Here is a 52330-nt window from a genome sequence, read left to right on the forward strand (position 1 = left end):
TCCCATCTAACTAGACAATCACAGGAATTTGGGGTACTATAAAACGAACAATAATTTATAAAAATTCAATATCGGAAAGGGTGTTATATAGATGATTAAAGTTGGAATTATTGGAGCGACCGGATATGCCGGAGGAGAACTGGTAAGAATCCTTACCGGACACAAGGACGCAGAGATCGTATGGTACGGCTCCAGAAGTTATATAGATAAAAAATACGCAGATGTATATCAGAATATGTTCCAGATCGTGGATGCAACATGTCTGGATGATAATATGGAAGAACTTGTAAAACAGGCAGATGTAATCTTCACAGCAACGCCGCAAGGCTTCTGTGCATCGATGATGAATGATAAGATTTTAAGTGAGACAAAGATTATCGACTTAAGTGCAGACTATCGTATCAAAGATGTAGCTATATATGAAAAGTGGTATGGAATCGAGCATAAGAGTCCACAATATATTGAAGAAGCAGTGTACGGGCTTTGTGAGATCAACAGAGAAGATGTAAAGAATGCAAGACTGGTAGCCAATCCGGGATGCTATACAACATGTTCCATCCTGACCGCATATCCACTGGCAAAAGAAGGAATCATTGATATGAATACCCTGATCGTGGATGCAAAATCGGGAACATCCGGAGCAGGACGTGGTGCAAAAGTACCGAACCTTTTCTGTGAAGTGAATGAGAATATGAAAGCGTACGGTGTCGCAAGCCACAGACACACACCGGAGATTGAGGAGCAGCTCGGATATGCATCCGGAGAGAAAGTGCTGATCAACTTCACACCACATCTGGTTCCGATGAACAGAGGAATCCTGGCAACGGAATATGCAACACTCAAAAAAGATGTAACATACGAAGAAGTGAAAGCAATCTATGATAAATATTATAAAGATGAGAAATTTGTCCGTGTTCTTGAAAAAGATGTTTGTCCGGAGACAAAATGGGTAGAAGGAAGTAACTATGTGGACATCAACTTCAAGATCGATTCAAGAACGAACCGCATCATCATGATGGGAGCAATCGACAACCTGGTAAAAGGCGCGGCAGGACAGGCAGTACAGAACATGAACCTGATGTTCGGACTTCCGGAGACAGAAGGACTGGAACTGGTACCGATGTTCCCGTAGATTTACCGGAAAATGCAGACAGAGGAGAAAAATAATACATATGAATATAAGAGTAATGACAATTGAAGATTTCGACCAGGTGCACGCACTGTGGATGAGCATCAAAGGATTCGGAATACGAAGTGTGGATGATTCAAAAGAAGGAATAGAACGTTTCTTAAAAAGAAATCCAACAACAAGCGTAGTTGCCGAAGAAGATGGGAAGATCGTCGGAGCGATTCTCTGCGGGCATGATGGAAGACGGGGCTGTCTGTATCATGTGTGTGTAGATGTGAATCACAGAATGAGAGGCATCGGAAAAGCCATGGTAGTATTTACGATGGAGGCACTGAAAAAAGAAGGCATCAACAAAGTATCCCTGATCGCATTCACACAGAACGATATCGGCAATGCATTCTGGAACGAAATAGGATGGACAAAGAGGGAAGATCTGAATTATTACGATTTTACACTGAATGAAGCAAATATCACGGCGTTTATCCAGTAAAGGAATTTATCAAAACATAAGAAAAGAGAATTAAGAAAGGTGGAAGAACAGATGAAACAGGTAAAAGGCGGAGTGACCGCAGCAAAAGGATTTGAAGCAGCAAGTACAGCAGCAGGAATCAAGTATAAAGACAGAACAGATATGGCACTGGTATACAGCCAGGTTCCATGCGTGGCAGCAGGAACATTTACAACAAATGTCGTAAAAGCGGCACCGGTAAAATGGGATCAGCAGGTCGTAAAGAGTGGTGCAAAAGCACAGGCGGTAGTTGTGAACTCGGGAATCGCCAATGCCTGCACCGGAGCAGAGGGATTTGGATATTGTAAAGATACTGCAGATGCAGCAGCCAAAGCACTGAATATTTCCGCAGATGGTGTCCTCATCGGTTCAACCGGAGTGATCGGAAAGCAGATTCCGATTGACAAACTGACAGCCGGAATCAAAGTACTGGCAGGTAAGAAGAATGATACACTGGAAAATGGTACAGAAGCAGCCAAAGCAATTATGACAACCGATACATTTCCAAAGGAACTGGCCGTTGCAATTGAAGTTGGCGGAAAGACTGTTACGATCGGTGGTATGGCAAAAGGATCTGGAATGATCCATCCGAATATGTGCACGATGCTTGCATTTATTACAACAGATGCTGTGATCACAAAGGATGCACTTCAGAAAGCATTAAGTGAAGATGTCGGAGATACTTACAACATGATCTCTGTAGATGGAGATACTTCTACGAACGACTCAGTTGTATTACTGGCAAATGGTATGGCAGAGAATCCGGAGATTACATATGGAACAGAAGATTATAAGAATTTTGCAGAAGCATTGCATACGATAAATGAATACCTTGCAAAGAAAATCGCCGGAGACGGAGAAGGTGCAACTGCATTATTCGAAGTGAAAGCGGTCGGATGCGAGAGTGTAGAGCAGGCTAAGACACTTGCAAAATCAATCGTATGTTCCAATCTTACAAAGACAGCAATCGCAGGACACGATGCAAACTGGGGAAGAATCCTCTGTGCAATGGGATATTCCGGAGCGCAGTTCGATCCTGAAAAGGTTGACCTGTTTTTCGAAAGCAAAGCAGGAAAAATCCAGATCATTGAAAATGGTACAGCTGTAGATTACAGTGAGGCAGAGGCAACAAAGATCCTGTCTGAGACTGAAGTTACAGCAATTGCAGATGTGAAGATGGGTGACAAGACAGCAACTGCATGGGGATGTGATCTGACTCACGAATATATCGAGATCAATGCAGATTACAGAAGTTAGGAGATTGAAAGATGGAAAAAGCAATGCAGAAATATCTGGACAAAGCAGAAGTACTGATTGAAGCCCTTCCGTATATCCAGAGATTCAACCGTAAGATTATTGTAGTAAAATATGGCGGAAGCGCTATGGTAGACGAAGAACTGAAAGCAAGAGTCATTCAGGATGTTACGCTGCTGAAATTAGTCGGTTTCAAACCAATCATTGTTCACGGCGGTGGAAAAGAAATCAGCAAATGGGTAGGAAAAGTCGGCATGGAACCACAGTTTATTAATGGGCTGCGGGTGACAGATGCAGAGACGATGGAACTTGCAGAGATGGTACTTGGGAAAGTGAATAAAAGCCTTGTTCAGCTGGTTGAGCAGCTCGGTGTAAGAGCCATTGGTATCAGTGGAAAAGATGGAGGACTTCTGAAAGTAGACAAGAAGCTGGCAGACGGTGAGGATATCGGATTTGTTGGAGATGTCAAAGAAGTGAATGCGGATATCATCTACGATCTTCTGGAGAAAGATTTCCTTCCGATTATCGCACCGATCGGCCTGGACGATGATTATAATACGTATAATATCAATGCGGATGATGCTGCATGTGCGATAGCAAAAGCAATCAATGCAGAGAAGCTTGCATTCCTGACAGATATCGAAGGAGTATACAAAGATCCAAAGGATCCGTCCACATTGATTTCTGAACTGAATGTATCAGACGGAAAGAAATTGATGGAAGAAGGCTATATCGGTGGAGGTATGCTGCCGAAGATACAGAACTGTATCGATGCGATTGAGAACGGAGTATCAAGAGTACATATCCTGGATGGAAGAATTCCGCATTGTCTGCTTCTTGAAATCTTTACAAATAAAGGTATCGGAACTGCAATTAAAAATGATATAGAAGAACGATATTATTACGGAGAATAAGTTATGAATGAATATATGAAAGAGACAAACGAAGCGCTGTTACATACGTATAATCAGTTTCCGGTCGTATTAGAGCGTGGAGAAGGTGCTTATCTGTATGATACAGAAGGAAAAAAATATCTGGACTTTGCGGCCGGATATGCAGTGTCTTCGCTGGGATATGCTGATAAAGAATTGAATGATGCGTTAAAGGAACAGATCGATAAGATTTTTCATACTTCTAATCTGTACTATAATACGGCTTGCGGAAAGGCAGCAGAAGATCTGAAACGTATTACAGGGATGGACCGTATCTTCTTCACCAACAGTGGAGGGGAAGCGGTAGAAGGAACTTTAAAAGCAGCAAGAAAATATGCATACAAAAAAGGAACAGGACGGTATGAATTCATTGCGATGAAGGAATCTTTCCATGGAAGAAGTTTTGGAGCCGTATCTGTGACAGGACATGATGCGTATCGTGAACCATTCGAACCGCTTGTTCCGGGGGTATCATTTGCACAATACAATGATCTGGACAGTGTGAAAGCACTGGTGACAGATAAGACTTGTGCGATCATTCTGGAACCGTTACAGGGTGAGGGTGGAATCAATGCAGCCACAGAGGAATTCATGAAAGGAATACGTAAACTCTGTGACGAAGAAGGAATCCTTATGATTTGTGATGAAGTACAGTGCGGTATGGGAAGAACAGGTGCTATGTTTGCATGGCAGGCTTATGACATCAAACCGGATATCATGTCTATGGCAAAGGCTATCGGAAGTGGAATTCCGGTCGGTGCATTTGCAATGACAGAGGAAGTTGCAAAATATTCACTGGAGCCTGGGGATCACGGTACAACTTACGGGGGAAATCCACTGGCTTGTACGGCAGTAAGTAAGACTATTGAGATATTTGAAAAGAAGCATCTGGTAGAACATGTGCAGAAAGTCGGCACATATCTGACAAAAAAACTGGAAGAACTTGTGGAAGAATATGATACTGTAAAAGCGGTCAAAGGAAAAGGTCTGATGCAGGGAATTCAGGTGACAAAACCTATATCTGAGATTACAGGAGCAGCTTTGAAAGAGGGGCTGCTGATTATCGGTGCCGGAAGCGATGTGATCCGTTTTGTACCACCGCTTATTATTGAGCTTGAACAGGTGGATGAGATGATCCGGATATTAAAGAAAGCATTGTAAAAAGTAAAGAAATGGAATATAAAAGCCGGTCATGGGACATATTATCTGCATAGGCAGGAGGTATGAAGATGACTGGTTTTTTGATTGCGCTTTTGTCGGGAGCGCTTATGAGTGTACAGGGAGTATTTAATACGCAGGTAACAAAGACAACCGGAATGTGGGTGAGTAACGGCTGGGTGCAGTTCAGTGCATTCCTGCTATGTGCCGTTGCATGGCTTATCGCCGGAAGAGATTCTGTTGGCGCATTGTGGAAAGTGGAACCAAGATATGTATTACTTGGAGGCGTGATCGGTGCAGGGATCACATGGACTGTGATTAAGAGTATGGCATCGCTGGGACCGGCGAAAGCAGCACTTCTGATCGTGATATCGCAATTGATCGTAGCATATGTGATCGAACTTCTCGGGTTGTTTGGAGTAGACAAAGAACCGCTGGAAATACGCAAAATTATTGGTATGTCCATTGCCCTGATTGGTGTTGCAATTTTTCAATGGAAATAGTACAATTAATTCACTAGGCATATGCGGGGGTTTACAGTTTCCGACAGACTGTAAAGGAGAAGTTATGCGTAGAAAAAAACGACAAAACAAAATAACAGAAAAGAGAAACATACAGAAAGAAATATGCCGGATACCACTGCTTTTTCTAGTATTGTTAAGTGTCATGTGTACAGGTAGCCTGACTGGCTGCAGAGCCGGAAATCCACAAGGACAGACGGAACTGGTTCCGTTGAATAGAAATGATACGGATTCAGACAAACCAGACACCGCTGTTAATTCCGGACAGAAAGAACAACAGACAGACCGGGAAAAACTGCAGATCTGTTATGTGCATGTATGCGGTGCGGTAAACCAGCCCGGAGTATACGAACTGACAGCAGACAGCCGTTTGTTTGAAGCTATTCAGATGGCGGGCGGACTGACGGAAGAGGCGGCAGATCAGACACTCAATCAGGCAGAAGTGATCGAAGATGGTTCCAAAATATACGTTCCGACGAAAGAAGAAGTAAAAGCCGGTATGGATAATGGCGGTACTTTGGTGCAGAATGAGGACAATGCAGAAAAAGCCGGAAGTACATCGGATGGAAAGATTGATATCAATACGGCGGCAAAAAACGAATTGATGACACTTTCAGGAATCGGCGAAGCGAAGGCAGATGCGATCGTGCGTTACCGGGAAGAACATGGAGCATTTCAGAAGATTGAAGATCTGATGGAAGTAGAAGGAATTAAAGAAGGTGTATTTCAAAAAGTAAAAGATCAAATTAAGATTTGATAAGGAGTAGGAACATGGGCAAACGCATATTGGTTGTGGATGACGAAAAACTGATAGTAAAAGGGATCCGGTTTAGTCTGGAACAGGATGGATACAGTGTGGACTGCGCATATGATGGGGAAGAGGCACTGAAACTGGCAAAAGAGAATGCATACGATATGATTCTGCTGGATGTTATGCTTCCAAAACATGATGGTTTTGAAGTGTGTCAGCAGATCAGGGAATATTCGGATGTTCCGATCATCATGCTTACGGCTAAGGGTGATGATATGGATAAAATTCTGGGACTGGAATACGGTGCAGATGACTACATAACAAAGCCATTTAATATTCTGGAAGTCAAAGCAAGGATTAAAGCAATCATACGCCGGATCAGTAAGCGTGATAAAAATCAGGAGGATGATAAAGTAATCATCAAAGGTGAGATGCAGATCGACTGTGAAAGCAGACGTGTGATCATCGGGGGGAAAGAGATAAATCTGACCGCCAAAGAGTTCGATCTTCTAGAATTGCTTGCTATGAATCCAGGTAAGGTATACAGCAGAGAGAACCTTCTGAATATTGTATGGGGATATGAATATCCGGGTGATGCGAGAACTGTAGATGTACATATCCGCAGACTTCGTGAGAAGATAGAGACAAATCCAAGCGATCCAAAATATGTATATACGAAATGGGGAGTTGGTTATTATTTCAGGGGTTAAAAAATATCTAAAAAAGAATATATTCAGGAGCATGAAATTCAGGATCATTATGCTGGTAGCACTGGCAGGAATCGTTCCGGTTCTGATTATGCGGGGCGTGTTCCTGAACAGTTATGAAAAATGCGCAGTGAGGGTACGTACTGCGGAGATACAGAATCAATGTACCATTCTCAGTAACCAGTTGAGCAGTTCGGGATATCTCACAGGAGATATATCAGAAGTGATGCGGACGGAACTGGTCCAGTTATCGAATATCTATAGCGGCCGTGTGATGGTGATAGATGGAGCATTTAAGATCCAGGAAGATACTTATGATATGGACAAGGGCAAGACCATCGTATCCGGCAATGTAATCCGTTGTTTCCAAGACAAAGGAACCAGTGAGTATAACAGAAAAAACAGATATATAGAAGTGACCGCACCAATCATAGGAAAAGATGATGCAGTTGTAGGTGTGCTGCTGGTAAGTGCACCTACAGATTCAGTGCTGGACAGTCTGGAAATATTAAGAAACAAGGCAGATGTAGTGGCACTTGCGACGATTCTGGTTATAATGATGATTGCAGTTCTGGCGGGGATAGCGATGCTGAAACCATTCAGACGTATTACAGAGTCGATCTCAGCGGTAACAGAAGGATATGATGATAACTACCTGCATGAGAACACATATACCGAAACGATAGAATTGTCAGAGGCATTTAATAAGATGTCGGGACGTATGAAGACGCTGGACGATTCGAAAAATGAATTTGTATCCAATGTATCACATGAATTGAAGACACCTTTGACATCCATGAAGGTTCTGGCGGATTCGCTGCTTCTGCAGGAGGATGCGCCGGTAGAACTTTATAAAGAATTTATGGGAGACATGTCAGAAGAGATCGAACGTGAGAATAAGATCATTAATGATCTGTTATCGCTGGTGAAGATGGACAAAACAGCGAATAACGCCAATACCATGAACATAAAATCCGAAAATATGAATGAGCTGGTAGAAAAAATCTTAAAGAGACTGCGTCCGATCGCAGCAACAAGAAATATTGAACTGGTTTACGAAAGTATTCGTCCAGTCACAGCTGAAGTCGACGAGATGAAGATTTCGCTTGCAATTTCAAATCTGGTAGAAAATGCGATCAAATATAATAAGGACAATGGCTGGGTTCATGTGACTTTGAATGCGGATCATAAGAACTGTTATATTGAAGTGGCAGATTCAGGGATCGGTATTCCGGCAGAGGCGCAGGAACATATATTTGAAAGATTTTATCGTGTGGATAAGTCACATTCCAGGGAAATCGGCGGGACAGGGCTTGGACTTGCAATCGCACGAAGTGCAGTGGTTATGCATCGCGGGGCGATCAAAGTATTCAGTCAGCCATCTGAGGGAACAACATTTACAGTCAGAATTCCGTTAAACTATGTGTCTTAGGTAGAAGGAGAATGCGATGATAAAGAAAAAGAGTTACTGGATCCTGATGCTTACTGCCATCTGTATTCTAGCGGTGACGGGATGCAAAAAAGAAGGAAAAACAGCAGACTTCCATATCTATTATACAGATTCCGAGGGTGTGTCGCTGGTTGAAAAAGGCATAAAGCCAGAAGGCAAAACACAGAAAGAACAGATTGATGAAATCCTGGATAAGATACAGAAGAATACGGATGACATTGATTACCGCAGTCCTTTTGTAAAAGAGGTAAAGGTGAAAGAATGGTCAGTGAAGGATGGAAAACTTATAGTAGATTTTAACAGGAATTATCAGAAACTGAGTGCGACGGAAGAGATTCTGCTGCGCGCTGCGGTTGTTCAGTCTGTCGGACAGATTTCTGGAGTGGATGCTGTGTTATTCACAATCGACGGAGAATCATTGCAAGATATGAATGGACAGGTGGTTGGTTATATGCAGCCATCGGATTTTGTAAAAAATACAGGTGTGAGTCTCCATTCCTATCAGAAAGAGACATTTTTGTTGTATTATGGTAATAAGCAGGGAGACCGTCTGGTAAAAGAAAAGGTCAGTATCCGGTATAACAGCAGCATATCAAAAGAAAAAGTGCTGGTAGAACAGCTGATCAAGGGTCCTTCATCGGACAACGAGACGGCAGTGATCCCGGCAGAGACAAAGGTGCTGAGTGTATCTGTAAAGGATCATATCTGTTATGTGAACCTGGATAAGGGGTTCCTGGACACAACGAATGTAATGAATCCGGAACTTCCGGTCTATGCGATCGTGAATACAATTATAGAAGGAAGCTCGATCGGCAGGGTACAGATCCTGATCGATGGAAAAACAAATGTAAATTATATGGGGAAGATAAGTCTGGAAAAGCCGCTTTCCCGAAACCTGAATATTGTGGAAGGGGAGTAGTGCGTGAGGAACAGGCCGCTTCTTAGTGTCTGTCTGATCATTCTATGTGTTCTGGCTTCCTGTACGCTGGTGGGAAAGGAACGGTTTATAAAAGAACTTCGCCCATCGCCGCTTGAAATCTGCACCACGGAAGATGAATCTGTCATCGTCTGTGGTGTGATTTACAGGCAGGAGCAAAAAGAAAATGGTCAGATGATTTATCTGAAACATAATTCTGTTTATTCTATTTCTAACAAACAAAAATTTCAAGAGTCAAAGATAATCGTTTATATCAATTCCAAAGAAAAACTACATATAGGAAACAGGATAAAAGTCCGGGGGACAGTATCATTTTATGAAAATGCAAGAAACCCGGGTAATTTTGATCAGAAGTTTTATTATCAGAAACAGGGGATCCATGGGAAAATCTACGGCAGTCAGATGCAGATCACCGATAAAAGTGTGGACGTTTTCCGGGAAAAGCTGGCAGTGTTCCGTGCCGGGTGGAAGGAACTGCTGGTGCGGGAAATGGGTGAACGGGAAGGGGGAGTCCTTGCTGCGATACTTCTTGGGGAAAAGAGTGATATGGATCCGGAGATGAAGGAACTTTACCAGGTGAATGGGATTGGGCATATCCTGGCTATATCAGGATTGCATCTGTCGTTTGCCGGACTGGGTGCCTACCGTTTATTCCGGCGGTTGACAGGTTCGTGCAAAGCAGGAGGACTGGCAGGAGGAATGCTGTTATTTCTGTATGTTTCAATGATCGGGATGACAGTCTCGGTACTAAGGGCATGGGTAATGTTCCTGTTCCGGGTCGGTGCGGATGTTACAGGGAGAAAATACGATATGCCGACGGCACTTTCTGTAGCAGCAGTAATCGCAGTCGGAAGTAATCCGCTGTATCTTTATGATGGCGGTTTTTTGCTTTCATTTGGTGCATTACTTGCGATCTGCACAGTGATACCATTGGTGAAGAAAGAATCACAGCAGCCGGTACTGGTACGTATATTGGGGCCGGGAATTGCCATGAATTGTGTGTTGTGGCCGGTGATTCTGTATTTCTTTTTCGAAGTGCCGTTATATAGTGTGATACTGAATCTTCTGGTGATACCGTTGATGCCGGTAATATTATCCTGCGGGATGGCAGGCTCACTTGTGCGGATGGCAGGGGGAACATCTGGAACATGGATATTGATGGTGTGCAGCCGGATATTAAAACTCTATGACGGATGTTGTGTGTTGCTCCTGAAATTTCCTGTGGCAAGATGGATAGCAGGAAGACCGGAAAAATGGCGGTGCATAGTCTATTATCTTATGTTGTCAGGAATCATTCTGATATGGAAATATATGGATAGACAGCCGGTAAAAATCAGAAAAAAGTACATGGCTAGTCTGACACTTTATATTACTGCATGGCTGATACTGATATCAGGACCGCTGCTAAGAAGAGGAATGGAGGTGACAATGCTGGATATCGGGCAGGGAGACTGTATCTGTGTGCAGGGACCAAAGCATCAGAATTATCTGATCGATGGTGGCAGCAGTGATGTGAAAGAGATTGGAAAATACCGAATAGAACCATTTCTAAAATCCCGGGGCATTGCACAACTTGATTATGTCTTTCTGTCTCATGGAGATCTGGATCATATGAATGGAATAGAAGAACTTCTGATGCGTCAGGATGTGGGAGTGCGCATCCGGAATCTTGTAGTGCCGGAAAAACAGTACTGGGATGAAAGGATTCTTAAAATTATAACAATGGCAAAAATGTATGGCACAGATGTGAAGGAAATGGAATACGGAACGGAACTGAAAGAAGGTGAAATGAAGTTTACTTGTCTGGGCCCGGGAGGAAATACGGATGATAAGAGTCATAATGTGACGACTGGAAACGAATCCTCCATGATCCTGCATCTGGAATACGGTGAATTTGATATGTTGTTTACCGGAGATGTAGAAAAAGAAGGGGAAGAGAGGCTGACGGAGGTCCTGGATGTGATACAGGAAGAAAAGAAGATTACATGGGAAATACTAAAGACAGCGCATCATGGTTCGAAGAATTCTACAACGGAGACATTCCTTCAGACAGTTTATCCGCAGTATGCATGGATATCAGCAGGGAGAAAGAACCGTTACGGACATCCGCATGATCTGACGCTGAAAAGACTTGAAAAATCGGGTGCAAAGATATATTCTACACAGGATAACGGAGCGGTTGCCGTGACGGTCAGGAAAAAAACTATGTGGATTCACGGTGGAAACAGTTGAACTTAAAGTCGGAATTCAGTATACTTTTAAGAGGTGAAAGAAGATGGGAGAGAACCGATGAAAACTTTAAATGAAGACATAAAAACAGGAAATTTTAAGCCGGTATATCTCCTGTACGGAGAAGAAGCTTACCTGAAAAAGCAATACAGAGACCGGATCACGAAAGCAATATTTCCGGACGGGGATACGGTGAATTATGCATATTATGAAGGAAAAGGAATCAATCCGGGAGAACTTATCGATCTTGCAGAGACAATGCCGTTTTTTGCCGACAGACGTCTGATCGTAATCGAAAATTCCGGATTCTTCAAAAATGCGTCACCGGAGCTTGCAGATTATATCAAAACAATGCCGGATACCGCCTGTTTTTTATTTGTGGAAAATGAAGCAGACAAGCGTGGAAAGATGTATAAGGCTGTCAAGAGTAAAGGACGCGTGGTAGAGATGGCACGTCAGGATGAGAAGACACTTTTATACTGGGTTGCAGGGAATGTAAAAAAAGAGGGATATAAGATCAAAGAACAGACGGCCAGGTATCTGTTGTCTACCACAGGGACAGATATGGAAAATCTGGAAAAAGAACTGGAAAAGCTGTTCTGTTACTGTATGGGAAAGGAAGAGATTGAAGTCCGGGATATCGAAGCAATCTGTACGACACAGATTACAAATAAAATCTTTGAGATGGTAGAAGCAGTGGCGGTACGGAATCAGAAGAAAGCGCTGGATTATTATTATGACCTGCTGGCATTAAAGGAGCCGCCAATGCGCATATTATATTTGTTGACAAGGCAGTTTAAATTACTTCTGGAAGTCAAAGATCTGGCAGGAAAGCGTTATGACAAGGCTGCGATTGCAAAGACAGTCGGACTGCATCCGTTTGTTGCAGGAAAATATATGCAGCAATGCCGGACATTCGAAAAGAAAGAACTGAGAAGTATTTTGGAAGATGCAGTAGATACGGAAGAGCTGGTCAAGACCGGCCGCTTAAATGATGTGATGAGCGTGGAACTTTTCATTGTAAAATACAGTGCTGCATGATAGAATTGATAAGATAAACGTGTAATAAGGAGAAGATATTAGTGTCAGGAATAGATCAGAGTAAAATTCGAAATTTTTGTATTATAGCACACATCGACCATGGTAAATCGACGCTGGCGGACCGTATCATTGAGATGACCGGTCTTCTCACCAGCCGTGAGATGCAGTCGCAGGTGTTGGACAATATGGAACTGGAAAGAGAACGTGGAATTACGATTAAAGCCCAGACAGTCAGAACGGTATACAAAGCAAAAGATGGGGAAGAATATATTTTCAACCTGATTGATACACCGGGACATGTCGACTTTAATTATGAAGTATCCAGAAGTCTGGCAGCGTGTGACGGGGCAATTCTGGTGGTAGATGCTGCACAGGGAGTGGAAGCACAGACGCTTGCCAATGTATATCTCGCACTGGATCATGACCTGGATGTGGTTCCGGTACTGAATAAGATAGATCTTCCAAGTGCAGATCCGCAGCGTGTGATCGAAGAGATTGAGGATGTGATCGGAATTGAAGCAGAGGATGCACCTCAGATTTCAGCAAAGACCGGACTGAATGTAGATCAGGTGCTGGAAGAGATAGTGGCGAAAGTGCCTGCACCGACAGGAGATCCAAAAGCACCGCTTCAGGCTTTGATCTTTGATTCCCTGTATGATGCGTATAAAGGAGTTATTGTATTTTGCAGGATCAAAGAGGGAACCGTGAAAAAGGGAACACCGATCCTTATGATGGCAACAGGAGCGAAGGCAGAAGTTGTGGAAGTCGGTTATTTTGGAGCCGGACAGTTTATTCCGTGTGAGGAACTGAGTGCCGGAATGGTTGGATATATCACGGCCAGCCTTAAGAATGTCAAAGATACCCGTGTGGGTGATACGGTGACCGATGCAGGAAGACCATGTGCAGAACCACTTCCGGGTTATAAAAAAGTCAATCCGATGGTATATTGTGGATTATATCCGGCAGACGGGGCAAAATACCCGGATCTGAGGGATGCATTGGAGAAATTGCAGTTAAATGATGCGTCACTTCAGTTTGAACCTGAGACGTCAATTGCGCTGGGATTTGGATTCCGTTGTGGATTCCTTGGACTTCTGCATTTGGAAATCATTCAGGAACGTTTGGAAAGAGAGTATAATCTGGATCTGGTAACGACTGCCCCGGGGGTTATCTACAAAGTACACAAGACAAATGGAGATGTAATAGAGCTTACGAACCCATCGAATCTTCCGGATCCTTCTGAGATTGAATATATGGAAGAACCGATGGTCAAGGCAGAGATCATGGTGACATCAGAGTTTATTGGTGCGATCATGGATCTGTGTCAGGAACGTCGTGGTGTGTATGAGGGGATGGAATACATCGAGGAGACTCGTGCAGTATTGCATTATCAGCTTCCGCTTAATGAGATTATCTATGATTTCTTTGATGCGTTGAAATCAAGATCCAGAGGTTATGCGTCGTTTGATTATGAGATGGCGGGATATGTGAAGTCTGAACTGGTAAAACTGGATATACTGATCAACAAGGAAGAAGTCGATGCACTGTCATTTATCATTCATGCAGATACGGCTTATGAACGCGGAAGAAAAATGTGCGAGAAGCTAAAAGAAGAGATTCCGAGACAGTTGTTTGAGATTCCGATCCAGGCGGCAATCGGCAGCAAGATCATTGCACGTGAGACGGTCCGCGCGATGCGCAAAGACGTGCTTGCAAAATGTTACGGAGGAGATATCAGCCGTAAGAGAAAGCTTCTGGAAAAACAGAAAGAAGGGAAAAAACGTATGCGGCAGGTGGGCAGCGTAGAGATCCCTCAGAAAGCATTTATGAGTGTATTGAAGCTGGACGATAAATAATGAGACCATTAGAATTATATATCCACATACCATTTTGTGTAAAAAAATGCAGATACTGTGACTTTCTGTCTGCGCCGGCAACACCTGAGGCGAGACAGGAGTATGTCATGGGATTGTGTCAGAAGATACGTTCGTATTATGATCTTGGAGGACTGTACCATGTGAGCAGTATATTTATCGGAGGAGGTACGCCGTCCATCCTTGAGGCACAGCAGATGAGGAGTATCTTCGATGCGATCCGTTCCACGTTCCCGGTTGACTCGGATGCGGAGATCACAGTAGAAGTGAATCCGGGAACGGTAGACAAGTTAAAATTGATGGCTTATCATAATATCGGAATCAATCGTTTGAGTATTGGGTTACAGTCAACGGATGATCAGGAATTGAAGATGCTTGGAAGGATTCATACATATCAGGATTTCCTGAATACATATTTCCTGACAAGAGAAGCAGGATTTCAGAATATTAATGTAGACTTGATGTCCGGAATCCCGTTTCAGACACTGGGAGGATGGGAAGATACGATCAAAAGAGTTGCAGAACTTGCGCCGGAACATATCTCGGCATACAGTCTGATTATCGAAGAGGGAACACCATTTTATGAAAAATACGGGGAAGGCGAACGTGCGGAGGCCAGAAGAAGAAGGGAACTTCCGGATGAAGATACAGAAAGACTGATGTATCAGTTTACTAAAAATATCCTGCAGAATTATGGGTATCACAGATATGAGATATCAAATTATGCAAAAGAAGGATACGAATGCCGGCATAATCTCGGCTACTGGAACCGTACGGAATATCTAGGGATCGGAACCGGAGCAGCGTCCCTGATCAACAACCAGCGCTTCGTAGAAGGTGGTGAAATTGAAGTTCTTACTCCGCAAAACCAGATGGAAGAATATATGTTCCTGGGACTTAGACGGATAAAAGGAATATCCAAAGCAGACTTCCGCCGGACATTTGGCAGAAGTGTTGAAAATGTATATGGAAAAGTATTGATCCATATGTATCAGAAACAGTTGTTAGAAGATACGGGAGACAACATTCGCCTTACGGAAAAAGGGATAGATGTGAGTAATTATGTCATGAGTGAGTTTCTCTTTTAAATTTAATTGGGATTTAATTCAGGAAGGCATGATTACCCGGACCTGCATAAAAAGTAGGAAGCCGTTCCTGTTCAGGTTCCGTCGGTGGGAAATACTAAAGCGTCAAAATTATGCTAAAAACGGGCTTCCGAAATTTGCAACTCGCCATTCGGCTCAAACAGGCAAATTTCGAAAACCCAACGCATAATTTTGACGCTTAACTATTTCCAACACCTTCTTCACATTCACTGGAACGGCTTCCTACTTTTTATTCCGTGGGTATCAAATGCCTTACGAATGAATGGCAAATGCGTAACTGTAGTGGCTTCCACCGGGTTACACTTCCGGGCATTTTATTTATTAACATTCGCTGCCAGTCACGACTTGAAGGAAACAATAGATAAGGATTATTGTGAATGTGGAATGCCGTTAGAAACAATTAGAGAGTCAGAAGCACCGTTAAAGGAACGAAGCGAACGTGTTTGAGGCGAACGCCGAGTTTGAGCGTAGTTCCTTTGCTTTTAGGTGGTTCTGACTCTCTTAGTGTTTCTTATGGTATGGAACCTGAACAAGAAGCCTTATCTATTGTTTCCTTCATGGACTGATAGGTCGCTTCCCAGTTAACAAATTAAATCCCGATAATATTTATAAGAGCTTCGCCATCACCGACGCATAAATCTCCTGGTTACGTTTCTGCCAGTTGTTTGCAATGGTTGCGGCTTCGGATTCTGTCGGGGCTGTTACGGTAAGGTCGATGAGGGGAAGTCCCTGTTCAATGACCTGACAGCGCACAGAATATTCCATGTTGGAATTTTCAAAATAATCTGCTTTCACAGACATTTCATTTTTTAATTCATAATGCTTTTCTTTTAAAAATTCATCAATATCATGCTGGATCGCAGGTGAGATATCGTTGGTGAAATAGTGGATTGTCTCGGCACCATCCTCCGTAAGATGGTAAAATGTACGGTGATGTGTAGACTCTTCTCGGATAAATCCCGATTCCAGAAGTTCGGATAAAGCCTGCTGTAATTTGAAGTAGGTTGTATATCCTTTATCCAGAATGAATTCAGATATCTGGGAATTGGTGAGAGGAAAATCAACTTGATTCAACATATACAAAATGATTAATTTATATAGCGTAAATGATTTGGCCATGGTTAATACTCCTTTCCCTGCCAGATGTCATGTGTTTTAAAGTACGACTGTAACTGATTCAGTACCTGTCTTTTATTACAGGTCCATAAAGGAGCGGTCAGAAGCTCCTTTGGTCCGTCTCCGGTCAGCCTGTGGATAACAATATCAGGTCTGAGGTGGCTGATGCATGATCCGAGAAGTTCGTAATATTCCTGCGGATCTGGAACCGGAAATGGATCGGACGCATAGATTTCTGCCAGATCGGTGTCTTTTAATATGTGCAAAAGCTGCAGCTTGATTCCCTGGATATCCTGTCTGTTCAGATACTGTATGGTCTGAAGCATGTCAGGCTTTGTCTCGCCGGGAAGGCAGAGGATCGTGTGGACGATGACATCTATTCCCCGTCTGCGAAGTTCGGATACAGCGGTCTCGAATACCGGAAGATCATAGCCTCTTCGGATATAACGGGCAGTTCTTTCGTGAATAGTCTGAAGTCCCAGCTCGACCCACACAGGTTTGATCTGATTCAGACGTTCCAGAAGATTTAAGATTTCTGTGCTCAGGCAATCCGGTCTGGTTGCGATGGACAGAATCCGGATATTGGGATGCAGGATGGCTTCCATATATAACTTTTCCAGATATGCAAGAGAAGCATAAGTATTGGTGTATGCCTGGAAATAAGCGATGTAGGATGATCCGGTATATTTTTTCGCAGATTGTTTTTTACCGGATTCAATCTGCTCTGTGACAGACAGGGTATGGCTTTCGGCAAAATCACCGGAACCTCCGCGACTGCAGAAAATGCAGCCGCGGGTTCCAAGTGTTCCATCCCGGTTTGGACAGGTCATACCGCCATCGAGAGAAATCTTATAGAGCTTTTCACCATAAGTAGTTTTCAGATAATAATCGAGAGAATAATATCTTTTTTCTCCCCAGCGTACAGTCATATCAGATCAGTTCCTTTACAGCACGACTTACAACGTCGGCAACACGTGGATCAAAAGCTTCCGGAAGAATATTATTTTCATTTAATTCTTCATCCGGAACCAGACCTGCGATAGCCTTTGCAGTGGCAAGTTTCATTTCTTCCGTGATTGCAGTTGCACGTCCTTCCAGAGCACCTTTGAAGATTCCAGGGAAAGCAACTACGTTATTTACTTGGTTCGGGAAATCGGAACGTCCGGTTCCCACAACCTTTGCTCCGGCTGCTTTGGCAATATCCGGCATGATTTCTGGTACAGGGTTTGCCATAGCAAAGAGGATGGCATCTTTGTTCATAGAAGCAACCATGTCCTGGGTGACAATATTCGGAGCAGATACACCGACAAAGATGTCAGCACCTTTTAAAGCATCGGCAAGGGTACCTGTTTTCTGCTCCGGATTGGTTACTTCGACCATCTTTTGCTGCATCCAGTTGAGGTTTTGAGATCCTTTTCCGAGGATTCCGCTGATGTCACACATTGTCACGTTTTTGAAACCATAGGTGAGAAGAAGCTTTGTGATAGCAACTCCGGCAGAACCGGCACCGTTTACAACAACTTTGGCAGATTCTTTGTCTTTTCCAGTTACTTTCATGGCATTGATGATACCTGCAAGGACAACGATAGCTGTTCCGTGCTGGTCATCATGAAATACCGGAATGTCAAGGAGTTCTTTCAAGCGTTCTTCAATTTCAAAACATCTGGGTGCACTGATGTCTTCCAGATTAATACCACCGAAAGCAGGAGCGATATTTACAACGGATTTGATGATTTCTTCCGTATCTTGTGTATCAAGACAGATCGGTACAGCGTTGACACCGCCGAATTCTTTGAAAAGTACTGCTTTTCCTTCCATAACCGGCATTGCAGCAAGAGCACCGATGTTACCAAGTCCGAGTACGGCACTTCCGTCGGAAACAACAGCTACAGTGTTGGATTTCATTGTATAAGTATAGGCAGCCTCCGGATCCCTGGCGATCACCTTACAAGGTTCCGCAACACCAGGAGTGTAAGCAATTGCCAGATCTTCTCTTGAGTTTACGTGGGATTTTGCACAGGTTTCAATCTTTCCGTGCCATTCTTCGTGCATTTTTAAAGCTTTTTCGCTATTTGTCATTTTATGGATACCACCTTTTTATGAGTTTTTTTAATCATATCATTCATAGAAGAGCAAGTCAATATACGCAGAAAGCATGAAAAGTGAAACAATTTATTGTGAGAGGGTACTGTTTGTGAAAAGATGTGCCGGGATGTGCAGTGGATTACTGTGCAGTGGATTACAAAAAAGTCCTTTAAAAATGTAGAGATATATAGTATAATAATGTCATGTTTCAACTAATATCGTCATTTCTGACGTAATTTTCCAGATAACCTGCAAATTAAGAAATGCTGAATCAATGAATGATGAAGTTATGAACGGGAAACCAGATAGAGAATGAAGATATATTTTGAGGTGAAAGGGCTATATGATGAAAGAAAAGTATGAATCTCTTCCGTTGGCGACATTAAAAGACCTGGCAAAGGCAAGAGGATTAAAAGGAATTTCCACCATGAAAAAAGCTGAACTGATCGAGCGCATGCTGGAGGAAGACGAGAAAGTAAAGAATAACGCAAAAGAAACAGTAAAAGAATTATCTGCCAATACCGGAGATAAAGAAGTTCATGACATAGACAAGCTGGACAGTGGTATTACAGTGCGGGGGATTCTTGAAGTTATGCAGGATGGATATGGATTTATCCGTAGTGCGAACTATCTGCCGGGAGATAATGATGTCTATGTATCCCCATCGCAGATCCGTAGATTTAATCTTAAAACAGGAGATATTCTGGAAGGAAATACCAGAATCAAGACGCAGCAGGAAAAGTTCAGTGCACTTTTATATCTGTCAAAGGTAAATAACATTGATCCGATGAAGATCATGCACAGAAAGAATTTTGAAGATATGACGCCGGTCTTTCCGAATGAAAGACTGAGCCTGGAGTGCGGGAAGACAAGTACGGCCATGCGTATTATGGATCTGATGTCTCCAATCGGAAAAGGACAAAGAGGTATGATCGTATCGCCTCCGAAGGCCGGTAAGACAACTTTGTTAAAGCAGGTGGCTTTATCCGTGCAGAAGAATAATCCGGAAGTACATCTCCTGATTCTGTTGATCGATGAACGTCCGGAAGAAGTAACAGATATCCGCGAGTCTATTGAAGGGGAAAATGTAGAAGTTATTTATTCAACATTTGACGAACTTCCGGAACATCACAAGCGTGTATCTGAGATGGTGATCGAGCGTGCAAAACGTCTGGTAGAACACAAGAAAGACGTGATGATCCTGATCGACAGTATTACAAGACTTGCAAGAGCATACAATCTGACTGTTCCACCATCAGGAAGAACCTTGTCCGGTGGTCTCGATCCGGCTGCACTTCATATGCCGAAGCGATTCTTTGGTGCGGCAAGAAATATGAGAGAAGGCGGAAGCCTTACAATTCTTGCAACAGCACTGGTAGATACCGGAAGTAAGATGGACGATGTGGTATACGAAGAGTTCAAGGGTACCGGTAATATGGAACTGGTACTGGACCGCAAGCTTTCGGAAAAAAGAATGTTCCCGGCAATCGATATTCTGAAATCAGGAACAAGAAGAGAAGACCTGCTGCTTTCAAAAGAAGAACAGGAAGCTGTAGAAAGTATGAGGAAAGGTCTGAATGGACTGCGTCAGGAAGAGGCGGTAGATAACATTCTGAATATGTTCTCAAGAACAAAGAATAATGAAGAATTAATACAAATGGTAAAAAAGACAAAATTTATCTAGACAAATATTGATTCTTGTGCTACAATGAACAAGCTGTGTAAATGAAAAGAAATTTACGGCACATTTATGTGCGTGTCAAGAAAATAAAGAAGAGGTGAAAATCATGAAAGAAGGAATACATCCAAATTATTATCAGGCAACTGTAACTTGTAACTGTGGTAATACATTCGTGACAGGATCTACAAGCGAAGAAATCCATGTAGAAATCTGTTCTAAATGTCATCCATTCTACACAGGACAGCAGAAAGCAACTCAGGCTCGTGGCCGTGTTGATAAATTCAATAAGAAATACGGAATGGACAAATAAGATTACAGGTATTGGGTTGAGGTTTTTGAATCTCAGCCCTTTTTTCTTATAATTAATTATATAGAACTTGTAATGATACAGAATATATGAAGGAGAGTATATGAAATCATCGAATATTGGCGGACAGGCGGTGCTGGAAGGTATCATGATGAAGAATCGGGACCGTTATGCCGTAGCTGTCAGGAAGCCGGACGGGGAGATCTTTGTCCAGACAGAGGAATTTCACAGTGTTACCGGCAGATATAAGAAACTGACGACAATTCCGTTTGTCAGAGGAGTGTTCAATTTTATTGATTCTATGGTACTGGGAATTAAGACACTGACATTTTCAGCATCATTCTATGAAGAAGAGGAAGAGAAAAATTTTTCCGAAGCTGAACAAAAGAAAAAAGAAAAACAGGAAAGTCTTTTGATGGCGGGGACGGTTGCATTTTCTATTGTGGCTGCAGTGGCGATCTTTATGGTCCTGCCATATTTCCTGTCATCATTGATGAAACCGGTTGTTCCGTCTTATCATTTGCGGACAGTGATCGAAGGCTTTGTAAGAATCGGAATCTTTATTATCTATATTTTACTGATCTCGAGGATGGAAGATATCCAGAGAACATTTATGTATCACGGTGCGGAGCACAAGTGTATCAATTGCATTGAACACGGACTTCCGCTCACAGTGGAAAACGTAAGGAACAGTTCCCGGCAGCACAAACGCTGTGGTACAAGCTTCCTGTTTTTCGTGCTTGCGATCAGTATTATTCTGCTGCTCCTGATCCGGGTAGAGTCACCGCTTATGAGAGTGGTTGTGCGTATCGTGCTGCTTCCGGTGATCGCAGGTGTTTCCTATGAGGTGTTGAAGCTTGCGGGAAACAGTGACAATCCAGTTGTTAATCTGCTGAGTAAACCTGGAATGGCAATCCAGAAGATGACGACCAGTGAACCGGATGACGGGATGATAGAAGTTGCGATACAGGCAGTAGAAGCAGTATTTGACTGGAGGGCTTATGAACGGGACAATTTTCACACTTCGTAATCTATACAGGGACGGAACCATCTGTCTGGAAAAAGCTGGGATACCGGATGCAAAGTTAGATGCATGGTACCTGTTGGAATATGAGACAAAGATCAGCAGAGCCATGTTTCTTGCTGATCCGGATAAAGAGGTAGAGAAGGATAAAGCAGAGCACTATCGGAAAGATATTGAGACAAGAGCACAGAGAATCCCGCTTCAGCATATTACCGGTGAACAGGAATTCATGGGGCTGGATTTCAAGGTGAATGAGCATGTGCTGATTCCGAGACAAGATACAGAGACACTGGTAGAAGAGGCGCTGAAGAAGATCCGGCCGGGGATGCAGATCCTGGATATGTGTACAGGATCAGGCTGTATTCTGGAGAGCATTCTGAAATTTGCGGAAAGGAAAGGAATCTGCGTGTCCGGAACCGGATGTGATATATCAGAGGAAGCATTGAAAGTTGCGAAGGAAAATGACAGCAGACTTCAGACCGGAGCGGTTTTTATACAGGGAGATCTGTTCGAGAACATCGCAGAAACATATGACATGATCGTATCAAATCCACCGTATATCAGAACGGAGGAAATCAGCAGTCTGGAAGATGAAGTAAAGCTTCATGATCCATGGATTGCACTGGATGGGAAAACGGACGGATTATACTTTTACCGTCTAATTGTGAAAGAAAGTGTAAAACATATAAAAAAAGGTGGATATCTTCTGTTTGAGACCGGTTTTGATCAGGGAAAGGATGTATCGGCTCTCCTGGAAGAACAGGGATATGAAGAAATCCAGGTAAAAAAGGATTTGGCGGGACTTGACCGCGTTGTTATGGGAAGGTACAATAAAGAGTAATGTTAAGGAGGAAATACCATGTTTGATAAATTAGAAGATCTGCGCATCCGTCTGGATGAGATATTAAATGAACTTCAGGAACCGGATGTGGCAAATGACCAGAACCGCTTCCGCAAACTTATGAAAGAGCAGAATGACCTGACTCCGATTGTAGAGGCGTATAATGAATACAAAGAATGCAAACAGGCAATCGAGGACAGCCTCGAGATGTTAGAGGAAGAGTCTGATGAAGAGATGCGTGAACTTGCAAAAGAAGAATTGAATGATAACAAAAAGCGTGTAGAGGAACTGGAACAGGAATTGAAAATCCTTCTTCTTCCGAAAGATCCGAACGATGAAAAGAATGTTATCGTCGAGATCCGTGCCGGTGCGGGCGGAGACGAGGCGGCACTTTTTGCAGCTGAAATCTACCGTATGTATATGCACTATGCAGAAAGTCAGAGATGGAAAGTCGAACTGGTAGAGTGTGAAGAGATTGGTATCGGCGGAATGAAAAATGTAACATTTATGATCGACGGAAAGGGTGCGTACTCAAAGATGAAATACGAATCCGGAGTTCATCGTGTACAGCGTGTACCGGAGACAGAATCCGGCGGACGTATCCACACTTCTACTATTACTGTAGCAGTTATGCCGGAGGCAGAAGACGTAGATATCCAGATTGATGAAAAAGATATCCGTATCGATGTAATGCGTGCATCCGGTAACGGAGGACAGTGTGTCAATACGACAGATTCAGCTGTACGACTGACTCACTATCCTACAGGAATCGTGATCTACAGTCAGACAGAGAAATCACAGCTGCAGAACAAGGACAAAGCATTTGCTCTCTTGCGTGCGAAGCTGTACGATCTGGAATGCCAGAAACGTCATGATGCCGAAGCAGAGGCAAGAAAGAGTCAGATCGGTACCGGAGACAGATCCGAGAAGATCCGTACTTATAACTTCCCACAGGGACGTGTGACAGATCACCGTATCGGACTTACATTATACAAACTGGATAAGATCATGAATGGAGACATCCAGGAGATCATTGATGCCTGCATCGCAGCCGATCAGGCTGCAAAGCTTGCAAATATGAATGAGGAAATGTAAGAATCCGGAATATGACTATCAGAAAATAGCTGAAACTAAAAGAAGGTAAATATAAAGGATGGAAGCAATACAGTTTAAGCGTGCAGAATTAGAAGATCAGGAGATTATTGCGCATTACTTTGAACATCATACCAGCAGAAGCTGTGAGAGAACATTTGCCAATGTTTATCTTTGGTCCAGACAATATCCGGTGAAGTGGGCAATTGTACAGAATGCACTGGTATTCAAAAGTGAAGATGAGAATCACGTATCTTTTGCGTATCCGGCAGGAGCGCCGGAAGATGTAAAAAATGCACTGGAAGAGATGATGGAGTATTCTAAAGAAAAAGGCAGACCGTTCCTGATGTACAATGTGACACCGGAATATTTCGAACAGCTGAATGAATGGTATCCGGAAAGATTTCAGATTGAGTATGACAGAGACTCTGCAGATTATGTATATGAATCAGAAAAGTTAGCGACGCTTTCAGGGAAAAAACTCCATGGGAAACGTAACCATATTAATAAGTTCAAAAGTTTGTATGACGGACGCTGGTCATATGAAAGTATGACCAGAGAAAATCTGGAAGACTGCTTTCAGATGGCATTAAAATGGCGGAAAGAGAATGAATGTGAAGACGACGATGAAAAAAGGGGTGAGATGTGTGTGGCATTGAATTCCCTTCGTCTGTTCGAAGAGCTTCATCTGACCGGAGGAGTTTTACGGATTGACGGAGAAGTTGTAGCATTTACGATTGGAGAACCTATCTGTGAGGATACGTATGTAGTGCATATTGAAAAGGCATATGCAGATGTACAGGGTGCATATACAATGATCAACCAGCAGTTTGTAGAACATGAATGTATGAACTACAAATATGTGAACAGGGAAGATGATACCGGAGCGGAAGGACTCAGAAAAGCAAAACTTTCATACCGTCCTGTCTTTATGGTGGAAAAGGGCGATGTGACAGAAAAAGATGTTTGAAAGACAAAAAAGACTTGCAGTGAGAAAGGAGCAATAAAATGATAGCGGATAAGATGAAAAATATGGTGGCCAACAGTTCGGCTATCCGTGCAATGTTTGAGGAAGGTAACCGTCTGGCAGGGATTTATGGAGCTGAGAATGTGTTTGATTTCAGTCTTGGTAATCCGAATGTGCCGGCACCGGAGGCTGTAAAGAATGCGATCATCGAGATTGTAAATGACACAGATCCGGTTGCACTTCACGGATATACCAATAGCAACTGCGGATATGCGGAAGTAAGAGCAGCAGTAGCAAAATCTCTGAATGAACGTTTTGATACGCACTTTGAGGGAAAGAATATTGTTATGACAGTTGGTGCCGCAGGAGGTCTGAATGTTATCCTGAAAGCGATCATCAATCCGGGAGATGAAGTAATTGCATTTGCACCATATTTTGGAGAATATCGTTCTTATACAAATAATTACGATGGTGTGCTGGTCGAAATTTCACCGAATACTGTAGATTTTCAGCCGAAACTGGATGAATTCGAGCAGAAGATCACGCCTAAGACAAAAGCAGTCATCGTTAACAATCCGAATAATCCTACAGGTGTGGTGTACTCCGAAGAGACGATTAAGAAGCTTGCTGCCATCATGGAGGCAAAACAGAAAGAATTCGGAACGGATATTGTCCTGATCTCAGATGAACCATATCGTGAACTTGCTTATGACGGAGTAGAAGTTCCTTATCTCACAAAATATTATGATAATACAGTTGTAGGATATTCTTACAGTAAATCGCTGTCTCTTCCGGGAGAACGTATCGGCTACCTGGTGATTCCGGATGAGATGAAAGACAGTGAAGAAGTACTTTCCGCAGCAAATGTGGCGACACGTATCCTTGGATTTGTTAATGCACCGACACTGCAGCAGAAAGTAGTAGAAAAATGTCTGAATGAAAAGACAGACCTTTCTTTCTATGACCGCAACAGAGAAGACCTTTACAACGGCCTGAAAGAATGTGGATTCGAGTGTATCAAACCACAGGGTGCATTCTATCTCTTTGTAAAATCACCGGTTCCGAATGAGAAGGAGTTCTGTGAAGCCGCTAAGAAATATAATATTCTGATCGTACCGGGAAGCTCCTTTGCGTGTCCTGGATATGTAAGACTTGCATACTGTGTATCTCACGAGACGATCATCAATTCACTTCCAAAATTCAAAGAACTGGCGAAAGAATATTTCTAGGAGAGCAGCATGAAAGCATTTGAAAAGAACATTCGAAAAGTAGAACCTTATGTGCCAGGCGAACAGCCGCAGCGCAAAGTAATCAAGTTAAATACCAATGAGAACCCATACGCGCCGGCACCGGGCGTGACAAAAGCACTGGAGGAGATGGATACAGACCGTTTACGGCTGTATCCGGATCCGACGGCAGCACCGCTTGTGAATGCCCTGGCTGATTTTTATCATGTGAATCCGGATCAGGTCTTTGTAGGAGTTGGCTCGGATGATGTATTATCTATGTGTTTCCTGACATTTTTTAATTCGGAAAAACCAATCTTTTTCCCGGATATTACCTATTCCTTCTATAAGGTATGGGCGGATCTGTACCGCATTCCGTATGAATGCCAGAAGTTAGATGAGAACTTCAAGATCGTAAAAGAAGATTACTACAAGGAAAATGGTGGTGTGATCTTCCCGAATCCGAATGCACCGACAGGGCTTTATGAAGATCTGGCTGACGTAGAAGATATTATCGCACATAATCAGGATGTGATCGTAATTGTAGATGAGGCATATGTTGATTTTGCTGGACGTTCTGCGCTGGAACTGATTGACAAATATGAGAATCTGATCATTGTACAGACATTTTCAAAAGCAAGATCAATGGCAGGAATGCGTATCGGTTATGCAATCAGTAATCCGACTCTGATCAAATACCTGAATGATGCAAAATATTCTTTCAACTCTTATACTATGAACCAGACATCACTGGTATGCGGTGTGGAAGCGGTAAAGGATCAGGCATATTTTGAAGCGTGTGTGAATAAGATTATCGAGACACGTGAATGGGCAAAAGAAGAATTAAAGAATCTTGGATTCCGCTGCCTGAATTCCAAATCGAACTTTATCTTTGCCATGCATCCGGATTATGATGCAAAAGAATTATTTGGAGCACTGAAAGAGAATGATATCTATGTGCGCTTCTGGGGCAGTGAGAGAATCGAACAGTATATGCGTATCACTGTAGGAACCAGAGAAGAGATGGAAGCAATGTTTGCGTTCCTGAAAAAATATATGAATAAATAAGAGGAGTTTCTTATGACCAATACATTAATACATGGAATTATTGATGCGTTAAGCGGAAGTGTAAGTAAAGAGGTAATTGTATTTCTGATTTCCATGATTCCGATCCTGGAACTTCGTGGTGCACTTCTGGTTGCGGGACCGATCCTCGGAGTGAAAGTGTCTACTGCGATACCGTTGTGTATTATCGGAAATATAATTCCGGTTCCTTTCATTTTACTTCTGATCACACCGGTGTTTAAATGGATGAAAGGGACGAAGACATTCAAACCGCTGGTAGATAAACTGGAGAATAAAGCGATGAGTAAGAAAGATCAGATCGAGAAATATGAATTCTGGGGTCTGGTATTATTCGTAGGAATTCCGCTTCCGGGAACCGGAGCATGGACGGGCTCACTGATTGCGGCGCTTTTGGGAATGAAGTTTAAGAAAGCATTTCCGGCTGTTGTCATCGGCATCTGCATGGCAACTGTGATTATGTGGTTTATATCGTATGTACTTCTCGGAGGCATACATTTGTTAGGATAAAAGAAGAAAGTCACATAAAAAGTTTTGGCGGAAACTTTTTATGTGACTTTCTTACAAAACGCTATCAAGAGAGGGTTCGTGGGAGGGGAGTACCATCCAAACACGAACATTTGTGAAATCGTTGTTTCACAATATAAAATAATACGTCAGGTTGTTGTATTATTTGTTATTATTTTATCAATCATTACCAAATTCGTAAATAGGCAAAAATGACAAAAAAATAACAAAGACTTATGCGGAAATTAGTGATAATGCACTTTCAATACGGACAGGTTTTAAAATGACAAATTATATGGTAAAATAAATAATAATATAAAGATTAAGATAAGGAGTAGTGTATATGGAAAAGAAGTATGACGTGACAGCACTCGGAGAGCTGTTGATCGATTTTGCGGTAAACGGGGAAAGTGAGCAGGGAAATCAGTTATTTGAAGCATGTCCGGGTGGAGCACCATGTAATGTACTTGCAATGCTGAATAAACTGGGAAGAAAAACAGCCTTTATCGGAAAAGTAGGTGATGATCAGTTTGGTAAATTATTGAAGGATACGATTACGAATACAGGAATAGAAGCAAAGGGACTTGTAATGGATAAGGATATCCACACAACACTTGCTTTTGTACATACTTTCCCGGATGGTGACAGAGAATTTTCTTTTTACCGCAAACCGGGAGCAGATATGATGTTAAAGGAAGAGGAAGTAGATTATGATCTGATTCGTCAGTCAAAGGTATTCCATTTCGGAACACTTTCTATGACAGATGAACCGGTAAAAACTGCAACAAAGAGGGCACTCTCCGTTGCAAAAGAAGCCGGATGTATGATCACGTTTGATCCGAATTTACGTCCGCCGCTCTGGAAGACGCTGGATGAGGCGAAGGAGCAGATGGAGTACGGATTTGAAAACTGTGATGTACTGAAGATTTCGGATAATGAGATTCAGTTCGTATCCGGAGAAGAAGATTATGATAAAGGAATTAAGTATCTTCAGGAGAAATATCAGATACCGCTTATCTTCCTGACTATGGGAAAAGAAGGAAGCAGAGCTTATTATAAAAATCTTCGTGTAGAACAGCCGGGATTTACCGTGAAAGCAATCGAGACAACAGGAGCAGGTGACACGTTCTGCGGATGCTCTATCAATGGTGTGTTGAAGTATGGCCTGGATAATCTGGACGAAGAAAAATTAAAAGAGATTCTGACATATGCAAATGCGGGTGCAGCACTGATCACGATGAAAAAAGGTGCAATCCGCTCGATGCCGGAACCGCAAAATATCAAGGAACTGATCGGGGAATAAAAAAATTATGGGAGTACGCAGAATGCTGGCTGTATGGGCAGCAAAGATAAGTGAAAAAGCAAGTGTACACATCTTTCACCGCCAGGGTGTGACCTGGGCGGGGAAAATTGCATTAAAGATTGATCCAAGTATCCTGCACGATCTTGCAGGCCAGGTTAGAAAAGATATTTTTATTGTATGCGGAACCAATGGAAAGACGACGACCAACAATATGCTTTGTGCAGCAATTGAAAAAGAAGGCTATAAAGTAATCTGTAATCATACCGGATCGAACATGTTGAATGGAGTTGTAGCAGCATTTGTATTGGGCGCAGGCTTCAGTGGTAATCTGGATGCAGATTATGCCTGTATTGAGATTGATGAGGCATCAACTAGAAGGGTATTTCCACATTTTAAGCCGGATTACATGGTGTTGACAAATCTGTTCCGTGATCAGCTTGACCGCTATGGTGAGATTGATATTACAATGAACATCTTAAAAGAAGTGATGCAGAGTGCACCAAAGATGAAGGTGATCGTGAACGGAGATGATGCATTGTCCGCATACCTTGCAATGGAAAGCGGTAATCCGTATGTGACTTACGGTATCAGCGAAAAGGTAGTGAATGATAAAGATTCGCATGAGATCAGAGAGGGACGTTTCTGTAAAAAATGCGGGGCTCCGTTGAAGTATAATTTCTATCACTACAGCCAGCTTGGAGATTATGCATGTACGGGTTGTGAGTTTAAGCGGCCGGCAATTGTATATGATGCATCGGATGTAGCGGTCAGTGATCATCTTGCATTTACAGTTGAGGAAAGACATCTGGAAGCCAATTATAAAGGCTTCTACAATGTATATAATATTCTGGCAGCATATGCAGCAGGAAGAACCGGAGGACTTGGACTGGAACATTTCCAGGACATGCTTGCAGAATTTAATCCGGAGAATGGCCGCATGGAACAATTTGATGTACAGGGCACAAAGATTGTGCTGAATCTTGCAAAGAATCCGGCGGGATTTAATCAGAATATTTCTGCGGTAATGCAGGATGAATCCATGAAAGATGTAATCATTGTGATCAATGACAATGCACAGGACGGAACGGATATTTCATGGCTCTGGGATGTGGATTTTGACAGATTCAAGGGAGCGAATATCAATTCCATTACAGTAAGCGGTATCCGTTGTCAGGATATGAGATTACGTATGAAATACGTAGATATTACGTCCATGCTGGAAGCAGATGTGGAGAAGGCAATCCGTGAAAGAGTAGAAAATGGATGTGGTAACCTGTATGTACTGGTGAACTATACAGCTCTGTTCAGTACCCGGAATGTATTGAAAAAGATGGAAGGAGAAGGATAATGGAGACTAAGGATATGAAACTTACAATCGGTCATCTGTATCCGGATCTTTTGAATCTGTACGGAGACAGAGGGAATATTGCATGTCTGATGAAACGCTGTATCTGGCGGGGAATAGAAGCAGAGACAATAGAATTCAACACCGGAGATCAGATCGATTTTTCAAAACTGGATATCGTTTTGCTGGGAGGCGGTTCCGACAGGGAACAGGCAATCGTGTGTAAAAGTCTTCTGGAAATCCAAAGTGAATTCAAAGATTATGTAGAAGACGGCGGTGTGGTCATCGCAGTGTGCGGCGGCTATCAGCTTCTTGGGAAGTACTATAAAACAGATGCCGGAATGATCGAGGGCCTGAATCTGGTGGATATCTATACGGAGCAGGAAGAAGGACGTCTGATCGATAATATCGTTCTGGACAGTGAACTTGTAGACATGCCGGTAGTAGGATTTGAAAACCATGGCGGAAGAACTTATCTGAATGGAAATAAACCGTTCGGAAAGGTTCTGTACGGAGCCGGAAATGATGGTAAAAGTGGTTATGAAGGTGTTGTGTATAAGAATGTGATCGGAACCTATCTGCATGGTCCGCTGCTTCCGAAGAATCCACAGGTCAGTGATTATCTGATCAGAAAAGCGCTGGAAAGAAAGTATGGCGGAGAAGTGATTCTTACTCCACTGGATGACAGTCAGGAAAAAGAAGCAAATGATTATATTTATCACCGCTTTGTAAAGGAATAAGAACTGTCCGGCAAAAATCGTCAGTTTTTCAAAGGAAAGCTGACGATTTTTGCTTTTTGCGGTATTGTGTGGATAAAAAGAAAAGGAGACAGTAAAAATGCGTGTGGAACGTTTTAAAATGGAAAGAGAAGGTCTGGTGACAGAAGGACAGGAAGTAGAGATCAGTGAACGAAGTGCCGTTACCGGCCAATATACATATCTGGTCGAACCATCCATCGCTATGTCAGGAATCTACCGTACCAGACAGCGGATCAGAGCAAGAAAAGGAAAGATCAAGAAGATTGAACAGACGGACAGGGGATTTTATCTGCTTGTGGAGATTGACGAGTAAAGGGAAGAAGAAACAAAAGACCTGTCGTTGACACAGAAGAAAAAAGCACATATAATCTATAATAGCGGGAATAATAAAAGACACAATAAAAAGAAGGGAAACGGATAGATGATAGAAAACAATGATGAGGCAAAAAGAAGTAAGATATGGACAGTCGTTACGTCTGTTACATCTGTCCTGATTATAATCGTAGCAATATTTCTTCTGATGAAGATGTTTACGGGGAATCCGTTAGAAGGTTCCTGGACGGATGAGGACGGTAATATGAATCTGAAGATCAGTCGTGATGGTCAGATGACGGTAACAATTCCGGCATCGGGAGAAGGAAAAGATACAGAAGTTCCGATGACATATACGATGAACAAAGAATCCAAGACGATTTCTATACAGCAGGACGATGCACAGATTCAGAAAATTGCAGAAAAGTCGGATGGACAGTATACGACAGAGACTTTGAAAAATGCAGTACAATCCATAGGAACGACATTTGAATATAGTATTGATGACGGAACGCTGACATTGACAGAGCGTGAATATGGAGAACAGATGATGTTCAATAAGAATTAAAAATGACAGCCCCTCTATATGTATGGTATAGAGGGGCATTTGTTGCTATAGGGACAAATGCGTATATGCAAGAAGAAAGACAAAAAAGAAGTTTATATATCATAAAAACGGAGGGAAAAGGATGGAAGACTACAGAAATAAAACGAAAAAAGTACAGATCGGTAATGTGTGTATCGGCGGCGGGGAGCGGATTGCGATCCAGTCTATGACGAACACGAAAACAGAAGACGTGGAAGCCTGTGTGGCGCAGATCTTAAAGCTTGAGAAAGCGGGATGCGATATTATCCGGGTGGCGGTTCCGACGATGGAGGCAGCAGAGAGTATCCGCAAGATCAAAGAACAGATACATATTCCGCTGGTGGCAGATATTCACTTTGATTATCGCCTTGCAATTGCCGCAATTGAGAACGGGGCAGATAAGATCCGTATCAATCCTGGGAATATCGGGGATGAAAAAAGAGTCCGTGCAGTGGTAGAAAAAGCAAAAGAATATAATATTCCGATCCGTGTCGGAGTGAACAGCGGTTCACTGGAGAAACATCTGGTAGAAAAATATCATGGAGTAACGGCAGAAGGCCTGGTAGAAAGTGCACTGGACAAAGTACATATGATCGAAGAAATGGGATATGAAAATCTGGTGGTCAGTATCAAATCATCGGACGTTATGATGTGTGTAAAAGCACATGAACTTCTGGCACCGGTATGTCCGTATCCGTTACATGTCGGCATTACAGAATCAGGAACGCTGCTTGCAGGGAATATCAAATCTTCCATCGGACTGGGACTGATCTTAAGCCAGGGGATCGGTGATACGATCCGTGTATCGCTGACCGGAGATCCGGTAGAAGAGATCAAATCCGCAAAACTGATCTTAAAGACGCTGGGGCTTCGGAAAGGCGGGATCGAAGTGGTATCCTGCCCGACCTGCGGAAGAACCAAGATCGATCTGATCGGACTTGCAAATAAGGTAGAAGAGATGGTGGCAGATATCCCGCTGGATATTAAGGTGGCTGTTATGGGCTGCGTGGTTAACGGACCGGGAGAAGCAAAGGAAGCAGATATCGGAATTGCCGGCGGAATCGGAGAAGGTCTTCTGATCAAGAAAGGTGAGGTCGTGAAGAAAGTAAAAGAAGACGAATTATTGGAGACATTGAGACAGGAGTTGTTACACTGGAATGAGTAAGCCGTTTTTTGAGGTATTTCCGACATTAAAAGTAAAAGATGATATTCAGATGATGTTTCAGGGCGTAGAGGTGACGAAAGTTTCCACAAATTCTACGAGAGACTTTATCCGTGTAAGCATTTACAGCAGACATCTGATCCAGAAAAAGGATATATATGAAGTGGAGCGTATGTTGAAGCAGCAGTTATTTGCCAGAAGCCATATCCAGGTGACAGTGCGGGAGCAGTATGACCTATCGGAACAGTATACACCGGAGAATCTGATGAATGAATACTACGACAGTTTTCTGCTGGAACTGGATCAGAAGAGCGTTGTAGAGCGGAACATGCTCCAGAACGCCAGTTATGAATTTGAAAATGGTAATATTCTCTGTCTGACGCTGACGGATACGATTGTTGCACAAGGAAAAAAGGACTCCCTGTCGGAGTATCTGACGGGTGTATTTGCAGAGCGTTTTCAACGGCCGGTGGAGATACGGGTTCTGTATGAAAAGGCAAAAGACAGTAAGTTGAAATATAACGAAGCCAAATTAGAACAGGAAGTAGAGGCAATTCGTGAACAGTCTGAGGCTGTCAAGGCAAAGAAAGCACAGGAACAGAAAGAAGAGAAAAAAGAGGAAAAAAGTGCGTCAAAAAGCACTTCCGGTGGAGAAAACAGTAATAAAATCAGCGCTAAGAGTTCCAAATCATTTGGAAAAGGCAGCTATTCGTTTGTACGTAAGGCTACGGATGATCCGAATCTGATTTACGGACGAGACTTTGACGATGAGACGATCGAACTGCAGAATGTGTTAGGCGAGATGGGTGAGATCACAATCCGTGGAAAAGTCATCAGTATGGAGACCAGAGAGATCCGTAATGAGAAGACGATCATTATGTTTGCAGTTACAGATTTTACGGATTCTATTATGGTGAAAATGTTTGTGCGGAACGATCAGCTTGCGGATATTTTGGGAGATATTAAGACAGGTGCATTTTTGAAGTTAAAAGGAGTAACAACGGTAGACCGTTTTGATTCGGAACTGAATATCCAGTCGGTAGTCGGAATCAAGAAAATCAGTGATTTTACAGAGTCAAGAGTGGATACTGCACCAGAGAAACGAGTGGAACTTCACTGCCATACCAAGATGAGCGATATGGATGCGGTAACAGACGTCACAACGCTTCTAAAGCAGGCGCATGACTGGGGACATCCGGCGATGGCGGTCACGGATCATGGTGTAGTTCAGGCATTCACGGATGCAAATCATTATATTGAGTCACTGGATAAGGACGATCCGTTCAAAGTTATCTATGGTGTGGAAGGATATCTGGTAGATGATCTGACTGATGTAGCGGTAAATGAAAAAGGGCAGTCGCTGGATGACATGTATGTAGTCTTCGATCTGGAGACAACCGGATTCAGTCCAATCAAGGATAGGATCATCGAGATCGGTGCGGTAAAGGTAGAACATGGCGTGATCACAGACAAATTCAGTACATTTGTCAATCCGAAAGTACCGATCCCGTTCCAGATCACACAGCTTACCAGCATTACCGACCAGATGGTTATGGGGGCGCCGGATATTGAGACGGTTCTTCCACAATTTCTGGAGTTCATAGGAGATGCGGCACTGGTCGCACACAATGCCTCTTTTGATGTAAGTTTTATTGAACAAAACTGCAGATATCAGGATATCCAGCCGGATTTCACATCGGTGGATACGGTGTCGATGGCGCGTATCCTTCTGCCGACGTTGTCAAAGTATAAGCTGAATGTGGTGGCAAATGCACTCCATATTTCACTGGAGAACCACCACCGGGCGGTCGATGACGCCGGGGCAACTGCGGAGATATTTGTAAAATTTGTGGAAATGTTAAAGGACAGAGGCATTTATGATCTGGCGAAGTTAAACCAGTTTGGAGAGAACAATGCTGATGCTGTTCGGAAACTTCCGTCATACCATGTGATCATTCTGGCACTGAATGAAGTGGGACGTGTGAATCTGTATACCCTGATCTCAATGTCTCATCTGAAATACTATGCAAGAAGACCAAGAATTCCAAAGAGCGAACTGTCGAAATACAGAGAAGGACTTCTGGTGGGAAGTGCCTGTGAGGCGGGAGAACTTTATCAGGCGATTCTGAATGAAAAGTCGGAAGAACGAATCGCAAAGATCGTAAACTTCTATGATTATCTGGAGATCCAGCCGCTTGGCAATAACCAGTTCATGATCGAGAGCCCGAAGATTACGAAGGTACAGAACGAGGAAGACTTAAAAGAGATCAACCGGAAGATCGTGGCACTTGGCGAACGGTTCAATAAGCCGGTTGTCGGAACATGTGATGTACATTTCATGAATCCGGAGGATGAGGTATACAGAAGGATTATCATGGCAGGGAAGGGATTCGGTGATGCGGACAGTCAGCCGCCACTGTATCTTAGGACGACTGATGAGATGCTGGAGGAATTCGAATACCTGGGATCTGCAAAGGCAAGAGAGATTGTCATTGAGAACCCGGTGAAGATCGCCGGAATGGTGGAGAAGATCACACCGGTGCGTCCGGACAAGTGTCCGCCGGTCATCCCGGATTCGGATAAGATGCTGCGTGACATCTGTTATAACAAGGCGCATTCAATGTACGGGGAAGATTTGCCGGAGATTGTTACCGAGCGTCTGGAACGAGAATTGAATTCTATCATATCAAATGGATTTGCCGTTATGTACATTATTGCACAGAAACTGGTATGGAAGTCGGTGGAGGACGGATATCTGGTAGGATCCCGTGGTTCCGTAGGATCTTCCTTCGTGGCGACCATGGCTGGGATTACAGAGGTTAACCCGTTAAGTCCTCATTATTATTGTAAAAAATGTCACTACAGCGACTTTGAGTCAGAAGAAGTCAGAAAATTTGCCGGAGGCTGCGGATGGGATATGCCAGACCGGATCTGTCCGGTGTGTGGAGAAAAGCTTACAAAAGACGGTTTCGACATCCCGTTTGAGACATTCCTTGGATTTAAGGGAAATAAAGAACCGGATATCGACTTGAACTTCTCGGGAGATTATCAGAGTAATGCACACAAATATACGGAAGTCATCTTCGGCGCAGGTCAGACGTTTCGTGCCGGAACGGTTGGTACACTGGCGGATAAGACAGCGTTTGGGTATGTAAAGAATTATTACGAAGAACACGGACAGGGAAAGAGAAAATGTGAGATTGACCGTATCGTACAGGGCTGTACGGGAATCCGACGAAGCACCGGACAGCATCCGGGAGGAATTATCGTACTTCCGCTTGGTGAAGAGATCAACTCCTTTACGCCGGTACAGCATCCGGCGAATGATATGACGACCGATATCGTTACCACACATTTCGATTACCATTCGATCGACCACAACCTGTTAAAGCTTGATATTCTCGGACATGATGATCCGACCATGATCAAGACGCTGGAGGAATACATCAGCTCTCCGGCGATGGACAATGAATACAATGAGACGGATAATCGTTTTGATGCAACCAAGATTCCGTTGGATGATCAGGGGGTGATTTCGCTATTCCATGATACATCGGCACTTGGGATCAAACCAGATGATATCGGCGGATGTCCGGTCGGATGTCTGGGAATCCCGGAATTTGGAACAGACTTTGTTATCCAGATGGTCGTGGATACGAAGCCGAATACAATCTCGGATCTGATCCGTATCTCCGGGCTGTCACATGGAACAGACGTATGGCTGAATAATGCCCAGGAACTGATCCGGAGCGGTAAGGCAACGATTTCTACTGCAATCTGTACCCGAGATGATATCATGACGTATCTGATCAACAAGGGAATGGACAGCGAGGAATCCTTTACTATTATGGAACGTGTCCGTAAAGGAACGGTTGCCAAAGGAAAATGTAAGGAATGGCCGGAATTCAAAAAAGACATGGCTGAGCATAATGTACCGGACTGGTATGTCTGGTCGTGTGAGCAGATCAAGTACATGTTCCCGAAGGCGCATGCGGCGGCGTATGTCATGATGGCATACCGTATCGCATATTGTAAGATCAACTATCCGCTTGCATATTACGGGGCATATTTCGGAATCCGTGCAGATGCATTCTCTTATGAGATCATGTGTCAGGGGAAGGAAAAGCTTCAGTACTATATCGATGATTACAATCGTCGTTCTGCGACACTCAGCAAAAAAGAACAGGATACGATGAAAGATATGAAGATCGTTCAGGAGATGTATGCAAGAGGATTCGAATTTGAGCCGCTTGACATCTACAAAGCACAGGCAACGAAGTTCCTGATCGTAAATGGCAAACTGATGCCGCCGCTTTCCAGCATTGACGGTATGGGAGAGAAGGCTGCCGAGGCAGTTGCAGAAGCCTCAAAAGATGGGACCTATCTGTCGCTGGATGATTTCAGACAGAGAACAAAAGCAAGTAAGACCGTTATTGACACGATGGTTGATCTTGGAATCCTTGCGGATCTTCCGGCATCGAACCAGCTGTCATTGTTTGATTTTTAGGAGAGAGAACAGATGGGAAGAATAAAACAGTCACAGATCACATACTGGTGTCACGAGATCATCCGTTCACAGGCAGAAGCAGGCGGATGTTATATCGATGCGACCATGGGAAAGGGGAATGATACCTTGTTCCTGTGTGAGCTTGCCGGAGAAAATGGAAAGGTACTTGCATTTGATATTCAACAGGAAGCACTGGATGCGACGCGAGAATTACTAAGGACACACGGAAAAGAGCAGCAGGCGGAACTGATCCTGGACGGGCATGAGCATATGGACCGGTATGCAATGGAAGAGAGTACAGATGTGATCTGTTTTAATTTCGGATATCTTCCAGGCGGGGATCATAAGCTTGCAACTACATACCAGACCAGCATAGAGGCAATCGGAAAAGGTCTCGGCATACTGAAACACGGTGGTATGATGAGCCTGTGTATTTATAGTGGCGGAGATACCGGATTCGAAGAAAAAGAGAAGATTCTCGAATACATAAAAGGACTTCCGGGAAGAGAGTATACCGTGATCGTCAATGAATACTATAATCGGAAGAACTGTCCGCCGATGCCGGTATTTATATTTAAAGAGTAATCCGGAAGCAAAAGAAACGAAGACAGAAAAATTTGGAATTTGACAAATCAATGCTTTAACTCATGAAAGTATTATGTTATACTATTACAAGGTGGCGTAAACGGAATGCCGCTTACACGAAAGGATGGAAGAGAAGTATGTCAGAAAAAGTAATTATGCTTGGGAACGAGGCAATCGCCAGAGGTGCATATGAGGCCGGAGTAAAGGTATCGGCAGCATATCCTGGTACGCCTAGTACAGAGATCAGTGAGAACCTGGTCAAATATAAAGATAGTTTATACTGCGAATGGTCACCGAATGAAAAAGTTGCAACAGAAGTAGCGATCGGTGCATCCGTATCAGGAGTACGTGCTATGTCCTGTATGAAGCATGTGGGATTTAACGTGGCAGCGGATCCTACATATACCGTATCTTACATGGGAGTCAACGGAGGACTTGTCATTGTTGTTGCAGATGATCCGGGACTTTACAGCTCTCAGAACGAGCAGGATACAAGAATGGTCGCTCGCGCGGCACAGCTTCCAGTGATCGAACCATCAGACAGTGCAGAAGCAAAAGAATTTATTAAGATCGCATTTGATTTAAGTGAACAGTTTGACCGTCCGTTTGTATACCGTACGACAACAAGACTTGCACATTCACAGGGACTTGTAGAATTAAACGAACGCAAAGAGATCGAAGATAAACCATATGAGAAGAATATCCGCAAGAATGTTATGATGCCGGGAAATGCGAAACTCCGTCACGTAGAGATCGAAAAACGGAATCAGGAACTGGCAGAGGCAGCAAATACACTTCCGATCAACAGAGTTGAGATGAACGATACAAAGATCGGTGTGATCACAAGTGGAATTCCTTATCAGTATGTAAAAGAAGCACTTCCGGAAGCATCTGTGTTAAAACTTGGACTGGTGAATCCGCTTCCGAGAAAGCTGATCGAGGACTTTGCTTCGAAAGTAGATACATTATACGTTGTAGAAGAACTGGATCCTGTCATTGAGACACAGGTGAAATCTTGGGGGATCAAGGCAATTGGTAAAGAAATCTTTACAGTACAGGGAGAGTACAGTGCGAATATGATCCGTCAGGCAATCCTAAAAGAGGAACTGGACATCAGCAAACCTGCAGAGGCACCGGGAAGACCACCGATCTTATGTCCGGGATGTCCACACAGAGGTGTGTACTATGTGCTGAATAAGTTAAAGATACATGCAGCAGGTGATATTGGATGTTATACACTGGGAGCAGTTGCACCACTTAGTGTCGTGGATACAACAATCTGTATGGGAGCCAGTATCTCAAGTCTTCATGGTATGGAAAAAGCCAAAGGAAAAGAATATATCAAGAACTGGGTCGCTGTGATCGGGGATTCTACATTCTTACATACCGGTGTCAATTCGCTTATGAATATGATGTATAACAAAGCAACGGGAACAGTTATTATTTTAGATAACTCTACAACGGGTATGACCGGTCATCAGGATCATGCGGCAACCGGAAAGACACTTCAGGGAGATCCGACATACGCAATCGATATTCCTGCTTTGTGCCGCGCGATCGGAGTGAAGAATGTTGTGGAAGTCAATGCAAGAGATATCCAGGCAGTAGAGAAAGCGGTGAAAGAAGAAATCGCAAAAGATGAAGTATCTGTGATTATCACAAAGACACCTTGCGTTCTTTTGGATAAGTCGAAGAAACCGTTATATCAGACACACACAGACAAATGTAAAAAATGTGGTATGTGTATGAAACCGGGATGTCCGGCTATGACAAAGAATGCAGACGGTACCATTTCTATCGATGATACAATGTGTACAGGTTGCGGACTTTGTGCAAGCTTGTGTAAATTTGACGCAATTGAGTTAGTAAAGGAAGGTGACAGATAATGGCAGCAAAGAATATTATGATCGTCGGAGTCGGCGGACAGGGAACACTGCTTACAAGCAGAATCTTAGGAGGCCTTGCCATTGCCGGCGGCTATGATGTAAAGCTTTCCGAAGTACATGGAATGGCTCAGCGTGGCGGAAGTGTTGTAACATTTGTAAGATATGGGGATAAAGTGGCAGAACCGATCGTAGAAGAGGGGCAGGCGGATGTGATCATCGCATTCGAACGTCTGGAAGCACTCAGATATGCACATTTTCTGAAAAAGGATGGTGCACTGATCATCAATGACTGGAGAATCGATCCGATGCCGGTTGTGATCGGGGCAGCACAGTATCCGGAAAATATTATTGAGACACTCGGAGAAGAACACAGAGTCTATACAGTAAATGCAACAGAAGAAGCAAAGAAGATCGGTAATCCAAGAGTGTTCAACCTGATCGTACTTGGTGTAGCGGCTCAGCATATGGATTTTACAAAAGAACAGTGGTACGAAGTGATTGAAAAGACAGTTCCTCCGAAAACCATTGAGATTAATAAAAAAGCATTTGACGTTGGCTATCATTTATAAGGAGGTACGGAACAGGTTATGGCAAGAGTAGCACTGAAAGATTGGAAAGAACAGATCAGAGATCCGAAGATTGAGTGTATGAGCAGAGATGAGATGACTGCACTGCAGAGCGATCGTCTGGTAAAACAGGTGAAAAATGTATACGAAAATGTAGAATTTTATCGTAAGAAAATGGATGAAATAGGAGTAGAACCAGGGGATATCAAAGGGATTGAGGATATTGGTAAGCTTCCGTTTACGACGAAAGAGGACTTAAGAGCAAATTATCCGTTTGGCCTTCTGGCTGTTCCAAAAGATAAGATTGTCAGGGTTCAGGGAACATCGGGAACAACTGGAAAACTTACCCTTGCTTCTTATACACAGAAAGACATAGATGTATGGAGCGAGTGTGTGGCCAGAGGTCTTACGATGGCAGGACTTACAGCAGAAGACCGCATTCATATCTGTTATGGATATGGATTGTTCACAGGAGGCATGGGGCTGGATTTCGGAGCAAGAAAGCTTGGAGCAATGGCTATCCCGATGTCAGCAGGTAATACGAAGAGACAGCTGATGTGTATGGAAGACTTTGGCGCAACTGCATTTGCATGTACACCATCTTATGCGCTGTATCTTGCAGAGGCTGCCAATGAGGCCGGAATTGTAGACAAACTCCAGTTGAAGGTTGGAATCAACGGGGCAGAGCCATGGACAGAAGAGATGCGTCTGAAGATCGAAGAACTCCTGGATGTAAACTGCTTTGATATCTATGGCCTGTGCGAGGTTACAGGACCAGGTGTAGCTTTAGAGTGTATCCATCATAATGGTATGCATGTATATGAAGACTATTTCTATCCGGAAGTATTGAACCCGGCTGATAACAGCCATTGCGCAGACGGAGAGATCGGAGAACTGGTATTTACAACACTTGCCAAAGAAGGTATGCCGTTACTTCGTTACAGAACCAAAGACCTTACAAGTATTGATCATTCTACCTGTGAATGTGGACGAACACTCCCGAGAATCTCAAAATTCAAAGGACGTACCGATGATATGAAGGTTATCCGCGGAGTCAATGTATTCCCGACACAGGTTGAGACTGCACTGCTTTCTGTCGGTGGAGGAGTTGCACCGCATTATCTGATGATCGTTGACCGTGAGAATAATCTGGATGTGCTGACCGTTATGGTAGAAGTGGATGAAAAATATTTCTCAGATGAGATTCGTAAACTGGATGAGTTAAAGAATAAAGTTGCGGCAGTCTTAAAACAGGCACTCGGTGTTGCAGTAAGAGTGAAACTCGTAGAGCCAAAGACCATCGAAAGAAGTGAGGGTAAGGCAAAACGTGTCATTGATAACAGAGGTTTATAAACAGGAGGAAATAACATGGGCGTAAGTAATACCGTACAACAGTTATCGGTTTTTTTGGAAAACAGAGAAGGACGTCTGGAAGAAGTATTAGATGTACTCGCAAAAAGCAATGTGAATATCGTAGCACTGAGTCTTGCGGATACATCTGATTATGGAATGCTGCGTATGATCGTATCAGATCCGCATAAGGGACGCATGGCATTAAAGGAAGTTGGGATTACTTCGATGCTGACAGATGTAGTAGCACTTCGTGTACCACATGCAACCGGTTCATTGAGCAAAGCAATGCATCAGATCGTGGACGGTGAAGTAAACATTGAATATATGTACGCTTTTGCAAATGGAGATGATGCGGCAGCAGTATTAAAGAGTGATGATCCGGCAAGAGTAATCGATATTCTGAAAGGAAGCGGCTTTGATGTGTACAGTGCAGATGAAGCGTATCGTGCAAACCAATAGACATGAAAGAGGAACAGTATGGGTGTAGATAAGAGTGATGTTTTAAAGAAAATGAGGGAAGCAGAAGCCATCTATGTATTGATGTCTGATTGTACCAGAATGCCTTTCGTAGTGTGCGATCCGGAGACTTATGATGATCAGGTGCTGATTTTCTTCTCTGAAGAAGAAGCCATGAAGGGCGGACAGGAATTCCTGAAAGAGGGAAATCCTCTGAAGATATTTAATATTGAAAATAAATACATGCTTCCATTTTACAGCAGTTTATTCCCGGCCGGAGTGAATGGGATGTGGGTAGGAAAAGATACAGAAGAAGAGATCAAGCTTCAACTCACAGAACTGGTCAGAAGACCGGAGCAGAAACCGGGAGAGGAACCGATCGAGAATCCGAGTTTCCAGATTACAGCTATGTACTTCATGCAGAAAGCACGTAAGCAGAAAGAAATGAAGATTACAGAAGATATGAAGGATCTTCAGGAAGAATTGATGGCGCATTATCAGGATGCAACTTTCATTACTGCGGTCACGGAAGAGAAGAAAATGCCGGTGTTGAATAAGAATGACGGACAGGTATTATTGCCATTATTTACCGATGTTCAGGAGTTTCTGAAGTTCCAGAACAATCATTCGGATACAAGATATTCTATGGGAGTGCTGGAAGCGGTAAAAGTTCCGGAAGCAATGGGTGATGAAATGACAGGTGTAGTGGTGAATCCATTTGGTGTGGATCTGCAACTGAATATTGCAAGACCACAGAATCAGAATTAGTACTTACAGGTACGAAAAAGCCGGATAACATTTGTTATCCGGCTTTTTTTCGTAATCTCTCGCATTAAGTCATGTATTTCTTTTAAATATTCAAATCTGAAATAGCTATATTTTAATATATAAAAAGTACATCAAAAACTTAGATTCGTTATGATTAGAGCGGTGTTACATTAACAGCCTGTGGTCCTTTGGCGCCGTCTGTAACTTCGTATTCCACTTCCTGACCTTCTTCAAGCGTCTTGAATCCATCCATGTTCAGTCCTGAATAATGAACGAATACATCATGACCTTCAGCGTCAGAAATGAAACCGTAACCTTTTTGGTTGTTAAACCATTTTACAGTACCTTTCATGATCATACCTCCATAAAATATTATTAAATCGCATATTTATATAGGAAAACTATAAAATACACTATTGTCAGATTAGCATATATTGATAAATACGTCAATGGATATATGAAATGTTTTTGTGTTTTTGTACAAAAAATCAATCTACTTGACGAATGAACGTCAAACGTGTAAAGTAATATTGTTCAAACTAACAAAGGATTAAAAGGTTGGAAAAACTATGATTACATTGACAGGAAAAAAGATATCGGAAGGAATTGCGATCGGAAGACTTTCCTTTTATAAGCGTGATACAAAAGAAATCCGCAGGATCTATGTCAAAGATGTAGAAAAAGAAGTGATGCGTTTTCAAAAAGCCAGACAGAAGGCATTGCAGGAATTACGCGATCTGTATGATCTGGCAGCGAAGGATGTCGGAGAAGCGAATGCGGCAATCTTTGAGATGCAGCAGATGATCCTGGAAGACCAGGAGATCATCCGTCAGATTACAAGTATTATTGTTGAGCATAAGCTGAATGCAGAATATGCGGTAAAAAATGCGGTTGAAAATATTTTGGCAAGCGCTTCAAAGAGTAATAAAAATTATGTGCAGGGGCATGAGGCAGATGTAAAGGATGTATCGACAAGAGTACTCCGGATTCTTGCAAGGACATGGAAAGATAAGATGCTGACGGATGAGCCGTTTATTCTTGCTGCGGGAGAACTTTATCCAAGTGAGACTGTAAAGTTTGATAAGAGCAAAATTCTTGGATTTGTGACCAGATATGGAACTATCAATTCCCATACGGCTGTGCTTGCAAGAACCAAAGGAATACCATCGGTGATCGGACTGGGAGAATCCCTGAAAAAAGAATACGAAGGCAAGACGATCATCATCGACGGTTTTGAGGGAAAAGTATATATTGAGCCGGATTATACGACGATTTCCAAGATGAAGCAGAAGCAGGATGAGAATCATACCCAGGTACAGAATCTGGAACGTCTGAAGGGAAAAGAGAATATTACACAGAGTGGACAGAAGATTGACGTCTGTGCAAATATCGGAACCAGGGAAGATATAGAAAATGTACTGAGAAGTGATGCCGGAGGAATCGGATTATTCCGCAGCGAATTCCTGTATATCGAAAATGGGACAAAGCTGCCGACAGAAGAACAGCAGTTCCAGGTATACCGTCTGGCAGCAGAGGCAATGGGCACCAAAAAGGTCGTAATCCGTACCGCAGATCTGGGAGGCGAAAAGCAGGCAGAATGTCTAGAGCTCGGAGAAGATAGAAATCCGGAGATCGGTTATAGGGGAATCCGTGTATCGCTGGATAAAGATGAGATATTTAAGACACAGCTCCGTGCAATTTTACGTGCATCCGCATATGGAAATATGTCGGTCATGTTTCCGATGATCACGGATGTGGAAGAAGTAAAACAGGCGAAACTGATTCTGGAAAAGATAAAGAATGAACTGAAAGACGAGAAGATTCCGTTCAATGAAGAGATTAAGATCGGTGTTATGATCGAGACGCCTGCAGCGGTTATGATCAGTGGAGAGCTGGCAAGAGAAGCAGATTTCTTCAGTATCGGAACGAATGACCTGACACAGCTGACACTCGGAATGGACAGAACAAACAGCAGACTGGAGCGCTTTTATAATACACATCATCCGGCGCTTCTTAAGATGATCCGTATTATTGCCAATAATATCCACTTGGAAGGAAAGAAAATCGCATTATGCGGTGATCTGGCGGCTGATCTTAGTCTGACTGAGAAGTTTATCCAGATGGGGATCGATGAGTTGTCTGTAGCACCGAGCCAGGTACTTGCTTTGAGAAAAAAAATAAGGGAAATACAGTAAGTTATAGTTAATATCTTGTTGTTGAGAGTATAAGGAGGAAAAGAGTAACATGTTGGAAAAATTATTTAAGCTCCGTGAGAACGGGACGGATGTCAGGACCGAGGTTATGGCAGGTATCACCACGTTCATGACCATGGCGTACATCCTTGCGGTCAATCCGAGTATCCTGTCTGCGACAGGGATGGATTCCGGTGCGATCTTTACATCCACAGCACTGGCGGCAATGATCGGTACGTTTCTGATGGCATTCTTTGCCAATTATCCGTTTGCACTGGCGCCGGGAATGGGATTGAATGCGTACTTTGCATATACCGTTGTTCTCGGAATGGGGTATAAGTGGGAAGTTGCACTGACAGCCGTCTTTGTAGAAGGTATCGTATTTATTGTACTTTCGCTTACAGATATCCGTGAGGCAATCTTCAATGCAATCCCGAAAAATCTGAAGTCTGCAGTCAGTGTCGGCATCGGATTGTTCATCGCATTTATCGGACTTCAGAATGCAAATATCGTAGTGGGAGGTTCTACGCTTTTGGAGTTATTCTCAATTGATGGGTACAACAGTGCAAAAGGTGTGGAAGCATCCATGAATAACGTGGGAATCACGGTTCTTCTTGCATTGATCGGTGTGGGAATTACAGGAATTCTGGTAATTAAGAATGTAAAGGGAAATATTTTATGGGGAATCCTGCTCACATGGATTTTAGGAATTATCTGCCAGATGGCAGGTATCTATGTGCCGGATCCGGAGATTGGATTCTACAGTCTGCTTCCGGACTTTAGCAGTGGATTTTCAATCCCTAGTATCATGCCGGTATTTGGTAAACTTGATTTTAGCGGAGTATTTTCTCTGAATTTCATCGTCGTTATCTTTGCATTTTTATTTGTTGATATGTTTGATACGATCGGAACATTGATTGGTGTATCTACCAAGGCAGGTATGTTAGATGAAGAAGGACATCTTCCGAATATCAAAGGGGCACTGATGGCTGATGCGGTTGCAACAACCGTCGGAGCAGTTCTTGGAACAACAACGACTACCACGTTCGTGGAAAGTGCATCAGGCGTATCTGAAGGAGGAAGAACCGGGCTGACTTCCGCAACAACAGCCATTTTATTCGGGTTGTCGTTGTTCCTGTCACCAATCTTCCTTGCAATTCCATCGTTTGCAACAGCACCGGCATTGATCGTAGTGGGATTCTATATGTTGACAAATGTGGCGCACGTTGATTTTGATGATTTTTCAGAAGCACTGCCATGCTACATCTGTATCCTGGCTATGCCATTTTTCTACAGCATCTCAGAAGGTATCTCTATGGGAGTGATTTCTTACGTGATCCTGAATCTGATGACTGGAAAGGCAAAAGAAAAGAAGATCAGCGCATTAATGTATGTACTTGCGGTATTATTCATATTGAAATATATCTTTCTGTAAAATATAATAGAAAGTGGAGAACGAAAAGAGATCGGTGTTTCCGGTCTCTTTTATGACTTATAAAAGTATCCGAAAGATACATGAAGGAGAACAAACGTATGAATTTACTTACGATGGAACATATTACAAAGGCTTATACAGACCGTGTTCTTCTGAATGATGTTGCATTCAGTATCAATGAAAATGAGAAGATCGGTGTGATCGGAATCAATGGGATGGGAAAGTCTACGCTGTTAAAAGTGACTGCAGGAATCGAACCATATGATGAAGGGAAGATCAGTATGGGAAAGCAGGTGAAGATCTGCTATCTTCCGCAGACACCGGAATTTGAAGAAGGAACGACAGTTCTTCGCGCAGCAATTGCAGATAATGTAAATGAACTGAACCAGTGGACGATCGAGGCAGATGCCAGATCTATGCTGAATCAGCTGGGGTTCTATGATTATGATGAAAAAGTAGAGCATATGTCCGGCGGACAGAAGAAGAGGATTGCACTGGTCAATGCATTGCTGACACCGGCTGACATACTGATCTTAGATGAGCCGACGAACCACCTGGACAATGCAATGTCAGAGTGGCTGGAGGAATATCTGATCGGCTTTAGAGGGGCAATACTGATGGTTACGCATGACCGTTACTTCCTGGATCGTGTGGCAACAAGAATCGTGGAAGTGGATCAGGGAAAGCTATACAGTTATCCGGGAAATTATTCCGAATTTGTTAAATTGAAAGCAGAGCGTCAGGATATGGCACTGGCTACGGAACGGAAGAGGAAGAGCCTTCTCCGCACCGAACTTGAATGGCTGGGAAGAGGTGCAAGAGCCAGAAGCACGAAGCAGAAAGCACATATTGACCGGATCAAAGCGATGCAGGAGATCAAGGATATTCAGGAAGAAAAGAGAGTGGTACTGGATTCCATAGCATCCCGTATGGGAAATAAGACGATCGAGCTGGAGAATGTCAGCAAATCTTATGATAACAGAAAGCTGATCAGTGATTACAGCTATATATTCCTGAAAAATGACCGCATTGGAATTATCGGTCCGAACGGCTGTGGCAAGACAACACTTCTTAAGATCATCAATGGGATCGTGAGGCCAGACAGTGGAACAATAGAAATCGGGCAGACCATCCGGATTGGATATTTTTCGCAGGAGAACGAATATATGGATGCGTCCATGAAAGTGATCGACTATGTGAAAGAAGTGGGGGAATATGTCACTACATCTGACGGAAAGATCACGGCATCACAGATGCTGGAGCGTTTTTTATTTGACGGAGCCATGCAGTGGTCGAAAATCGAGAAGCTTTCTGGAGGAGAAAAGCGGAGATTGTATCTGATGCGTGTGCTGATGAGTGCGCCGAATGTGCTGATCCTGGATGAGCCGACGAATGATCTGGATATCCAGACACTGACTATTCTGGAGGATTATCTGGATCACTTTGATGGAATTATCATAACAGTATCTCATGACCGGTATTTCCTTGATCGTATCGTGAACCGTATTTTTTCTTTTGAAGGAGACGGGAAGGTACGCCAGTTTGAGGGAGGATATTCTGATTATCTGATTCGAAAAGAACTGGAAGGTCTGGATACGGAGATGTCATTGAAAGGACATGCCGCAGCAACAGAAGAACAATCAACGAAAGGGGAAAGTTCTTCCAAAGATACATGGAAGCAGAGAAAACCGAAACTTAAGTTCACGTATAAAGAGCAGCGGGAGTTTGAGACCATCGACGATGATATTGCAAAGCTTGAAGAAAAGCTCGAGACGCTGGATGCACAGATTGCAGCTAATGCGACTAATTCAGTGAAATTACGGGAACTCATGGAGAAAAAAGAAGAGACAGGGAATGCGCTGGATGAAAAGATGGAGCGCTGGGTATATCTGAATGATCTGAATGAAAAGATTCAGAATGCAGATATAATAAAAGAATAGACAAGGAGGATATGATATGAGTTGGACAAGAGACAGACTGAAAACAAATGGCAGGATTGCATTTAAAAAGAATTACTGGTCATGCGTCGCTGTAGCCGTGATCATGGGAATTATCACAGGATTAAGTGGTGTGAATGGAGGAAGAGCCGGAGGCAGTGCTTCGCAGAACAGTTTGTATGGAACAGATGGATTTGGATATCCGTTTGCCGGATTGGTGATTACAATGACAGCAATTATAGTGACTCTCATAATTCTAGCACTGGAGATATTTATGGGAAGTCTTCTAGAAGTAGGCGGAAAAAGGTTCTTTGTTCTCAATAAGACAGAGAATCCAACAGTCGGAACCATATTTGATGCATTCCGTTCCGGACATTATGTGAATGTTGTGCTGGTGATGTTCCTGAAAAATCTGTTTACATCTTTGTGGACGCTGCTTTTCGTTATTCCGGGAATTGTAAAACATTATGAATATCTGATGATCCCTTACATTCTTGCAGAGAATCCGGGAATGGACAGAAAAGAAGCATTTCAGATCAGTAAGCGTATGATGGACGGGCAGAAGATGGAGACATTTATTCTGGATCTGTCATTTATCGGATGGATATTACTGTCTGCAATTACCTGTGGAATCGTTGGGATATTCTATGTAAATCCGTACAGGGAGGCGACATTTGCAGAATTATATGCATTTAATAAGGCAAAAGCGTATGAAGAAGGATATATCAGATAAGGAAAATCAGAAAGAAAAGTTACAGGTAAAGGAAGTAGTATGGCGATTAATAAATCCATGAGAAGAGTATTGAAAGCTCTGTCTTTTGACGGCATTGAAGTAGAAGCCTCGAGGCATCTGGCAAATTTAAAGGCAATCGATCCAATGAAAATCTTTTATAAGACGATTGATTATAAGATTTATAACGGTGATCATCAGATTCCGGTGAGGATATTCCTTCCGGGAGAGAAGATGGAAGATGATCTCCCGGCATTGTTGTTCTTTCACGGAGGCGGATGGGTAACGGAAAGTATTGACAATTATGAGAGAATCTGTGCCCGTCTGGCATCGGCAACAAATCATATTGTTGTATCGGTAGAGTACAGGCTGGCACCGGAATATCCATTTCCGACAGGTTTCTATGACTGTTATATGGCGGCAAAGGCTATGTTTACGAACCGGTTCATTTTGAATACAGATCCGGACAAGATCACTTTGATCGGGGACAGCGCAGGCGGGAATCTGGCAGCAGCTGTTTCACTGATGGCAAGAGATCAGGGAGAATTTCTGCCAAAGAGACAGATTCTGATCTATCCGGCAGTGAATAATGATTACAGTGAGAATTCCCCGTATCTGTCAGTCAGACGCTATGGAACAGAGTATCTTCTGACAGCTGGAAAGATGAGGGATTATATTAATTTTTATGCTTCGGCAGAAGAAGATAAGAGGAGTAAATATCTTGCACCTCTGATGGAAACGGATTACAGTAACCAGCCGGATACATTGATCTTAACAGCAGAATGTGATCCGCTCAGAGATGAAGGGGAAGAGTATGGAAGGCGTCTGAAAGTAGCCGGAAATCAGGTGGAGATTCACCGGATTCAGGATGCACTTCACGGATTTTTTGCACTTGGGGTAAAATATTACCATGTGCAGGAGAGCTTCGCGATTATTAACCGCTTTCTTGACAGCTATGGACAGAAAGAAAGCGAAAAGAATGTCAATCCGGCGGATGGTGAATAGCAGCGGGAGAGAGAAGGGGGAAAAGCAGTGTTTGAACAAAAACGCGCTTACTGGAGAAGTTTGGATAATGCAGCAAAGTTATTTTCTGCTGCCAGCAGTCCGAAAGATACCAGAGTATTCCGGTTCTATTGTGAACTGAAGGAAGAAGTGGAAGAAAATGTCCTGCAGGAGGCACTGGATCAGACAATTGAAAAATATCCGGTATTCCTGTCGGTCATGAGAAAAGGCTTGTTCTGGCACTATCTGGAGAAAAGCGAATTAAGACCGATAGTAAGAAAAGAATATAAAGAACCATGCAGCAGTCTGTATGTACGGGATAAAAAGACGCTTCTATTCGAAGTGACCTATTATAAAAAACGGATTAATTTTGAAGTATTTCATGCACTGACTGATGGAACCGGCGCGACGGAATTCTTGCGGGAACTGGTGAAGAATTATCTGCATCTGGTTCATAAGGATGAACTTGAACCGGTTGAATTATCAGATCAGTATCTGACGGTAAAGGATCAGGAGGATGACAGCTTCAGCCGTTATTACGATCCGGATTTTCCAAGAAAGAAAAAGAAGAAGATCAAGGCATTTCAGATTAAAAAGAACGGAAAGGGATACGAAGAACTGCAAGTCAATGAGGCGACTGTGTCGGTAAAAGAACTTTTGGGCATCAGCAGGGAAAAGGGAGTATCCATGTCGGTGCTTTTAACGACGGCGTTCATATGTGCAATTCATGAGGAAATGAGCCGGATACAGGAAAAAAAGCCGGTCATACTGATGGTTCCGGTGAATTTAAGAAAGATATTTCCATCCGATTCGATGCTGAATTTTTTTGGTTATATAGAACCGGGATATCAGTTTGGAGAAGAAAAAGATTCGTTTGAAGATGTACTGGAAGCAGTTAAGATATATTTTCGGGAGAATCTGTCTAAGGAACATATGGCAGGTCGGATGAATGAATTGATTGCAATAGAAAAGCATAAAATTTTAAAGTGGGCACCTCTGGAACTTAAGAACCGGTGTATCCGTGCAGGAGCTAAGATGGCAGAGCAGGAAGTGACGGCTGTGCTTTCTAATATGAGTGTAGTAAAGATGCCGGAAGATTATGCGGACTATATTGAAAAATTCGGAGTGTATACCAGTACGAACCGGACAGAATTATGTATCTGTTCTTTTAAGGATACACTTTCACTCAGTTTTACATCAAGATATGACAGTACGAATATCCAGCGGAATTTTTACCGGATACTGACAGAACTCGGCGTACAGGTTACGGTTACAGAAGCGGATTTTCCGGAGGATGCAAAAGCAAATTACGAAGGGAAGAAAGTGTTGCAGATATTTACATTCTGCTGTATTGCAGCAATTGTGCTCAGTATGATGACCGATATCATCATATCCCCTGGGGTACACTGGTCGGTATATGTAGCGTCCGGCTGTGCAACGATGTGGTTTACGATGGCAGTTGGGTATGTGAAGCGCTTTAACCTGTTGAAGAATGCGGCGTGGCAGCTTTTGATCATGTCCGGCATCTGCGTGTTATGGGATCTGGGAACCGGATGGAGGGGATGGTCGGTAAATATCGGAATCCCGAATATCTGCCTATTGATCCAGATTGTAATGCTGATTATATCCCGAATACGGTCATTATCACCAAGAGAGTATATGATATATTATGTAATGGCGTCGGTATATTCGATGATACTGCCGTTCGTACTGCTCATGACAGGGGTGATCCGCTACAGAACTCCGTCTGTCATCTGTATCGGCTGTAGTTTTCTGCTGATGATTGGACTTATCATGTTCAAAAGAAAAGAATTTAAAGAAGAAATGCATAAAAAGCTAACTTGAAAAAGTAAATTCCAGTGCAGAAGTAAATTCCACACTCATTTAAAAGTTCTTGATTTTCTAAGAGTTTTATAAGCTC

General features: G+C 43.0%; 46 protein-coding genes. 42 read left to right on the forward strand and 4 right to left on the reverse strand.

What is annotated here, in order from left to right:
- The first annotated feature begins 91 nt into the window (after positions 1-91).
- The 14 genes from argC to hemW all read left to right on the forward strand — a co-directional run bounded on the left by argC (position 92) and on the right by hemW (position 15579).
- Positions 92-1132: an N-acetyl-gamma-glutamyl-phosphate reductase gene (argC, locus tag OCV72_RS11720; protein WP_055284020.1), complete on the forward strand. Its 1041-nt coding sequence runs from the start codon at positions 92-94 to the stop codon at positions 1130-1132.
- Between the two features lie 40 nt (positions 1133-1172).
- Positions 1173-1619 (forward strand): GNAT family N-acetyltransferase, encoded by a 447-nt coding sequence (locus OCV72_RS11725; RefSeq protein WP_028088320.1) that lies wholly within the window; start codon positions 1173-1175, stop codon positions 1617-1619.
- Between the two features lie 51 nt (positions 1620-1670).
- Positions 1671-2894, forward strand: a complete 1224-nt coding sequence (argJ, locus tag OCV72_RS11730; protein ID WP_055284088.1) for a bifunctional glutamate N-acetyltransferase/amino-acid acetyltransferase ArgJ — start codon at positions 1671-1673, stop codon at positions 2892-2894.
- 11 nt (positions 2895-2905) lie between these two features.
- The gene (argB, locus tag OCV72_RS11735) at positions 2906-3805 is read left to right on the forward strand and encodes an acetylglutamate kinase (RefSeq protein WP_028088318.1); all 900 of its coding nucleotides are present in this window, start codon (positions 2906-2908) and stop codon (positions 3803-3805) included.
- A gap of 3 nt (positions 3806-3808) precedes the next feature.
- Complete coding sequence (locus OCV72_RS11740) at positions 3809-4984, forward strand: aspartate aminotransferase family protein (RefSeq protein WP_055284022.1); 1176 nt, start codon at positions 3809-3811, stop codon at positions 4982-4984.
- A 68-nt stretch (positions 4985-5052) separates the two neighbouring features.
- Complete coding sequence (locus OCV72_RS11745) at positions 5053-5484, forward strand: DMT family transporter (protein WP_055284024.1); 432 nt, start codon at positions 5053-5055, stop codon at positions 5482-5484.
- Between the two features lie 64 nt (positions 5485-5548).
- Positions 5549-6259, forward strand: coding sequence for a helix-hairpin-helix domain-containing protein (locus tag OCV72_RS11750; RefSeq protein WP_055284027.1), 711 nt, complete (start codon positions 5549-5551; stop codon positions 6257-6259).
- Between the two features lie 14 nt (positions 6260-6273).
- Complete coding sequence (locus tag OCV72_RS11755; protein ID WP_028088314.1) at positions 6274-6963, forward strand: response regulator transcription factor; 690 nt, start codon at positions 6274-6276, stop codon at positions 6961-6963.
- A complete protein-coding gene (locus tag OCV72_RS11760; RefSeq protein WP_055284029.1) occupies positions 6920-8392 on the forward strand; it encodes a sensor histidine kinase in 1473 nt (490 codons plus the stop codon). The genes OCV72_RS11755 and OCV72_RS11760 overlap by 44 nt, the downstream gene beginning before the upstream one ends.
- 16 nt (positions 8393-8408) lie before the next feature.
- Positions 8409-9329 carry a GerMN domain-containing protein gene (locus OCV72_RS11765; protein WP_070099639.1) on the forward strand — a complete coding sequence of 307 codons (921 nt, stop codon included), beginning with the start codon at positions 8409-8411 and terminating at the stop codon, positions 9327-9329.
- Positions 9330-9332: 3 nt separating this feature from the next.
- Entirely contained in the window at positions 9333-11579 is a 2247-nt protein-coding gene (locus tag OCV72_RS11770; protein WP_055284031.1) for a DNA internalization-related competence protein ComEC/Rec2, read from the forward strand.
- A 57-nt stretch (positions 11580-11636) separates the two neighbouring features.
- Positions 11637-12617 carry a DNA polymerase III subunit delta gene (gene holA, locus OCV72_RS11775; RefSeq protein WP_028088310.1) on the forward strand — a complete coding sequence of 327 codons (981 nt, stop codon included), beginning with the start codon at positions 11637-11639 and terminating at the stop codon, positions 12615-12617.
- A 41-nt stretch (positions 12618-12658) separates the two neighbouring features.
- On the forward strand, positions 12659-14473 hold the full coding sequence (gene lepA / locus OCV72_RS11780; protein WP_055284033.1) for a translation elongation factor 4: 1815 nt from the start codon (positions 12659-12661) through the stop codon (positions 14471-14473).
- Complete coding sequence (gene hemW, locus OCV72_RS11785; protein WP_055284035.1) at positions 14473-15579, forward strand: radical SAM family heme chaperone HemW; 1107 nt, start codon at positions 14473-14475, stop codon at positions 15577-15579. The genes lepA and hemW overlap by 1 nt, the downstream gene beginning before the upstream one ends.
- Before the next feature lie 624 nt (positions 15580-16203).
- Here the strand turns inward: hemW and OCV72_RS11790 are convergent.
- Genes OCV72_RS11790 through OCV72_RS11800 form a run of 3 tightly spaced genes read right to left on the reverse strand, consistent with a single transcriptional unit; the run spans position 16204 to position 18792 of the window.
- Entirely contained in the window at positions 16204-16716 is a 513-nt protein-coding gene (locus tag OCV72_RS11790) for a DUF4364 family protein (protein WP_028088307.1), read from the reverse strand.
- A gap of 2 nt (positions 16717-16718) precedes the next feature.
- The gene (gene mnmL, locus OCV72_RS11795) at positions 16719-17642 is read right to left on the reverse strand and encodes a tRNA modification radical SAM protein MnmL/YtqA (RefSeq protein ID WP_055284037.1); all 924 of its coding nucleotides are present in this window, start codon (positions 17640-17642) and stop codon (positions 16719-16721) included.
- Between the two features lies 1 nt (position 17643).
- Entirely contained in the window at positions 17644-18792 is a 1149-nt protein-coding gene (locus tag OCV72_RS11800) for an NAD(P)-dependent malic enzyme (RefSeq protein WP_055284040.1), read from the reverse strand.
- Between the two features lie 349 nt (positions 18793-19141).
- Here OCV72_RS11800 and rho point away from each other — a divergent pair, with 349 nt between their 5' ends.
- From rho to OCV72_RS11910, 22 genes are all read left to right on the forward strand, one after another.
- Positions 19142-20482, forward strand: a complete 1341-nt coding sequence (gene rho, locus OCV72_RS11805) for a transcription termination factor Rho (protein WP_055284042.1) — start codon at positions 19142-19144, stop codon at positions 20480-20482.
- A 103-nt stretch (positions 20483-20585) separates the two neighbouring features.
- Positions 20586-20789 carry a 50S ribosomal protein L31 gene (rpmE, locus tag OCV72_RS11810; protein WP_022415351.1) on the forward strand — a complete coding sequence of 68 codons (204 nt, stop codon included), beginning with the start codon at positions 20586-20588 and terminating at the stop codon, positions 20787-20789.
- 100 nt (positions 20790-20889) lie between these two features.
- Positions 20890-21816: a DUF1385 domain-containing protein gene (locus OCV72_RS11815; protein WP_055284046.1), complete on the forward strand. Its 927-nt coding sequence runs from the start codon at positions 20890-20892 to the stop codon at positions 21814-21816.
- The gene (gene prmC / locus OCV72_RS11820; RefSeq protein ID WP_055284048.1) at positions 21788-22651 is read left to right on the forward strand and encodes a peptide chain release factor N(5)-glutamine methyltransferase; all 864 of its coding nucleotides are present in this window, start codon (positions 21788-21790) and stop codon (positions 22649-22651) included. Before OCV72_RS11815 ends, prmC begins: the two co-directional genes overlap by 29 nt.
- 18 nt (positions 22652-22669) lie before the next feature.
- The gene (prfA, locus tag OCV72_RS11825) at positions 22670-23746 is read left to right on the forward strand and encodes a peptide chain release factor 1 (protein WP_006428954.1); all 1077 of its coding nucleotides are present in this window, start codon (positions 22670-22672) and stop codon (positions 23744-23746) included.
- A gap of 58 nt (positions 23747-23804) precedes the next feature.
- Positions 23805-24713: a DUF2156 domain-containing protein gene (locus OCV72_RS11830; RefSeq protein WP_055284050.1), complete on the forward strand. Its 909-nt coding sequence runs from the start codon at positions 23805-23807 to the stop codon at positions 24711-24713.
- A gap of 38 nt (positions 24714-24751) precedes the next feature.
- A complete protein-coding gene (locus tag OCV72_RS11835; RefSeq protein WP_055284052.1) occupies positions 24752-25939 on the forward strand; it encodes a pyridoxal phosphate-dependent aminotransferase in 1188 nt (395 codons plus the stop codon).
- Positions 25940-25948: 9 nt separating this feature from the next.
- Positions 25949-27004, forward strand: a complete 1056-nt coding sequence (gene hisC / locus OCV72_RS11840; RefSeq protein WP_055284055.1) for a histidinol-phosphate transaminase — start codon at positions 25949-25951, stop codon at positions 27002-27004.
- A gap of 12 nt (positions 27005-27016) precedes the next feature.
- Positions 27017-27529: a COG2426 family protein gene (locus tag OCV72_RS11845; RefSeq protein ID WP_055284058.1), complete on the forward strand. Its 513-nt coding sequence runs from the start codon at positions 27017-27019 to the stop codon at positions 27527-27529.
- Positions 27530-27869: 340 nt separating this feature from the next.
- Positions 27870-28829 carry a carbohydrate kinase family protein gene (locus OCV72_RS11850; protein ID WP_055284060.1) on the forward strand — a complete coding sequence of 320 codons (960 nt, stop codon included), beginning with the start codon at positions 27870-27872 and terminating at the stop codon, positions 28827-28829.
- A 7-nt stretch (positions 28830-28836) separates the two neighbouring features.
- Positions 28837-30177, forward strand: coding sequence for a Mur ligase family protein (locus tag OCV72_RS11855; RefSeq protein WP_028088296.1), 1341 nt, complete (start codon positions 28837-28839; stop codon positions 30175-30177).
- A 14-nt stretch (positions 30178-30191) separates the two neighbouring features.
- Positions 30192-30914 (forward strand): type 1 glutamine amidotransferase, encoded by a 723-nt coding sequence (locus OCV72_RS11860; protein WP_055284089.1) that lies wholly within the window; start codon positions 30192-30194, stop codon positions 30912-30914.
- Between the two features lie 97 nt (positions 30915-31011).
- On the forward strand, positions 31012-31245 hold the full coding sequence (locus OCV72_RS11865; protein WP_028088294.1) for a hypothetical protein: 234 nt from the start codon (positions 31012-31014) through the stop codon (positions 31243-31245).
- Between the two features lie 108 nt (positions 31246-31353).
- Positions 31354-31812, forward strand: coding sequence for a hypothetical protein (locus tag OCV72_RS11870; RefSeq protein ID WP_028088293.1), 459 nt, complete (start codon positions 31354-31356; stop codon positions 31810-31812).
- Between the two features lie 121 nt (positions 31813-31933).
- The gene (gene ispG, locus OCV72_RS11875) at positions 31934-32995 is read left to right on the forward strand and encodes a flavodoxin-dependent (E)-4-hydroxy-3-methylbut-2-enyl-diphosphate synthase (protein ID WP_055284062.1); all 1062 of its coding nucleotides are present in this window, start codon (positions 31934-31936) and stop codon (positions 32993-32995) included.
- On the forward strand, positions 32988-37499 hold the full coding sequence (locus tag OCV72_RS11880; protein WP_055284064.1) for a PolC-type DNA polymerase III: 4512 nt from the start codon (positions 32988-32990) through the stop codon (positions 37497-37499). The genes ispG and OCV72_RS11880 overlap by 8 nt, the downstream gene beginning before the upstream one ends.
- Positions 37500-37520: 21 nt before the next feature.
- Positions 37521-38084, forward strand: coding sequence for a tRNA 5-(aminomethyl)-2-thiouridylate-methyltransferase MnmM (gene mnmM, locus OCV72_RS11885; protein WP_055284090.1), 564 nt, complete (start codon positions 37521-37523; stop codon positions 38082-38084).
- Positions 38085-38221: 137 nt separating this feature from the next.
- Positions 38222-39970 carry an indolepyruvate ferredoxin oxidoreductase subunit alpha gene (iorA, locus tag OCV72_RS11890; RefSeq protein WP_055284066.1) on the forward strand — a complete coding sequence of 583 codons (1749 nt, stop codon included), beginning with the start codon at positions 38222-38224 and terminating at the stop codon, positions 39968-39970.
- Positions 39970-40539 carry an indolepyruvate oxidoreductase subunit beta gene (locus OCV72_RS11895; RefSeq protein WP_055284068.1) on the forward strand — a complete coding sequence of 190 codons (570 nt, stop codon included), beginning with the start codon at positions 39970-39972 and terminating at the stop codon, positions 40537-40539. Before iorA ends, OCV72_RS11895 begins: the two co-directional genes overlap by 1 nt.
- Positions 40540-40557: 18 nt before the next feature.
- Positions 40558-41889 (forward strand): phenylacetate--CoA ligase family protein, encoded by a 1332-nt coding sequence (locus tag OCV72_RS11900; RefSeq protein WP_055284070.1) that lies wholly within the window; start codon positions 40558-40560, stop codon positions 41887-41889.
- Positions 41890-41904: 15 nt separating this feature from the next.
- Positions 41905-42348, forward strand: a complete 444-nt coding sequence (locus tag OCV72_RS11905; protein ID WP_055284072.1) for an amino acid-binding protein — start codon at positions 41905-41907, stop codon at positions 42346-42348.
- Between the two features lie 18 nt (positions 42349-42366).
- Entirely contained in the window at positions 42367-43113 is a 747-nt protein-coding gene (locus OCV72_RS11910; RefSeq protein WP_055284074.1) for an SseB family protein, read from the forward strand.
- Between the two features lie 154 nt (positions 43114-43267).
- On the opposite strand, the gene OCV72_RS11915 is transcribed toward OCV72_RS11910, so the two are convergent.
- Complete coding sequence (locus tag OCV72_RS11915) at positions 43268-43465, reverse strand: cold-shock protein (protein WP_028088285.1); 198 nt, start codon at positions 43463-43465, stop codon at positions 43268-43270.
- 217 nt (positions 43466-43682) lie between these two features.
- Here OCV72_RS11915 and ptsP point away from each other — a divergent pair, with 217 nt between their 5' ends.
- The 6 genes from ptsP to OCV72_RS11945 all read left to right on the forward strand — a co-directional run bounded on the left by ptsP (position 43683) and on the right by OCV72_RS11945 (position 52254).
- Positions 43683-45308, forward strand: a complete 1626-nt coding sequence (gene ptsP / locus OCV72_RS11920; protein ID WP_055284076.1) for a phosphoenolpyruvate--protein phosphotransferase — start codon at positions 43683-43685, stop codon at positions 45306-45308.
- A gap of 49 nt (positions 45309-45357) precedes the next feature.
- The gene (locus OCV72_RS11925; RefSeq protein ID WP_055284079.1) at positions 45358-46740 is read left to right on the forward strand and encodes an NCS2 family permease; all 1383 of its coding nucleotides are present in this window, start codon (positions 45358-45360) and stop codon (positions 46738-46740) included.
- Between the two features lie 98 nt (positions 46741-46838).
- Entirely contained in the window at positions 46839-48680 is a 1842-nt protein-coding gene (locus OCV72_RS11930) for an ABC-F family ATP-binding cassette domain-containing protein (RefSeq protein WP_055284081.1), read from the forward strand.
- 16 nt (positions 48681-48696) lie between these two features.
- Positions 48697-49410 (forward strand): DUF975 family protein, encoded by a 714-nt coding sequence (locus OCV72_RS11935; RefSeq protein WP_055284083.1) that lies wholly within the window; start codon positions 48697-48699, stop codon positions 49408-49410.
- Positions 49411-49449: 39 nt separating this feature from the next.
- Entirely contained in the window at positions 49450-50412 is a 963-nt protein-coding gene (locus tag OCV72_RS11940) for an alpha/beta hydrolase (RefSeq protein WP_055284084.1), read from the forward strand.
- A gap of 27 nt (positions 50413-50439) precedes the next feature.
- On the forward strand, positions 50440-52254 hold the full coding sequence (locus OCV72_RS11945; RefSeq protein WP_055284085.1) for a DUF6320 domain-containing protein: 1815 nt from the start codon (positions 50440-50442) through the stop codon (positions 52252-52254).
- Positions 52255-52330 lie beyond the last annotated feature (76 nt).

Source organism: Dorea amylophila, from assembly GCF_025567265.1.
Lineage (GTDB): Bacteria > Bacillota > Clostridia > Lachnospirales > Lachnospiraceae > Dorea_A > Dorea_A amylophila.

Excerpts from the sequence above, each read along its gene's own strand:
- OCV72_RS11845 (WP_055284058.1), top strand. The coding sequence starts at position 27,017 with ATGACCAATACATTAATACATGGAATTATTGATGCGTTAAGCGGAAGT.
- OCV72_RS11940 (WP_055284084.1), top strand. The coding sequence starts at position 49,450 with ATGGCGATTAATAAATCCATGAGAAGAGTATTGAAAGCTCTGTCTTTT.
- iorA (WP_055284066.1), top strand. The coding sequence starts at position 38,222 with ATGTCAGAAAAAGTAATTATGCTTGGGAACGAGGCAATCGCCAGAGGT.
- OCV72_RS11815 (WP_055284046.1), top strand. The coding sequence starts at position 20,890 with ATGAAATCATCGAATATTGGCGGACAGGCGGTGCTGGAAGGTATCATG.
- mnmL (WP_055284037.1), bottom strand. The coding sequence starts at position 17,642 with ATGACTGTACGCTGGGGAGAAAAAAGATATTATTCTCTCGATTATTAT.
- argJ (WP_055284088.1), top strand. The coding sequence starts at position 1,671 with ATGAAACAGGTAAAAGGCGGAGTGACCGCAGCAAAAGGATTTGAAGCA.
- OCV72_RS11850 (WP_055284060.1), top strand. The coding sequence starts at position 27,870 with ATGGAAAAGAAGTATGACGTGACAGCACTCGGAGAGCTGTTGATCGAT.
- OCV72_RS11725 (WP_028088320.1), top strand. The coding sequence starts at position 1,173 with ATGAATATAAGAGTAATGACAATTGAAGATTTCGACCAGGTGCACGCA.
- OCV72_RS11860 (WP_055284089.1), top strand. The coding sequence starts at position 30,192 with ATGAAACTTACAATCGGTCATCTGTATCCGGATCTTTTGAATCTGTAC.
- ptsP (WP_055284076.1), top strand. The coding sequence starts at position 43,683 with ATGATTACATTGACAGGAAAAAAGATATCGGAAGGAATTGCGATCGGA.
- OCV72_RS11895 (WP_055284068.1), top strand. The coding sequence starts at position 39,970 with ATGGCAGCAAAGAATATTATGATCGTCGGAGTCGGCGGACAGGGAACA.
- prmC (WP_055284048.1), top strand. The coding sequence starts at position 21,788 with ATGAACGGGACAATTTTCACACTTCGTAATCTATACAGGGACGGAACC.
- OCV72_RS11915 (WP_028088285.1), bottom strand. The coding sequence starts at position 43,465 with ATGAAAGGTACTGTAAAATGGTTTAACAACCAAAAAGGTTACGGTTTC.
- OCV72_RS11740 (WP_055284022.1), top strand. The coding sequence starts at position 3,809 with ATGAATGAATATATGAAAGAGACAAACGAAGCGCTGTTACATACGTAT.
- rho (WP_055284042.1), top strand. The coding sequence starts at position 19,142 with ATGATGAAAGAAAAGTATGAATCTCTTCCGTTGGCGACATTAAAAGAC.
- holA (WP_028088310.1), top strand. The coding sequence starts at position 11,637 with ATGAAAACTTTAAATGAAGACATAAAAACAGGAAATTTTAAGCCGGTA.
- OCV72_RS11900 (WP_055284070.1), top strand. The coding sequence starts at position 40,558 with ATGGCAAGAGTAGCACTGAAAGATTGGAAAGAACAGATCAGAGATCCG.
- OCV72_RS11835 (WP_055284052.1), top strand. The coding sequence starts at position 24,752 with ATGATAGCGGATAAGATGAAAAATATGGTGGCCAACAGTTCGGCTATC.
- OCV72_RS11745 (WP_055284024.1), top strand. The coding sequence starts at position 5,053 with ATGACTGGTTTTTTGATTGCGCTTTTGTCGGGAGCGCTTATGAGTGTA.
- OCV72_RS11870 (WP_028088293.1), top strand. The coding sequence starts at position 31,354 with ATGATAGAAAACAATGATGAGGCAAAAAGAAGTAAGATATGGACAGTC.
- OCV72_RS11910 (WP_055284074.1), top strand. The coding sequence starts at position 42,367 with ATGGGTGTAGATAAGAGTGATGTTTTAAAGAAAATGAGGGAAGCAGAA.
- OCV72_RS11905 (WP_055284072.1), top strand. The coding sequence starts at position 41,905 with ATGGGCGTAAGTAATACCGTACAACAGTTATCGGTTTTTTTGGAAAAC.
- ispG (WP_055284062.1), top strand. The coding sequence starts at position 31,934 with ATGGAAGACTACAGAAATAAAACGAAAAAAGTACAGATCGGTAATGTG.
- OCV72_RS11935 (WP_055284083.1), top strand. The coding sequence starts at position 48,697 with ATGAGTTGGACAAGAGACAGACTGAAAACAAATGGCAGGATTGCATTT.
- OCV72_RS11755 (WP_028088314.1), top strand. The coding sequence starts at position 6,274 with ATGGGCAAACGCATATTGGTTGTGGATGACGAAAAACTGATAGTAAAA.
- OCV72_RS11760 (WP_055284029.1), top strand. The coding sequence starts at position 6,920 with ATGTATATACGAAATGGGGAGTTGGTTATTATTTCAGGGGTTAAAAAA.
- argC (WP_055284020.1), top strand. The coding sequence starts at position 92 with ATGATTAAAGTTGGAATTATTGGAGCGACCGGATATGCCGGAGGAGAA.
- prfA (WP_006428954.1), top strand. The coding sequence starts at position 22,670 with ATGTTTGATAAATTAGAAGATCTGCGCATCCGTCTGGATGAGATATTA.
- OCV72_RS11855 (WP_028088296.1), top strand. The coding sequence starts at position 28,837 with ATGGGAGTACGCAGAATGCTGGCTGTATGGGCAGCAAAGATAAGTGAA.
- OCV72_RS11880 (WP_055284064.1), top strand. The coding sequence starts at position 32,988 with ATGAGTAAGCCGTTTTTTGAGGTATTTCCGACATTAAAAGTAAAAGAT.
- OCV72_RS11925 (WP_055284079.1), top strand. The coding sequence starts at position 45,358 with ATGTTGGAAAAATTATTTAAGCTCCGTGAGAACGGGACGGATGTCAGG.
- OCV72_RS11865 (WP_028088294.1), top strand. The coding sequence starts at position 31,012 with ATGCGTGTGGAACGTTTTAAAATGGAAAGAGAAGGTCTGGTGACAGAA.
- OCV72_RS11750 (WP_055284027.1), top strand. The coding sequence starts at position 5,549 with ATGCGTAGAAAAAAACGACAAAACAAAATAACAGAAAAGAGAAACATA.
- hemW (WP_055284035.1), top strand. The coding sequence starts at position 14,473 with ATGAGACCATTAGAATTATATATCCACATACCATTTTGTGTAAAAAAA.
- OCV72_RS11765 (WP_070099639.1), top strand. The coding sequence starts at position 8,409 with ATGATAAAGAAAAAGAGTTACTGGATCCTGATGCTTACTGCCATCTGT.
- rpmE (WP_022415351.1), top strand. The coding sequence starts at position 20,586 with ATGAAAGAAGGAATACATCCAAATTATTATCAGGCAACTGTAACTTGT.
- OCV72_RS11830 (WP_055284050.1), top strand. The coding sequence starts at position 23,805 with ATGGAAGCAATACAGTTTAAGCGTGCAGAATTAGAAGATCAGGAGATT.
- hisC (WP_055284055.1), top strand. The coding sequence starts at position 25,949 with ATGAAAGCATTTGAAAAGAACATTCGAAAAGTAGAACCTTATGTGCCA.
- OCV72_RS11930 (WP_055284081.1), top strand. The coding sequence starts at position 46,839 with ATGAATTTACTTACGATGGAACATATTACAAAGGCTTATACAGACCGT.
- OCV72_RS11790 (WP_028088307.1), bottom strand. The coding sequence starts at position 16,716 with ATGGCCAAATCATTTACGCTATATAAATTAATCATTTTGTATATGTTG.
- OCV72_RS11800 (WP_055284040.1), bottom strand. The coding sequence starts at position 18,792 with ATGACAAATAGCGAAAAAGCTTTAAAAATGCACGAAGAATGGCACGGA.
- argB (WP_028088318.1), top strand. The coding sequence starts at position 2,906 with ATGGAAAAAGCAATGCAGAAATATCTGGACAAAGCAGAAGTACTGATT.